At 49.9% G+C, this 57,671-nt stretch carries 44 protein-coding genes, 2 tRNA genes and 1 pseudogene; 28 read left to right on the top strand and 19 right to left on the bottom strand.

All coding sequences use genetic code 11. The features are described from left to right. Nucleotides 1–218 precede the first annotated feature (218 nt). Together AMF_RS05830 and AMF_RS05835 are read left to right on the top strand one after the other, a co-directional pair. Nucleotides 219–1,610, top strand: coding sequence for a sigma-54-dependent transcriptional regulator (locus AMF_RS05830; protein WP_010267136.1), 1,392 nt, complete (start codon nt 219–221; stop codon nt 1,608–1,610). A gap of 386 nt (nt 1,611–1,996) precedes the next feature. Next, complete coding sequence (locus AMF_RS05835; RefSeq protein ID WP_037350040.1) at nt 1,997–2,383, top strand: TrbC/VirB2 family protein; 387 nt, start codon at nt 1,997–1,999, stop codon at nt 2,381–2,383. 233 nt (nt 2,384–2,616) lie between these two features. On the opposite strand, the pseudogene AMF_RS05840 reads toward AMF_RS05835, so the two are convergent. Together AMF_RS05840 and lpdA are read right to left on the bottom strand one after the other, a co-directional pair. Continuing rightward, nucleotides 2,617–3,270, bottom strand: a pseudogene (locus tag AMF_RS05840) (P44/Msp2 family outer membrane protein); the annotation flags it as partial. A gap of 126 nt (nt 3,271–3,396) precedes the next feature. Next, on the bottom strand, nt 3,397–4,809 hold the full coding sequence (gene lpdA / locus AMF_RS05845; RefSeq protein ID WP_037349868.1) for a dihydrolipoyl dehydrogenase: 1,413 nt from the start codon (nt 4,807–4,809) through the stop codon (nt 3,397–3,399). 222 nt (nt 4,810–5,031) lie between these two features. Between lpdA and AMF_RS05850 the strand changes: the two genes are divergently transcribed. The 5 genes from AMF_RS05850 (at nt 5,032) to AMF_RS05870 (ending at nt 11,261) form a co-directional block, all read left to right on the top strand. Beyond that, nucleotides 5,032–7,536 (top strand): hypothetical protein, encoded by a 2,505-nt coding sequence (locus AMF_RS05850; protein WP_241759953.1) that lies wholly within the window; start codon nt 5,032–5,034, stop codon nt 7,534–7,536. An 86-nt stretch (nt 7,537–7,622) separates the two neighbouring features. Next, nucleotides 7,623–9,071: a hypothetical protein gene (locus AMF_RS05855; RefSeq protein WP_010267143.1), complete on the top strand. Its 1,449-nt coding sequence runs from the start codon at nt 7,623–7,625 to the stop codon at nt 9,069–9,071. Nucleotides 9,072–9,109: 38 nt separating this feature from the next. Next, a complete protein-coding gene (locus AMF_RS05860) occupies nt 9,110–9,694 on the top strand; it encodes a hypothetical protein (protein WP_227013327.1) in 585 nt (194 codons plus the stop codon). After that, a complete protein-coding gene (locus AMF_RS05865) occupies nt 9,691–10,227 on the top strand; it encodes a hypothetical protein (RefSeq protein WP_010262979.1) in 537 nt (178 codons plus the stop codon). Before AMF_RS05860 ends, AMF_RS05865 begins: the two co-directional genes overlap by 4 nt. Nucleotides 10,228–10,319: 92 nt before the next feature. Next, nucleotides 10,320–11,261 (top strand): MBL fold metallo-hydrolase, encoded by a 942-nt coding sequence (locus tag AMF_RS05870; protein WP_012658844.1) that lies wholly within the window; start codon nt 10,320–10,322, stop codon nt 11,259–11,261. On the opposite strand, the gene AMF_RS05875 is transcribed toward AMF_RS05870, so the two are convergent. Continuing rightward, nucleotides 11,256–12,083, bottom strand: coding sequence for a type I glutamate--ammonia ligase (locus tag AMF_RS05875; protein WP_010267148.1), 828 nt, complete (start codon nt 12,081–12,083; stop codon nt 11,256–11,258). The two genes, AMF_RS05870 and AMF_RS05875, sit on opposite strands and share 6 nt — an antisense overlap. Beyond that, nucleotides 12,061–13,188 carry a phosphate ABC transporter permease subunit PstC gene (gene pstC / locus AMF_RS05880; RefSeq protein ID WP_010263001.1) on the bottom strand — a complete coding sequence of 376 codons (1,128 nt, stop codon included), beginning with the start codon at nt 13,186–13,188 and terminating at the stop codon, nt 12,061–12,063. The genes AMF_RS05875 and pstC overlap by 23 nt, the downstream gene beginning before the upstream one ends. A gap of 84 nt (nt 13,189–13,272) precedes the next feature. On the opposite strand from pstC, the gene alaS reads away from it, so the two are divergent. Further along, nucleotides 13,273–15,921 carry an alanine--tRNA ligase gene (gene alaS / locus AMF_RS05885; RefSeq protein ID WP_010267149.1) on the top strand — a complete coding sequence of 883 codons (2,649 nt, stop codon included), beginning with the start codon at nt 13,273–13,275 and terminating at the stop codon, nt 15,919–15,921. A gap of 706 nt (nt 15,922–16,627) precedes the next feature. Here alaS and sucD read toward each other — a convergent pair. The 7 genes from sucD to AMF_RS05925 form a co-directional block, all read right to left on the bottom strand. Next, a complete protein-coding gene (gene sucD, locus AMF_RS05895) occupies nt 16,628–17,512 on the bottom strand; it encodes a succinate--CoA ligase subunit alpha (RefSeq protein WP_010267151.1) in 885 nt (294 codons plus the stop codon). Nucleotides 17,513–17,520: 8 nt separating this feature from the next. Then, complete coding sequence (gene sucC, locus AMF_RS05900; RefSeq protein WP_010267152.1) at nt 17,521–18,687, bottom strand: ADP-forming succinate--CoA ligase subunit beta; 1,167 nt, start codon at nt 18,685–18,687, stop codon at nt 17,521–17,523. 102 nt (nt 18,688–18,789) lie between these two features. Continuing rightward, the gene (gene rpsU / locus AMF_RS05905; RefSeq protein WP_010263017.1) at nt 18,790–19,053 is read right to left on the bottom strand and encodes a 30S ribosomal protein S21; all 264 of its coding nucleotides are present in this window, start codon (nt 19,051–19,053) and stop codon (nt 18,790–18,792) included. 107 nt (nt 19,054–19,160) lie between these two features. Continuing rightward, on the bottom strand, nt 19,161–20,177 hold the full coding sequence (locus AMF_RS05910; RefSeq protein ID WP_010267155.1) for a substrate-binding domain-containing protein: 1,017 nt from the start codon (nt 20,175–20,177) through the stop codon (nt 19,161–19,163). Nucleotides 20,178–20,236: 59 nt separating this feature from the next. After that, nucleotides 20,237–20,869 carry an SCO family protein gene (locus AMF_RS05915; protein WP_010263025.1) on the bottom strand — a complete coding sequence of 211 codons (633 nt, stop codon included), beginning with the start codon at nt 20,867–20,869 and terminating at the stop codon, nt 20,237–20,239. A gap of 182 nt (nt 20,870–21,051) precedes the next feature. Next, nucleotides 21,052–22,068, bottom strand: a complete 1,017-nt coding sequence (locus tag AMF_RS05920) for an NAD(P)H-dependent flavin oxidoreductase (protein ID WP_010263028.1) — start codon at nt 22,066–22,068, stop codon at nt 21,052–21,054. 2 nt (nt 22,069–22,070) lie between these two features. Beyond that, a complete protein-coding gene (locus AMF_RS05925) occupies nt 22,071–22,598 on the bottom strand; it encodes a cytochrome b (protein WP_010263030.1) in 528 nt (175 codons plus the stop codon). 327 nt (nt 22,599–22,925) lie between these two features. On the opposite strand from AMF_RS05925, the gene AMF_RS05930 reads away from it, so the two are divergent. Beyond that, nucleotides 22,926–24,554: an ABC transporter permease gene (locus AMF_RS05930; RefSeq protein ID WP_010267159.1), complete on the top strand. Its 1,629-nt coding sequence runs from the start codon at nt 22,926–22,928 to the stop codon at nt 24,552–24,554. A 194-nt stretch (nt 24,555–24,748) separates the two neighbouring features. On the opposite strand, the gene AMF_RS05935 is transcribed toward AMF_RS05930, so the two are convergent. Further along, on the bottom strand, nt 24,749–26,287 hold the full coding sequence (locus tag AMF_RS05935) for an HlyD family type I secretion periplasmic adaptor subunit (RefSeq protein ID WP_010263034.1): 1,539 nt from the start codon (nt 26,285–26,287) through the stop codon (nt 24,749–24,751). An 87-nt stretch (nt 26,288–26,374) separates the two neighbouring features. Further along, nucleotides 26,375–27,031, bottom strand: coding sequence for a COQ9 family protein (locus tag AMF_RS05940; RefSeq protein WP_010263037.1), 657 nt, complete (start codon nt 27,029–27,031; stop codon nt 26,375–26,377). Nucleotides 27,032–27,447: 416 nt separating this feature from the next. Here AMF_RS05940 and murD point away from each other — a divergent pair, with 416 nt between their 5' ends. Next, complete coding sequence (murD, locus tag AMF_RS05945; protein WP_010267161.1) at nt 27,448–28,812, top strand: UDP-N-acetylmuramoyl-L-alanine--D-glutamate ligase; 1,365 nt, start codon at nt 27,448–27,450, stop codon at nt 28,810–28,812. Nucleotides 28,813–28,836: 24 nt separating this feature from the next. Here the strand turns inward: murD and tolB are convergent, their stop codons facing one another. Both tolB and AMF_RS05955 read right to left on the bottom strand, forming a co-directional pair. Continuing rightward, on the bottom strand, nt 28,837–30,162 hold the full coding sequence (gene tolB, locus AMF_RS05950) for a Tol-Pal system beta propeller repeat protein TolB (RefSeq protein WP_010267163.1): 1,326 nt from the start codon (nt 30,160–30,162) through the stop codon (nt 28,837–28,839). A gap of 6 nt (nt 30,163–30,168) precedes the next feature. Continuing rightward, complete coding sequence (locus AMF_RS05955; RefSeq protein WP_010267164.1) at nt 30,169–31,797, bottom strand: ribonuclease J; 1,629 nt, start codon at nt 31,795–31,797, stop codon at nt 30,169–30,171. Nucleotides 31,798–32,044: 247 nt separating this feature from the next. Here AMF_RS05955 and AMF_RS05960 point away from each other — a divergent pair, with 247 nt between their 5' ends. The 15 genes from AMF_RS05960 to rpoC all read left to right on the top strand — a co-directional run bounded on the left by AMF_RS05960 (nt 32,045) and on the right by rpoC (nt 49,976). Beyond that, nucleotides 32,045–32,611: a hypothetical protein gene (locus AMF_RS05960; RefSeq protein WP_010267166.1), complete on the top strand. Its 567-nt coding sequence runs from the start codon at nt 32,045–32,047 to the stop codon at nt 32,609–32,611. Between the two features lie 71 nt (nt 32,612–32,682). After that, on the top strand, nt 32,683–34,137 hold the full coding sequence (locus tag AMF_RS05965) for a metallophosphoesterase (RefSeq protein ID WP_010267167.1): 1,455 nt from the start codon (nt 32,683–32,685) through the stop codon (nt 34,135–34,137). Nucleotides 34,138–34,321: 184 nt separating this feature from the next. Next, on the top strand, nt 34,322–34,696 hold the full coding sequence (gene rpsL / locus AMF_RS05970) for a 30S ribosomal protein S12 (protein WP_010263054.1): 375 nt from the start codon (nt 34,322–34,324) through the stop codon (nt 34,694–34,696). Between the two features lie 17 nt (nt 34,697–34,713). Then, nucleotides 34,714–35,196 carry a 30S ribosomal protein S7 gene (gene rpsG / locus AMF_RS05975; protein WP_010267168.1) on the top strand — a complete coding sequence of 161 codons (483 nt, stop codon included), beginning with the start codon at nt 34,714–34,716 and terminating at the stop codon, nt 35,194–35,196. A 33-nt stretch (nt 35,197–35,229) separates the two neighbouring features. Then, the gene (gene fusA, locus AMF_RS05980; protein ID WP_012658851.1) at nt 35,230–37,302 is read left to right on the top strand and encodes an elongation factor G; all 2,073 of its coding nucleotides are present in this window, start codon (nt 35,230–35,232) and stop codon (nt 37,300–37,302) included. Between the two features lie 11 nt (nt 37,303–37,313). After that, nucleotides 37,314–38,495, top strand: a complete 1,182-nt coding sequence (gene tuf / locus AMF_RS05985) for an elongation factor Tu (RefSeq protein ID WP_011114180.1) — start codon at nt 37,314–37,316, stop codon at nt 38,493–38,495. A 14-nt stretch (nt 38,496–38,509) separates the two neighbouring features. Next, nucleotides 38,510–38,583: transfer RNA gene (locus AMF_RS05990), tRNA-Trp, on the top strand. Between the two features lie 23 nt (nt 38,584–38,606). Beyond that, nucleotides 38,607–38,807 carry a preprotein translocase subunit SecE gene (secE, locus tag AMF_RS05995; RefSeq protein ID WP_010263087.1) on the top strand — a complete coding sequence of 67 codons (201 nt, stop codon included), beginning with the start codon at nt 38,607–38,609 and terminating at the stop codon, nt 38,805–38,807. Beyond that, complete coding sequence (nusG, locus tag AMF_RS06000) at nt 38,797–39,357, top strand: transcription termination/antitermination protein NusG (RefSeq protein ID WP_010263091.1); 561 nt, start codon at nt 38,797–38,799, stop codon at nt 39,355–39,357. The genes secE and nusG overlap by 11 nt, the downstream gene beginning before the upstream one ends. A 3-nt stretch (nt 39,358–39,360) precedes the next feature. After that, on the top strand, nt 39,361–39,804 hold the full coding sequence (rplK, locus tag AMF_RS06005) for a 50S ribosomal protein L11 (RefSeq protein WP_010263093.1): 444 nt from the start codon (nt 39,361–39,363) through the stop codon (nt 39,802–39,804). Between the two features lie 18 nt (nt 39,805–39,822). Then, a complete protein-coding gene (gene rplA / locus AMF_RS06010) occupies nt 39,823–40,476 on the top strand; it encodes a 50S ribosomal protein L1 (protein WP_010263096.1) in 654 nt (217 codons plus the stop codon). A gap of 35 nt (nt 40,477–40,511) precedes the next feature. Beyond that, on the top strand, nt 40,512–41,003 hold the full coding sequence (gene rplJ / locus AMF_RS06015; RefSeq protein WP_010263097.1) for a 50S ribosomal protein L10: 492 nt from the start codon (nt 40,512–40,514) through the stop codon (nt 41,001–41,003). A gap of 124 nt (nt 41,004–41,127) precedes the next feature. Beyond that, complete coding sequence (rplL, locus tag AMF_RS06020; protein WP_010263100.1) at nt 41,128–41,532, top strand: 50S ribosomal protein L7/L12; 405 nt, start codon at nt 41,128–41,130, stop codon at nt 41,530–41,532. Nucleotides 41,533–41,568: 36 nt separating this feature from the next. Then, complete coding sequence (gene rpoB, locus AMF_RS06025; RefSeq protein ID WP_010267184.1) at nt 41,569–45,717, top strand: DNA-directed RNA polymerase subunit beta; 4,149 nt, start codon at nt 41,569–41,571, stop codon at nt 45,715–45,717. An 11-nt stretch (nt 45,718–45,728) separates the two neighbouring features. Beyond that, on the top strand, nt 45,729–49,976 hold the full coding sequence (gene rpoC, locus AMF_RS06030) for a DNA-directed RNA polymerase subunit beta' (RefSeq protein WP_010263106.1): 4,248 nt from the start codon (nt 45,729–45,731) through the stop codon (nt 49,974–49,976). Here rpoC and AMF_RS06035 read toward each other — a convergent pair. Then, on the bottom strand, nt 49,973–50,692 hold the full coding sequence (locus AMF_RS06035; RefSeq protein WP_010269559.1) for a ribonuclease HII: 720 nt from the start codon (nt 50,690–50,692) through the stop codon (nt 49,973–49,975). The two genes, rpoC and AMF_RS06035, sit on opposite strands and share 4 nt — an antisense overlap. A gap of 516 nt (nt 50,693–51,208) precedes the next feature. On the opposite strand from AMF_RS06035, the gene AMF_RS06040 reads away from it, so the two are divergent. Next, on the top strand, nt 51,209–54,472 hold the full coding sequence (locus AMF_RS06040) for a hypothetical protein (protein ID WP_012658855.1): 3,264 nt from the start codon (nt 51,209–51,211) through the stop codon (nt 54,470–54,472). A gap of 34 nt (nt 54,473–54,506) precedes the next feature. Further along, nucleotides 54,507–54,629: a hypothetical protein gene (locus AMF_RS10630; protein WP_276324273.1), complete on the top strand. Its 123-nt coding sequence runs from the start codon at nt 54,507–54,509 to the stop codon at nt 54,627–54,629. Nucleotides 54,630–55,301: 672 nt separating this feature from the next. Here AMF_RS10630 and AMF_RS06050 read toward each other — a convergent pair. From AMF_RS06050 to AMF_RS10505, 3 genes are all read right to left on the bottom strand, one after another. Beyond that, nucleotides 55,302–55,375, bottom strand: a tRNA-Arg gene (locus tag AMF_RS06050). 197 nt (nt 55,376–55,572) lie between these two features. Continuing rightward, a complete protein-coding gene (locus tag AMF_RS06055) occupies nt 55,573–56,715 on the bottom strand; it encodes an aminotransferase class I/II-fold pyridoxal phosphate-dependent enzyme (RefSeq protein WP_010267193.1) in 1,143 nt (380 codons plus the stop codon). 140 nt (nt 56,716–56,855) lie between these two features. Next, nucleotides 56,856–57,014: a hypothetical protein gene (locus tag AMF_RS10505; protein ID WP_010263116.1), complete on the bottom strand. Its 159-nt coding sequence runs from the start codon at nt 57,012–57,014 to the stop codon at nt 56,856–56,858. A 161-nt stretch (nt 57,015–57,175) separates the two neighbouring features. On the opposite strand from AMF_RS10505, the gene AMF_RS06060 reads away from it, so the two are divergent. Beyond that, complete coding sequence (locus AMF_RS06060) at nt 57,176–57,649, top strand: Na+/H+ antiporter subunit E (protein ID WP_225349161.1); 474 nt, start codon at nt 57,176–57,178, stop codon at nt 57,647–57,649. The last annotated feature ends 22 nt before the right edge of the window (nt 57,650–57,671 follow it).

A 57,671-nucleotide genomic window follows, 5' to 3' on the forward strand; every position in this document is an offset into this window, starting at 1 on the left:
GCGCTATGTCCCCTTCAGGCGGGTATGTTACGTGCAGATGTTGTGGACGCTATGAATAAGTTACAGGCATCCTGCATTATTTGATTGAATATACGCATGTGTGGAAATATCTTAGGGTGTGACTGATAATATTTGCCTGGTAGTCAGCGTGTGTCCGGTTAAGCGTATTTTTACCGTACCAGGTAGAATGTTTGCTAATCTGAGAGAGTGTGGGGTTTATGTCTAGGGCTAAGAGGTTTTATACGCCGGAAGTACTGATTGTGGATGATGAAGCAGATCTTAGGGCTATGGTCCAGGATATTTTAAGTGACGATAATTACGTCACCAAAATATCACATGATGGACTAACAGCTATCAAGCTTGCTTATGAGCGGGAGCCGGATGTTGTGCTTCTGGACATATGGCTGAAAGGGTCTGACATTGACGGACTAAGTGTTTTGGAAAAGCTCAGATATAGATATCCCCACCTGCCCGTCATAGTGATTAGCGGCCACGGAAACATAGCCACTGCCGTGAAGTCTTTGCATATAGGTGCTTACGACTATATTGAAAAGCCTTTTACCGAGAGTAGGCTGAAATTGGTGGTGAAGCGTGCTGTTGAGTCTGGCAGATTGAAAAGAGAAAACTACGAACTCAGATCCCTTTTTGAGGACTATGAAATCGTGGGAAGTTCACCCCAGATCAAAAACCTCAGGAGCACGATCAGCAAAGCCGCATCTACTTGCAGTCGTATACTCATCACCGGCGCTCCTGGCACTGGAAAGGAAGTAGTCGCCAGGTTTGTGCACCGGAAGTTTAAGGGGTGCAATAGCTCATTCGTGCCCTTCTGTCCTTCCATCTTGCCCGAAAGTAGCTACCTAGAAAACATCTTCGGCAGCGAGAGCGGTAACGGGGCGTTGCCCAATGTTGTGCCCCACAGTGTCGGCATCATAGAGCAGGCGAACCACGGTACCTTGTTCATAGATGAGGTCACGGATTTGCGGTATGACGCCCAGATGCGGTTGATGCGACTGCTTCAGGAAGGCAGGATATACAGGGAGAATGGAAAAAACCCTGTTACCATAGACACGCGTGTTATTGCATCTTCCTCTCGCGTGATTGAGGAGGAGGTGAAGTTGGGAAGGTTTTGCGAGGACCTTTACTACAGGCTAGGAGTCTTTCCTATTAGGGTGCCATCTCTTTCCGAGTACTGTGTGGATATTCCTGAGGTGTGTGAATACATGATGCGCAGCATATGCAGGAAAATGGGGCTGTCACCCCGACCCATTAGTGAAGACGCCATAGTGGCCATGCAATCCTACAGTTGGCCAGGAAACCTGCGCCAGTTGCGCAATGTTCTGGAGTGGATTTTGATCATGCAATCTTCCAAGGACATAATCACTATAGACGATCTCCCCGCGGAAATTGTGAGCGGCTCGCCAATCAACAACGTGTTCACTCACATAGTTTCTGCACCTCTGAGAAAGGCTAGGGAAGAGTTTGAAAGGCATTACCTGAGGACTCAGCTGTCAAGATTCGGTGGCAGCGTGTCCAAAACTGCCGAATTTATTGGCATGGAAAGGTCTGCATTGCATAGGAAACTAAAAGCTTTAGGTTTATGTGGAAGTTAGGTAGCGGCCACCCGTTACGGGGGGTGGCAGTTCCGGCATTAACTTCCCCCGCGGTGTACCAGCTGGGGCCAGCAGGCTTGTCTCGGCCTTCAGGTATTTAAACTGCTCTTGCTACAGGGGCTGACCCTCAACCTCGTACTCAGCCTACTCAGGCTGACGATACAGCTACCAAGGTTATTTGTGACGTCATTGTCTTCGTGCAGAAGCTGGGATTACCCATCATGACAGGGGTGGTACTAGGTTCTGGCGTCATGGCTTGGCACACTTGCATGGCCTGCCATGGTAATGCTGGTTGTATGTACAGCCATAGGTAAGCTTATGGCCACTGTATTGAGGGTAATACCAGTTAGTGCAAGGGTGGACGTAGAGGTTTTGGGAGAGTGGTGATGTTGCTAAAACTTAGATTCTTACTAATTGCTGTAGTATTAGCATTGGGTATCTTACATGGTGTACCTGCAGGGGCTGCTGCAGGGGCTAGTAAGTCCAGCGAGGGTGCTCAGACTGCTGATGATACAGCGACTATTGTTATATGTAACGTTATACGGTTTGTGCAGAAGCTGGGACTACCCATCATGACTGGAGTGATACTAGGTTCTAGCATTATGGCTATCTTTGGTAAGCTTGCATGGCCTGCTATTGTGATGTTGGTTGTATTTACAGCTATATTCTTTGGTGCTGGTAAGCTTATGGCTAAGTTTGCTGCTGGGGTCAGTACTGAAGGGGCCAAGGATTTTGACTGTTCACAGCATACAGGTACCAGCCCAAAGGTGTAGGTGATGTGGGAGGAAAGAGCTTTGACTGTGCTGCTGGGTAGTGATGGTGCAGAGAGCTGTGGTGGTCGTGCCAAGTTGGGCTGAGTGCCAAGGGCAGGAGGTACGAGATGAGGCGCTAGAGGTCGGGAGATGCTGTGTGGTACCAAGTTAGACTGGGATGCCAGGAGTGTATAGATAGTGGCTTTGTTATGTCTGTGATACCAAGCACTTCAACTGTGTAGGTGGTAATGCCAGGCATTGAGCATTACAGAAGTAGACCCGATAGCTCTAACCTCAATAACCTCAGCACCTTCAACAGCTCTAGCAAAAGCCCCAGCAACTATGGCCTTCTCATCTTTTGTCAGGCTATTAATGTTGCCCGCCATCCCCTGCAAGCTGATGGTGTTACTAGTACCACTGGCAGTGGTGTCCATTGATGAGATTGCATCTGCGCCCTCAGTGAACACCGCACTAATCTTGGTGGTGGCAGTGCTATCGGTGGTACCACACTGGTTGGTGCTACCACTAGTGGTACCCTTGCCACACACCTTCTTACTCAGTTCATCACCACTAGTAGTGCCAGTAGCACTCTCTATGGCATTACCCCACTTCTTAGCTTCACCCTTAGTCATCTTACCTAAAGCAGTGGCAAGACGGTCTACCTGACCTCTTGCTGTATCATATGCTAACTCCTTTCCTAATAAGAATACTGAAGCTGTATCCTCATTAGACTTCTTACCTCCCTTAATGACAAACCTTTCATACCCTACTTCTACTTCAACCCTGGCTCCTCCAATACTATACCCAATGCTCCCCTCTAGGGCTGTGAGCATGCTATCCTTGAAGCTAATCTTGGGTTCCAGCATTATGGCTATCTTTGGAAAACTCGCATGGCCTGCTATTGTAATGTTGGTTGTATTACGGCTATATTCTTTGGTGCTGCTGATGCTTCTACAGGGCTGCTGGGAATACCCAGATTGGCAAAGATGCGATCACATTACTTGCTGGGAAGATGAAGCGTGTCTTGTGGGACACTAGCCATTTAGTGGCCGGCCAAGCGCGGCCAACACGGCCTCGTGCATCATCTCCGATAACGTAGGATGCGGGAATATTGTCGACAATAGGTCAAGGTCAGTGGCTTCTAGCTTTTTGCCTATCACATATCCGTTGATCATTTCAGTGACTTCTTCTCCCACCATGTGGGCACCAAGCAGCTCCCCCGATGTGGAGTCTATAATGACCTTCACAAAACCATCAACCGCTCCGGAGACTATAGCTTTTCCACTGCAATTTGCGTGTGAGACCCCCACCTTGATGTCAAGCCCCTGAGCCCTGGCCTGCTCTTCCGTGAGCCCAATACTGGCAACCTGCGGAATTGAATATATACAGCTGGGTATGTTATGTACCCCGAGTGGATGAGGCTTGTCTTTCAAAATGCCATCAGACGCGGCTATTCCCTCAACACACATGACCGCTTCATGGCTAGCCTTGTGCGCCAAACACGGAGGGCCAGCTACGTCACCTATGGCATACAAATTCGGCTCGGCCGTGCGACAACAATCGTCGGTCACGATAAATCCGCGCTCGTCCAGGGCTGCCTTGGTATTCTCCAAGCCTAACCCATGGGTGTTTGGGATAACGCCTATAGCCGCAATTGCCTTATCGCATTCTAAGGTGATAACCTTTTGTGTGCCAAGCTTGATCTGTGCCTGCATTGCTGGCCCTGCCTTCTTTAGCGAGGGTACAGACCCCCCAGTCAAAATTTCAATACCCTGCGCCTGCAAGACTTTCTGCATAAATTCTGATACGGCTTTATCCTCCAGGGGCAGGATTCGATCTTGCATTTCTACTACGGTAACTTTACTACCCATATGGCTGTAGAAACTTGCGAACTCGATTCCTATAGCCCCGCTGCCAATAATCAGTAGAGACTTTGGCAAAGCTTTGGGTAGCATTGCGTCTCTGGCTGTCCACAGCATTTTTTCGTCCAAGCCAGGCACCAGCCTAGCGCTGGCCCCTGTAGCCAGTATTATGTGCTTTGCCGCAAGAGTTAAAGGCTTGTCCTTCTGCTGAATTGCTACTTTGCCGCCGCCTAACACTTGGGCAAAACCCTGGTGCACCTTTACGCCGTGCTTTTTCATTAATCCAGCAACGCCGTGTCCGAGCCGGCTTACTGCCTCTCTGGAGCGGGCTACTACCTTAGCAATATTCACGCTAATGTTGCCGCTGACTTCCACGCCGAAACTGTCTGCCTTGCGCAACTTGCTGTATATCTCGGCAGATTTTAGTAGTGACTTAGTGGGAATGCACCCCCAGTTTAAGCACACCCCACCCAGGCTTTCTTCCTTCTCAACCACGGTGACTCTATAACCGAGTTGGGCGGCACGTATAGCAGCAATGTACCCGCCAGGGCCGCTGCCGACGACTATTAAGTCACAGCTTTCCATAAAAAATCTGCAAACACACATGAGATGGCGGAATGATATGCAAAACGACCGGTGCTAGCAACGGAATTTTATGTACGCACAAGGCGCGTTGCCCAGCAAATTAGGGCCATGGGTGGGGGTTGCCGTCAAAAGAGATTGATTTCTGATAGAAAAGTTAATATTTTAATGCTCTTGTTAAAATATTAAGGATTATTTAAGATGTGGAAACCGAAGTTGGATGGAATGGTTGCACCCCTCAGTAGAAATGGCAATGCAGTACACGAAACTGATGTTGTGAAGAGTGCGCCACGCCAGAAAGATACCAATGCGCCCACTGATGGCCAAGGTGATCAGAAGGAGGGCAATGAACGAAAGATAGACGCCGAGCGTAGAAAAAAGGCCCCTGCAAAATTACCAGAAGCGTGGCAAGCCGTTGGCAGCGATTTGCGTAGAGCCACCCATGAGCTGCAGCAGGATAGACAGCGGAACCTGGGCTTGCACGGCCATGTAGGGCGGCATAAGCCAGTAGTTTTGGAACGCGATATTAATGCCGAACACGTCCCAAGTGTAGACCACTTGCATTTTCTAGGTAGCAAAAATGTGCGCTTCTGGGGCAATGGCACCCGCGCTTTTGCTGCGTATTATGTAAAATCTGCCAGCGGAGGGTGCGATCTACACTTTAGAGTTCTCGCCAATGATGGCGTTGATACCATTAAAGTGAATGACCACCCCATCTCCTCGCAAGATTCCTCCAACTACCCGCCGACATTTGTGGCCTTTGATAAGGACGGGGCGCATAAGGTAGTGTTCGCGACACTTGAGCGCGGGGCTTCTAATGGGGGCGCAGCCGCATACGTTGGAGAAGTGGAAGTCAAGGTGTACTCAATCAGCGGTGCAGGCGCAGTGAGTATTGAGGAAGAGAAGAGCATAAAGCTTAACACCGACGGAAAGCGTGCTGGCTTATATTCCCAGCCTCTGAGCGTTGCGAGAGATGACAAAGGTGATATCGTTATTGTTAGTAGAGCAAAAGATAGACGGGCAAATCCCTCGGATCAAGCGTACGTCATGTGGAGACTTTCCGGCGAGGATTTTAGCCTGATTAGGCCTCGTAGTAGGACCAGTGCCTCCAGCAGACATCTGTTCAGCCGTGCTGGGGCTAATCCCACAGGTACACCTGAGCAACTTATTGTATGGGGCTCAAGAGCGAGTAAACTTGGCCTGACATACGTTGGTAGGTACATACACAGGGAAGGCCAGCGGTACACGATGTTGTACAAAGCGCATTATGCGGATATTCCCTACAGTTCAAGGAGTCAAACTGCTGAGTGCTCAACAGGTGCTCCCAGGTGTTACATAGGGGGGCAGACAGTTGCTCTGTCTGAGTCAGACGCGATCGGCCCCATCGACCACATAGAGTTGCAAGGCACACGTTACACCATATATGTGGACGGACAAGGAACACCGCAACAAAGCCTCAGTATTGCAGCATATGATGGAAAGACGCGTAAAGTTTTTCAGCGAGTGTTGAGCTTTGATGCACAGCCTACCTCAATGAATGTCAAGCTTTTGGAAGATGGTAGCGTGGGGATCACCGTTGTTGATGCATCTAGCGTGGTGCGCATGTGTGAGCTTCGCTTGGACAAGCTCATGCTCGGCAGGTGCGGATGCAGCGCATATGCAACTGCAGTAAATGCCGAGGATCTAGACATCCGTGAGTTTATCAATATTGCAAGCCAGGGGCTGCAGCTTGTGCCACGTATTAACGCGGTTAGCACTAGTACTAATGCAGTTTCAGTTGTTGTTGAGAACCATGGTGAGCATGAGGAGCTTTATTTAAATGTAACTGAATTTGCGTACCCAGTCAGATACTCGCAAGCATCGAGTCAGCAGCCAGAGGCAGCCACTTCAGGGGAGGTATATGAGCTCACCACCCATGCGGAGGACGCTTTAGGTACTACGCCTGGGGAGATTGCTGGATCCGGTGCGGGGTCGGCATCTACAGAGTTGGAATCTGCAAAGCATGACGGTGCTATCGTACAGCCGCAGCTCACCACCGAAGCGGAAAAGCACACCACACCGGGCTCTACGTCCCGCACACGCCAAACAGAATACCCCGCTGATAATACGCACACGACGTCCTCCAAGCCCACTAGCAGCGCTTGGCTCAGTTCGAGCACTAAATCAGCTGTGGTGACCCCCCACGTGGGTGGTGCGCATGGCGCCATGGCATATGTTCATAATGATGTGGGTTCGCGTACCCACCACAAACGCAACCATGGCTCATCATCAGCGATAAATTCTACTGAAGAAAATCGGGAAATCACTACTTTGAGGCAAAACCGTAGCCATGCCATAGTGGGCAACTTGTCTGCTAGTGGCGCTTCCCGGATCAACGCTTCTCGGGTCAACGCTTACCGTGGTGGTGACCATGTGCGGTTTGCTAGGTCTGCTGATAGCGGTGCGGTAGACACGGGCGCGAGTAATTCAACGAGTGATGCTGTCAAATGGGTAGCTACAGCCGGAGGCATCGCTTTGCTGGCGGCGCTAGTTGTTGTAGTTGCAGTATTTGTGGCAAGGTACAGAAGAGTGGTCAACTTTCGCAACAGGATTTATCGTCTGGATTGCGACGAAAGCCTGGACCTTTTTTATGAATCTGGGCCAAGATCCTCATATGTTGTTGAAGGGGCGTCGGAGCAGGTCTGCTTAACATCAGCAGAACGCAGTGGCACCCGTGCAAGTGCACTTTAGCCTACTTTAACGTTTTTTAGCCTACACTACCGGCCGGGCAGGTCTAATCTGCCGGCTGCTTAGAGTTTTTGTGTCCGGTTGGTAGGATGGGTTTTCTTGGATTGCGCCACGGAAGCAAGGTTGCCATTTTAATTGGAGACAACGGTGCGATTGTAGTACACACAGTTGACGGGGAGGTGCGCAGTAAACTCTTCGTCGAGAGCGTGGGAAGCAAGGAGTGGAGCGATGCAAAATTGTGCATTGTCTCCAACAAAAAATCTCAGATCTATTTTGTTCTAGACCATTCGAGCCAAACCTACACGAGGCACCCCATTCCAGCTACGAATGCATTTGTTGCCAGGTCTATTGCGAGGAAAAAATCCAGCAACATGGTTAGCCAAGACGGGTTTAGTGCAGCGTTTTTGAATTCTCACTCTCCCAACGAAGACGGTAGTTGGGAATACGTATTTGCTGAGAGCACCATACAAAATGAGCTGTGTAGCGGCCTGCTTGAACTCTCATCCGAACACGCCCCCGGCAGCCTTAGGGGGATCATGCTTCTATCAACAGAACTGGTAAATATCGCGAAGGAAGCGGTGGCAAAGGGGGGATTGCCTCAGAAGAAATGGATCGTGTTTCTTGTGTATACCAAAGCAGGGGATTTGCGCCAGGTTGTGCTCCGCAACGGAGAGCTGTTTTCATCCATTGCTGTAGAGGTCTCCAAAGACGAACGCGAGTTACCGGATGTACTGTCTGGGAAAGTGCACCAAGAAGTGCAAAATGCCCTGCAGAGCATTACCGCCGCCGGGGAGACCTATGACAGCTCCGATGTGGGCATGTGCTTAGTAGTCTCGGGTGGTGTGAAGTCTAGCCTACTTGCGCTCGATTTCAAGGGTATAGACGTTAGCATACTCACGCCCTACGAACTTGGTAAGTTGTTAGATATAAAAAACTGCGTAAGCGTGGGCAGCATATATTGTGATACTATTCTGCTTTATTTTACTATCCACAACCCAGCTGGGTGCAAGCTCAGGCTACATACGAAAGAGACGATTGCTTGCAATAGGGCACGTCTGCTGCAAAAAATCGGCATTATCCCCGCATGTGCGGCCATATTAGTGGTCACTACCCTCAACGTTCTGTGGTCCGCAGAGGTTGTAAGTTACGCAAAGAGGGAACCGGAACTTCGAGCGACCGTTGAATCCTTGACTGGGGAGTTGTTGAAGTTGCGTGGTGACAGGGAGTTTATAAAGGTGAATGAGATGTACGAGGCAGTGGATCTCTACCGCGCGCTATCCAGTGCCAGCCCTTGCCCTATCAGTAAAGCAATTGTGCCGATAAGTAAATTGGGTGAGCGCAACTTTGATATCACTAGCTTTTCATGGTCGGTCATGGAGGATTTTAAAGTTGTGGTCAAACTGGGTGTGGCGATCAAATCTGGAAAGAGCGAGGAAGTGGAACGTCAGCTTTCTAATGCGCTTTCTGACTGCAAAGTCAGGATGGTGCAAGTGCCCAACAGCGGGCAAGATTTTACAGTTTATTTGGAAAGAGCATAATGGGAAATCCTATGCTGCGTAGGTGCTGTATCTTGCAGGTGGTATTACTTACAATTTTGATTGTGTTGTGTGTTACTCTGGGGAATACATACAACAGCATGACAAAATACAGGGCAGCAGAGAGCACTCTCACGCGCAGTATTGCAAATATCAATGCTGAAATCCAAAATGTTCACGAACATGAGACTCAGCTGAACAACAGCTTTTCTGTCTGGCGGGAAATGTCAGACACGCATGTCTATTCAAGGGATGATGAACACACCAATGGTGGCCTGCAATCGATTATTAGGGGCCTGTGTAGAAAGCATAAGGTGATTATCAAAAACCTTACAATATCTAACCCTCGGGATATGAGCGATGACTACAAAAAACACTACACGAAGGTTGTTAGGCATGTGGTCCGCATGCAATTCGAGGCGTTGACTGACCGACATGCTGTTATGCTTGTACACGCAATAAAATACGATATCCCGGGTTTTATTGCTGTCAGATTGTTGGAGATGACTAAAGAGAAGGATATTACGCAGGAAGTTTTGGCGTCAAGCAACAGGAAAGTCATATTGCCGACAGTAAAAGGCGAAATTGTTCTCGACGTGTATGGCATATACGGTAAACACCTATGACTTGTACGACTAAGCGCATCTGGGGGCCAATATCCCTGCTTCTGGTTCTGTTCCTATGCACTCCTACTACCATGCTCGCAGAAGAGTGTGTGGGCTTGTTAAATGCCATGATGGGGTGTAACGCGTATAGGTGTGTTGCGCGGTTCCATGGTGGGTCTATAACCTACGAAGTGCTCGGGGTTAGTAACGGTAGCTGCAGGTATGCAGAAAGGGACAGTTCGGGGTTTACATTATGCCGAGTTTCCAAGGATAACTTTCCGGCGATATCTAACTATCTGGTGCAGCTTTTGACCAAGAGTAGCAACATGGACGTCCTGGCTGTTTCTCGTCTGAGAGCTGCAACGTGTGACTTCTACAGAACCAAAGGAAATAGCTTTGTAAAGAGGGGCAAGGAATTAAGTGATGCTGACGTCAAAGACATCGAACGCGCTATAGAACGCAAAATGCGCAAAGATGAGGTAGGAGAGATTCGCAGTATGTTTTTCACTGAGTCTGACCTAAGCAAATTGGATGCGCGCGAGTCTACTAAGTGACGTGGTGCTGATGGAGGGTGTCCCGAAGCGCAATGGCGTTAGATGTCTATTTATTCCTAGGCAGTGCCCCCACGGATTGGGTAACACTATAGGTGCCGCAGCAATCTGAGCCGAGGTTGAGGCGTTTGTTGCTTGCATTAGGGAAACGTGTGCCACGCGCACCTTTCTTGATGTCCGTTGCGCAGATGTACCATGCCTGCTACGCTGTAGGCGCTGATGTGGAGGGGTTTTTGCTAGATATGAAAGTTACTATTCTCGGGTGCGGGTATTCTATGGGCGTGCCAACTGTGGGGTGTGACTGCAGTGTCTGCAGTTCGGATTCTGCATTCAATAAAAGGACAAGGACCTCCGCATTGATTGAAAACGGCGATGTACGCATACTTGTAGATGCTTCGCCAGATTTGCGCGCTCAGGCCTTGCGTCATAAATTGCACGTTTTAGACTCTGTACTCTTTACACACTGCCATGCAGACCATTGCGCGGGTATTGCTGAACTTCAGGCTTTTAACGTGGGGGGAGGTGCCAACTGCATGCCGGTATATGCTGACTATGGCACGCTATCAATGTTGCTCGCCAGCAATGCGTACTTTTTCGTTCCAGGTAAGCCAGGCGCCCCTTGGAAGAAGTGCCACTATTTGGTTGCACACCCAGTCCGCTATCATACCGAGTTTTTTGTGGGCGGCTGTAAAATAGTCTCGTTTAAGCAAATACATGGTGAAGTCAATAGCAGCGGATTCCTATTTGACGATGATATTGCCTATTGTACCGATGTAAAATCCTTTCCGCAAAATTCGTGGGATCTGCTACACAATAGGCGACTGCTAATTCTAGGGTGTCTCAGGTATGAAGAGGTCGCGGCCCACGCACATGTGGACCTTTGCATAGAGTGGATAAAAGAGCTCAAACCTGACACTGCCGTGCTTACCCATATGAGCCACGATCTTGACTATCACCAACTGACGGATTACGTAAAAGAAAAGCTCCCGGGCGGGAACGTCCTTGTTGCCTATGATGGCCTGGAGCTCAATCTATAGGCCGCTGGTTTGGGAATGATACAACCTTGTGGCTTCTTGCAAGCTGTGCGGGAGTTTTTCCAGGTTGTACTGGGGGTCCGATGCGATGCCGAAAATCCTCTGTGGGGGCTCTATCTCGCCTTCAATGCCGTATATCAAGCCTGTCAGTATCGCATTTATAGCCGGTTCGTAGTCGCAGTCCGCACCTGATACTCTATGCTCTATTCGCGTGTTTTCGGGGGCTAAGGATGTGTCAGGTAGCCTGATTGCGGTGCTCCTATTGTTCCCGCCCCAACTAACCGTGGTCGGGGTGTTGTTGTCGGCATGGGTGTATCGCAAATAAGACTGATGATGTGGCGCAAAAAAGATCATATGCTGCCTCATGTGTGTACACAGTCCGCCTATGGAGTAAAGCAATGCATCACTCATTTTTGAATTGCGCTTGGAAAACAAATTATTGGAGTTCTGGTCTACCAGGTTGACATGCACATGAAATGCGCTGCCGGGCCTTTCAATGTATGGCTTTGCTGCAAAGTCTAAATTGCCGCCAAAAGATTCGGCAGTGCGCTGCAGGGTTTTTTTCACGGAAAACAAGTTAGCTAGCAGATCTTGAACGTCGGGACCATAGCTTGTTTGTAATTCATACTGGGACTCATGAGTTTCCTTGGCTATGCTCCAATTTAGTGGTCTAACATCTTCCGCAAATGCAGCAAAAAGTTCCTCAAGCGCCTTGTCTTCCACGCCTCTGACATAAAACTCTAGCTCAACTCCAATCAGCGGGTGCGCACCAAGTTTATTACGTAAGTGCGATAGTGTGCGATCAAGCGCTCTTGGAAGGTGCATCGGTCCTTCTGGTAATGTAGGCAGCTACGAGGTTGAGCGCCCAAGTTATGACGAATAACGTCAAGGCCAGAGCGTAAGCGGAAGATGTATGCACACTCTGGAAGTTCTGATCTCCAGTAAGTATTGTTGCAATCTGCACCGTAATCGTCGTCACAGAATGCAGGGGATTGAACGTGAAATTGGCAGTGACGCCCGCGGCCATTAATACAATCATGGTCTCACCAATCACTCTGGAAATTGCCAATATCACTGAGCTGCAAATATCGGGTAGGGCGTAAGGTATTACTATATTCCAAGTGGTCTCCGCTCGTGTTGCTCCCAGTGCCATGGAGCCGTATCTTAGTATTTTCGGGACTGATCTCAGAGCGTTTTCAGTGAGCAGGGTGACGAAAGGGAGAATCATTATGCCTATGGTCAGCCCGGCAGTAAGTGAATTTTCAGACTGCGCGTTGAAGCCACAAAACTCGGCAAAACTACGTATGTTCGGAGATAAAAACACTACTGCAAAATACCCATACACCACTGTTGGTATGCCACATAATACCTCCAGCAAAGTATTGAAAGTGCGGCGCACTCGCTTATCTGAATACTCACTCACGTAAATTGCAGATAACAGGCCCAGAGGGAGCGCCACTGTTATTGCCACTATGACTATCAGCAACGTACCGCTCAGCAGAGGGAGTATACCGAAAGAGCCTGCCGGCTTCCCGTTTATTACCTGTGAGTCCGGATTCCACGTGGTCCCGAGCAAAAAGTCTGCCAGTGGAACCTCCGCAAAGAATAGCTTAGACTTAAACGCTAGACATGCTGCTATGCAAATCACCGTGGCGAAGGAAAGAAAGGTGGATAAAAACATTGCGCACCGCAATATGGCAAACTTTTTATCCAGATACATCACTGCTGAGGAGGCTAGAAGCGCTATATAAAGCGCAACAGTCACCATTACTGCCTCCTGGCTTTGCGCGTACAACAAGCCGCCAGAGAGCAGCGCCAACACAGCGCCTACTGGAAGGAATGCGGCATACCCCCCCCTGAAAGAGAGCAACCTCCACAGGTAGTACCCAACAGGCACGACGGAGAGAAGCGCAACCAAACGTAGCGTCATTATGATGCTAATTCCTGTTAGTAAACTCGTGCCTAGTATGCTAATACTTATGTCCGGATTTGTACATCACTTTAAGCTTCGTGTATGAGTAGTGGCTCGCTAAGTAGTATTAGAAAAAAGTTTCTGGAATTTTTTGTCAAGAATGGACACAAGCTTTACGCATCTGCGCCGCTGGTCGCCACGGGTGATGCTTCACTGCTCTTTACCAGTGCCGGCATGGTACCATTCAAACAGGCGTTCACATCTGGTAGCAGTGTTGACGGGGCAAAAACTGCAGTTTCCAGCCAGAAGTGCTTGAGGGCTGGTGGTAAGCACAACGATCTTGAAAATGTCGGGTACACGAACCGGCATCACACGTTTTTTGAAATGTTGGGCAATTTTAGCTTTGGTGATTACTTCAAAGAACGCGCCATAGAGCTGGCATGGCGTTTTGTCACTGAGGAAATGTGCCTAAGTAAGGACAGACTGTGGATTACGGTATATAGCGAGGATCAAGAAGCGTTTGATATATGGAAAAAGATTACTGGGTTTCCAGATGATAGGATAATAAAAATCTCCACTAGTGATAACTTCTGGAGTATGGGTGATACCGGCCCTTGCGGGCCATGCTCTGAGATTTTCTACGATTATGGTGAACACGTACAAGGCGGCCCGCCCGGCTCTAAAGACGCCGATGGGCCCAGGTTTACCGAGGTATGGAATCTTGTGTTCATGCAGTTTTGCCGTGATGAACATGGTGAGCTGAACCCGTTACCTCACAAATGTATAGACACCGGCATGGGGCTTGAAAGGGCCGCAGCGGTAGTGCAGGGCGTTTGTGACAACTACGATACCGACCTGTTTAAGGCTGTTATTCGAAAATCGCAGGATGTTTTTGGTTCTCCGAATAACTCTATTGCACACAGAGTGATAGCTGACCACATAAGAGCCGCCGCATTTTTGATTTCTGAGGGGCTGTCACCAGGGAATGAGGGTAGAAATTATGTTTTGCGGCGCATAATAAGGAGGGCGGTAAGATACGCATATCAGCTAGACCCGAGCAATGTTGCCATACATGAAGTATTGCCTGTGCTTACCAAAGAGGGCAGTGCAGGGTATATGGGTGATGCGTATCCAGAGCTGGTTAGGTGTGAACAGTCAATAACGTCCACGCTGAGGTCTGAGGGGGAGGGCTTTGTGGATACCCTGCGCAGGGGTATGGCCCTACTAGAAAAAGAAATAGGTGGCCTACTGCCGGGTCAGGTGCTGCTTGGAGATGTTGCGTTCAAGCTGTATGACACGTTCGGGTTCCCTCTTGACATTACTCTAGACATTGCCAAAGAAAGAGGCCTGAAATTTGATCAGGAAGGCTTCGATAAAGGCATGGGAGAGCAGAAGGAAAGGTCTCGCAAGCACTGGGTGGGGTCTGGTGAAGATGCTTCTCATAGGTTGTGGGAAGAGTTGCAGGCGCAACACAAGAATACGCGCTTTGTGGGATACGATTGTTGCTCTACCAAAGCCTCTGTTTTATCCATAACGCGTGATGGAATGGCTGTGCAGTCAGTCAATTCCGGTGAGAGGGCGTGTTTATTGCTGGATGTGTCGCCGTTTTACGCTGAATCAGGAGGGCAAGAGGGCGACAAAGGCTCGATTACAGGCGTTTCTGGTGTTAACAACTCTGGTGGCGTAAATATTGCTGAGGTTACATACACGAGGAAGGCATCCAATTTGCACATTCATGAGTGTACGATTACCAGTGGAGTGTTTAATGTTGGTGACACAGTTGATGCAGCCATAGACGTAGATAGAAGAGAGCGTCTCAAGGCCAACCATTCGGCTACTCACATATTGCACAGTGTACTCAGGACGCATATAGACGGGAACATTCAGCAGAAGGGTTCGCTGGTTGCCGAGGACAAACTTAGGTTTGATTTTAACTACGCATCTGCGCTCACCAAAGAGCAGATTACGCTGATTGAAAGAGAAGTAAACCGCAGGATAATGTCCAATAAGCCGGTGCTTACCGATCACTGCAGTTTTGAGGCAGCGGTGCAGGGTGGAGCGATTGCGCTTTTTGGGGAAAAATATTCTGAGCACAGCGTGAGGGTGGTCAGCATGGGTGACTCTAAAGAGTTGTGCGGCGGGACCCATGTTAGATATACCGGTGACATAGGCGCCTTTAAAATAGTGTCGGAATCTGGCATTGCTTTGGGGGTTCGCAGGATTGAGGCAATCACTGGACAATCTGTGGTTGATGGCCTTAGGAAAGATGGAGATATATTGCTGCATATTTCAGAGCGTCTTGGGGTGCCTGTGGGCGAGGTCTCAGAGGGGCTGGAGCGGTTATTAAAAGAGAAGCTTGAACTCAAAAAAAAGCTAGTTTGCGCCTGGCACGAAATTATAAAAAGCTCTATCAGCCCGGTAAACTGTGGTGCTGGAGTTGTGCTGCACTGTGGCTATTTTCCTACGATTCCAGTAGACGCAATAATGGAATTCATGAAGAGTGCGAGGAAAGCCGAGCGTGGAATTTTTGCGATAGCTACAGCTGTGGACGGCAAGGCTGTCCTCATTATTGGAGTTGGTGACACTGCCAGCAAGGTGCTTGGCGCTTCAGAGCTGGTTAAAACCCTGGCGGATTTACAAGGTAAGGGTGGGGGGAACGCCGGTCTTGCTAGAGTTAGTCTAGAGGTTGGTAATGTGCAGGAGGCGTTGTCTACTATACTAAATAAGGTGACGGCGGCATTCCCGACCTGAAATCGCCACAACCTAAGCGACAAGCAACAACAAGTGATGCAGCATTCCTGTGCCCGGGGCTTCAAATCTGGCTTGGGTAACATTCCCTGTTACGGCATCACTGCCGATGATGGATGCGGAGGTAGAGCACCAAAACTCCCACAAAAGTTTGGGAACTACGTCGAACAGAACATAGATGAGGCACTAAATCCATCACAGCCTCTCAAGTATCTATAATTATAATTTATATCTAGAACCTCACAATATGTGCTGCGGCTGTAGCGGCGAGTGTTACGTATTGTTTTATATAGTAAATAGCATGGGGCAAGCCGTAGGGAGCTGCGCCCAGAATGAGCTCACTTTGCATATAGGCTACAGCGGCGAAGAGGTGTTGTTTGTCATACTAAGCGGGGTGATGGCAACACCCCCAAGCCGTTATAACCTCCAGAGTTTGCTGCGCTACATATAGCAACATCACAGTACGTATCGCAGCTTTTGCGGTAGCTAAGCATAGCACGTGATTGTTGCAGCAAATCAGCATTAGAGAGTTGTTCCCAGAACGAGCTCACTTTGCATACAGGCTACGGCGGCCGCAAGAGGTGTTGTTTGCCATACTAAGCGGGGTGATGGCTGTGCCCCAAGACGTCATAGCCCCAGAAGCGCGTTCACTATCACGTGCGGGCTCACTATTTTGGGAGCCACAGGGGTGGTGCCGCAGCTTTTACTGCTACGAGTTGCGCTTTCCCATAACATCCAGAACAGTTTTTCCTATTACTGCCGGGGTTTCTGCCACGGCGACTCCGGCGCGCTTCATGAACTCGATCTTGCCCTTGGCCGTGCCTGAACTTCCAGAGGATATGGCGCCGGCGTGCCCCATACGTTTGCCTGGAGGGGCGGTCTGTCCGGCAACAAAGCCTACCACGGGTTTTTTTGTGCCTGAGGATTGGAGAAACTCTACTGCTTCCTCTTCCTCAGAGCCTCCTATCTCGCCTATTATCACAATACCGTGGGTGTCTTCATCTTCCAAAAACAGCTGAACGCAATCTAGGAATGACATTCCATGAACTGGGTCCCCCCCAATCCCTATGCAAGTTGACTGGCCCAGCCCCACTGCTGTGGTCTGAGCCACTGCCTCGTAGGTTAGGGTTCCAGAACGGGAAACCACCCCTATGTTACCTTTTTTATGGATGTACCCCGGCATAATGCCTATCTTGCACTCTTCGGGTGTTATTATTCCGGGGCAGTTCGGGCCAATCATCCGACTCTTAGAGCCAGCAAGCGCCCTCTTTACCTGCACCATATCAAGAACGGGTATGCCCTCTGTAATGCAAACTATGAGTTCAATTTCGGCCTCTATAGCCTCGAATATCGCATCAGCGGCGTACGGAGCAGGGACGTATATCACACTTGCATTTGCCTGAGTCTCGACTTTTGCCTGCAGCACAGTGTCAAACACCGGTAGCCCAAGGTGTGTAGTACCACCCTTACCCGGGGTTACTCCGCCAACCACCTTAGTGCCGTAGGCAATCGCCTGCTCGGAGTGAAAAGTCCCGTTAGAGCCGGTAAAGCCTTGACATATAACCCTTGTGTTTTTGTCCACCAAAACAGACATGCGCGCCCCTACCTTCTCTCATTTACCATCTTAACAATAAAGCTGGCGGCCTCGTCCAAATCTGCTGCCGCGGTTATCCCGAGACCGGAATCATCCAGGAGTTTCCGCCCAATCTCAAAATTAGTGCCGGACAACCTGACCACGAGCGGTACGTCCACGCCAATCTCCTTGGTGGATTCTATTATACCCTTGGCTATTACGTCGCAACGCATAATTCCGCCGAATATGTTTACCAGTATGCCCTTCACACCGCTTTGTAGTATTATCTTGAAAGCCTCACGCACTGCTTCTTGGTTTGCACCTCCGCCCACGTCCAAAAAGTTTGCCGGCTCTCCACCGTAGTACTTTATTATGTCCATGGTCGCCATGGCGAGGCCCGCGCCGTTTACCATGCAGCCTATATTGCCGTCCATTTTTATGTAGCTCAGCCCGTGCTTCGCAGCTTCCAGCTCCTCAGCCGCGTACTCATCTGGGTCTTGCAGCTTTGCAATTTCCGGGTTGCGATACAACCCATTGTCGTCAAACGCAATCTTCGCGTCTAGCGCGAGAAACTCACCACTAGACGTCTCAGCCATAGGGTTGATTTCTACCTGGCTTGCGTCCGTCTCCACCAAAACTTTATAAATCTTGCGCGCCATAGACACGACACCAGAGACTTGCTTGGGGCCAAGGCCAAACCGGCGGCACAACTCCTGCCCGTGGAAGGAACGAAAACCATATAGGGGATCAACATGCACCACAGAGACCATATTGGGGCGCTCCTTTGCGACCGTTTCAATATCAACCCCGCCTTCACTGGAGAAGATAATACTGACCCTGCCAACGCTGCGATCTACAACCGCGCTTATGTAATACTCCTTGCCTATGTCAACCCCTTCTTCCAAGTAGACCTTGTTGACTTTCTGCCCCTCGGGAGAAGTTTGGTGTGTTATCAGAACGGAGTGCAGCATCTGCTTCACGAGCGACTTCACTTCGTCCTTGGTCTTTCCTATCTTAACGCCTCCGGCCTTACCCCTGCCTCCGGCGTGGATCTGAGCCTTCACCGCCACCAAGCCTGGAGCTAGATCTCCTAACAGGCGATCAACCTCCTCTACCGACTCAACCACGACACCCCGGGGCACGGTAACACCGAAGCTACTCAAAACACCCTTCGCCTGAAACTCATGAACGTTCACAACTACTGCTCCTGTAAAACACAAAGACCGCACACAAACGCGACAGCAGCAGCGGGCACATATGAACTACGCTGCCAACGCGGGAAACCCAGGATGCAAAAACTACCCATCATCGGAGATCAAAGGCCTGCGAATGTTGAAATGCCTAGCGCTTATTTGAAACCTCCCAAGCTTAGGCTCAGAAGATGCGCCGTGAAGCTTCTTCCGCCTTCGCTCGCAATCATCTCTTTTTCTAGCGCGCTTCTCAGAGGGCTTCTCATGGTGAGTTATCTTCATCTGCCGCGGCTTACCCTCCCTCTGAAGCTTCTTCTTTAGGGTGCGTATGCCCTGCTCTATATCTCCGTGATATACGACAACCTCAACCAAGCTAAAACCTCTCAAAGACTAAACGATACGGAGCCACATGATAACACAACAGCCCATATGGTCAAACTTTTTCTTACCTAGGGCATCACCACCAGACAGCAACAACATCACCCCGCCAGGAGCTCATTCACCCTCTGGCTTGTCTGCTCTAGTTGCTCCTTCTGCAGAGGTACGAAGCCCAGGTTTACCAGATATCCAGAGCTCCCAATCGATTCTGGGCGCATCACCTCCTTGACGAACTCCCTCAACCCAGGAGTGGTATCCAAATGCTCTTTCTTTACGTAGATGTAAATCGGCCTGGACAGCACGTACTTTCCGGAGGATATTGTGTCATAGCTGGGCGCAACGCCGGCAACCTTGTTTCCCTGTATTTCTCCCTGGTTCTTCACCAAGAAGCTGAAACTCAATATGCCAAAGGCGTTACTGTTTTTTGATATCTTGTGTATTACCACATTCTCACTGGTAGCAACTTCTATGTACTTTCCGTCATTTCTTATGCTGCTACAAACCCTTTTTCTCTCCTCCCAGTCTGGGTATGAGTCCACAAAGTTCTTAGCGCTCATGCACACTCCACTGATTGCAGTGTCGACGAGAATGTCATACGTGCCAGTATTTTTGTGGGGGCCGTAAATTTCAATTTCGTGTTCGGGCAAGCCAGGACGTACCTCCGACCACATGCTATGCTTGTTTAGGGGGACCTTGCCATACTCATCAGATAGGCTGTATTTGCTCAAGGCACCGAACAGGTCCACCAAAGAAAAATCAACTTCTTCCTTCTGTTTTGTGCTTGCCACGACTATGCCGTCGTAGCCCAGACCTATCTCGATCATGTCCTTCACGCCATTCATGCCGCAAAGTTCGACTTCTGCATCCTTGATGCGCCTAGAGGACATGGCTATGTCTGGTGTATCACTGCTGCTGCCAGCGCAAAACATGTTAAAGCCCATGCCACTTCCCACGGACTCTATGACGGGGGTTCTATAGGCGGAGAATCTACCAAACTCTTCGGCAACAGAAGAGATAAATGGGAACACGGTGGAAGAGCCAACCACCCTGATCTGGTCAGCCCCAGCTCCTAACGCAAGCGCGACAAACGCCACAAAGGAAAGCCCCCAAAGCCCCATACTTTCTACTGCCTCACAAGGACGACCGACACACGAAACTGTACCACTGCCATGCTTAACTAAGAATTAAGCATGTGACCGCTGACAAACTTAAACAGCTCCTCGCCTTGGCCCTCAGACGCGTTAAAATCTGGCGCAAAATGCCCGACATACCTGCCTTTCCCATTGATGAGGTACATGAACGTTGAGTGGTCGATATCACCATCACTTGGCTTCTTGTCGCCCACATACACCTTGTAGTTTTCAACCACGCTCTTTATGTCTGCTTCTTCGCCTGTGAGCATCTGAATTCTCGCATCAAAAGACTTGTGGTACTCTTTAAGCTTGGCTACGGTGTCATTTTTCGGATCAACAGTTATGAACACAACTTGCAACTTATCGGCATGGTCGCCTAGTTTACTTAGGAGCTGAGAAGCCATGCCTAACTCGGTAGGGCACGTGTACTTACAGGCTGAGAAGCCGAATATTACCAACATGTGCTTGCCGCCAAAATCGCCGCTACTGACGGTGACCCCCTCGTGATTAACCAAATTGTTGAAAGACGCGGAGGCTATGCCCTCACTTACAACTTCGGAAGTGGTAAACCTCTCGCCGATTTTGCTGAAAATGCCTTTCTTGTTCACATAGGAGTACCCCAGGAACACGGCAGCAACGAACAGCAGAAGGTTAGACACAATCTTGAAAATTCTCATCTATCACACCCCAACGAACACTCAAAAATGCGCCACATTGCCGGACGGCAAAACGAGCAGGCGCGATCGTAGCACCTATGCCCAGGTTGGTCAAGCGCCAGGCGCAACTGAGTATACAAAACACAAGGCAACCTCTATCAGTAACCCGAAAAAAGCGTGTAGCCACACAACACGCAGTGAGGCTAACGGTCGGAAGGCGCCAAACAACTTTCAGCTTCCTTGACCAGGTCTTCCATAATGTGCTTTACGCTTTTTATGCCTGTAACGAAGCCAACGCTCTGCCCGGCCATCAAAGAGCCATCATGCACATCACCTTCAATAACGGCCCTCCTCAACGACCCGGCCCAAAATCTCTCAATCTTGCGCTGTCCTTCTTCTTTCGAGATTTCCCCGCGGTTATATAGTGATATAACTTCGCGCTGCAATTCGAGAAAGCGTGTACTCGCTTCGTTTGCTATGGCTCTTACTGGTACTACGGGGAAGTCTTTGCTAAGCTGTACAGACGGCACCGCGTCTCTGGAAGAGGATTTTATGAACACCTCTTTAAACTTGGGATGTGCCTTAGATTCGTGCGAACACACAAACAAAGTCCCTATCTGGCAACCACTTGCTCCCATGTTCAGGTAGCTGCTTATCATGTCTCCCGTGCCTATGCCTCCGGCTATGAAAATCGGGAAGTCACTCAATTGTTCACTCTTCCGGAAAAATGGTAAGATTTCCTGAGCTAGTACCGAAGTGCTCACCGGGCCGATATGGCCGCCCGCCTCCATGCCTTCTATCACTAACCCATCCGCGCCCATTCTGACCAACCTCCTCGCGACGGCAAGTGAAGGTGCAAAGCACATGCTTTTCACTCCGGACTGTTTGATCAAGGCTAGGGTTTTGCTGGTTGGGATTCCGCCTGCCAATACTATGTGAGAAACCTTTGCACGCACGCAGACCTCAATCTGGTTGTCCAGATCTGGGTGTATGACAATTAGATTGACTCCAAAATTTTTGTCAGTTAGCTGCTGGGTTTCCTCTATTGCGGCTTGTAGCTCCTGAGCATACATTGCGCCACAGGCCAACACTCCGAAGCCGCCCGCATTTGATATCGCGGACACGAGATTGGGCTCCGACACCCAACTCATTGCTCCCCCCATGATGGCAAACTCGCTACCTAAGAAGTCCGCCCCCTTCCTCCACAAACGTGAAAGCACTTTCAGATGATCCTCTTAAAAACGTCTTCTTTATCAAATATTATGTGCTTTATTGCCCCGAGAACGTGCAATATGACAACAAAAATTAGCGTGAAAACCGCAACCTCATGCACACTGGCAAAAAACGCCGAGACCGACTCATCCTTCGGCACTATGGCCGGTATTGAGAAGTACACCATGTATACCGGACGCCCAGCCGCTGACGACATAACATATCCTGAGACGGGTATGCACAGCATGAGCAAATATAACACGAAATGAGTTGCCTTTGCCAGGACAATGGAGGTTTTTGATATCCCTTCTGGATAAGGCGGAGTGGTGCAAAGAAGACGAAACACAACCCTCACTCCCAGCAAGGCCAGAGCCACCATCCCGCATGCCTTATGCACCATGTACATCAGCTTTTTGGTTGACTCCTCAGCGGGGGGAGCGTACACCATGAGAAACCCCAAGGTCAAGATTCCTATGATTCCCAAAGCCATAACCCAGTGAAGAACCCTGACCGGCAAAGAAAACCTATCGCCCGCCATAGACAACCCCTGCACTCGACTAAAGACAGCGCGTGTGTACCACGAGATTGCACGCGCGGCAACAAAAATCTGTGCGATGGTTTGTGCCATATCCAGGATAGTGCGAGCATAATATCACCCAGCAGTCTGTGCATCTGGTAGCATTGCGCATGGTGCAGCACAATCCCGTCACGAGCGCTGCTTATATTTCGGACTGATGGCGCAGGCACGTTGTGGTGGATTTTTGGCTGTGCCCTCCAGCGAATTTTTGCCAAAATTTTTCAGTGGTGCCAGTAAAAATATAAACTATAATCCACGACAGTTGGTTGAGGGAGTGTCAGTGCCGTAGTGTTATTGGGGTTTTCTAGGCATCTCTTTTTTGTGGTACTGGCGCTAGTTTTTGCTTCGCCCGTCTTCTCCCTGGTGGTCGTATTTTTTGCGGAAAGCGGAAAGGGTTTCGGTCTGCTTGCCACTCTACTGCCCGAGTACGTTTTTAACACTGGGGCACTCATGGTAGGCGTCGGAGCCGTGGTGGCGCTCATAGGAGTTATGAGCGCTTGGTTCATAACTTACTACTCGTTTCCCGGGCGCAGGATATTTGAGGTGGCGCTATTTTTACCGCTCTCAATACCTGGGTATATAGTCGCCTATGTATACGTGAACATGTTCGGGTTCGCCGGCCCGGTACAAAGCACGCTGAGGGAGTTTTTTAACTGGGAGAAGGGTGACTATTACTTTCCCGATGTAAAATCGTTGGCCTTTTGCACCCTAATTATAGGGTTTAACCTGTATCCATACGTATATATGCTCGCCAGAACGGCATTTATTGCGATCAGGAACAGCGTAGCCGTTGCTACTACACTATGCTGCTCTAGGTACAAAATTTTGACATCCGTCGTGATTCCTGCCGTTTGGCCGTCTATGGTTGCGGGCGTGTCGCTGGTACTGATGGAAGTGATAGCAGACTTTGGCACCCCGCAGTTTTTGACCATAAACACGCTTACCACGGGAATATACAGACATTGGTTTCTTTTGCACGATAAATACTCTGCGTGCATACTGGCACTTTTGGCGCTTTTTTTCGTATTTTTGCTCATGGTAGCAGAAAAGTTTTTGCGTCGCGATGAAGACTCCTATTCCGCCATCAAGATGAACACTAACTACTGCTACAGATGGCACTTCAACAGCAAGTTGGTTATAGCCTTCATATACTTCGTGTGCCTGCTTGCAGTGTTTTTGGGGTTCGTACTGCCGGTAGCGCCGCTAATATACTGGACGCTGGAAAGGCTGCCCACTATAAACTACGCTGAGTTCTTTCCCGTAGTGCTCAATAGTGTGGGAATCGCGCTTATCACCGCCACAATAGTGGTTACAATCGCCATAGTTATGCTCTGCCTCACCCGGGGTAGGCAGGGGTTGTCTTACGTGGTGAGGTTCGTCTCCATGGGATACGCGATTCCCAGCACCATAACCGCGGTTGGGATTGTGATTTTGCTAGGGAAGCTGTCTCAGCTTATCAGCGAGAAGTTTCTCAATGTTGCGCTTATTGGCACTATAGTCGGCTTGCTATACTCCTACACGTTCAGGTTCCTTGCCCTGTCTGTAGGCCCGATCGAGTCCGGACTGAATAAGATTCCCAGAGAGGTAGACTGGTCTTCGATGTTGATGGGGCACGGTGCCGCCTCAACCTGCGTTAGGGTACACATCCCCATGATCAAAAAAAGCGTGATGGTGGGCTTTTTGCTGGCATTTGTCGATACCATCAAGGAATTATCTGCAACCTTAATAATAAGGCCGTTCAATTTTGAAACTATGGCCACACGCATCTATGAATTGGTTGCGGATGAAAGGCCTATGGACGCCGCACCGTATGCGCTGGCAATCGTGCTTATGGGGCTCTTGTCGGTGATTGTGCTTTGCCAAGTATTTCAAAACGACAAGGTACGCGAGAACAGGATAAATGAGTACGTGTCTTGAGCGGGTGCAGGGCGTTGCTATGCTGCAAAATGCGGCTCCGGCGTACTGAAACGACATGGTAGTGTGCCATGATTACGTGTGGCTTAAACACCGAAAGTTCTAGCCTCGATTGGAAGTGCGTAGTACCTATTGCTATATCATATAAACCCAACAGGCCTGTGACTGCTGTTTTGGATTTAGGTCGGCCTTTGCTGCTATCTCTCCTTGAATGCCTTTTCAAAGGTGCTAGTTATGGGCGTCAGCAGGTAATTCAACAGAGTACGGGAACGCGTCACCACAAACACTTCTGCAGGCATTCCATGATACAGCTTGAGATTTTTGAATTTTCCTGAATGCGCTGACTTAGGAATCACCACCCTAAGTGAGTAATACTTTACACCGCTCGAGTCAGTTAACGCGTCTGCCGAGACCTGAGTCACTATACCATCAATTAGCCCAAACTTGCGGATGTTATAGGCACTAAGCCTAACCTTAGCTCGCAATCCGCTGTGCTCACCGCTGGTGACCAAGTTCTCTTCAACGGCACGTGCCGACAGAACTTCCTCTATATTCCTGGTGGGTATTTTGGCGTCTATTATGAGATCATCATCCGCCGGGACCACCTCAAGTATTGCACCCCCGGGGGGTATTACTCCCCCCTCCGTATGGTACCTCAACCCGGTTACGATACCATTTTGCGGAGATCTGATCACCGTACGCTTCAGCACGTCCTCGGCGGCCATTAACCTCTCCCTTAAGTCAGTCACCGAAGCGTTGGTTTCCTTAAGCTCGGAGTTTGTTCTGTCTAATAAGGTGTTCGTAATGTGGATCATCTCCAACTGATTTTCCCCGATTTTCTGTTCTGCGCTTGCGATTTTAGCCCGGATGTGGCCAAGCTTCCCTTCCGCGTCGGCCTGTGTACGTTCGAGGTTTAGTATATAGGGCTTGCTTATGTACCCCTCCTCGAGCAAACTCTTTTTTGCCTCAAGTTCCTCGCTGATCAGTTTATACTGCTTTTCTTCTGATTCAAGCTGAGCGGCCAGCCCCGACAGCTCCTGGTGTAACTGCTTTATGCGTTGCTCCAGTATACTCAGCTGACCGGATACACTTTTCCTCTGGGAGTAAAACAGCTCCCTCTGGTTTCCCAGCACCTTATCTACCACATCCGCGCTCGACAAATCGTGGATTCCTGCAGGGAAGTCAATACTTCCGGAGCGGTTTTTGATTGCCAGCAGCCGCGCCTCTGTCGCGAGTAAGACCAGCATTTTTTCTTTGATTATCCCCAGGTTAGCTTTCGCTGCTGTGTCGTTAAGAAGCACAAGAGGCTGGCCCTTGCTGACTGCGTCTCCATCCTGCACTAGTATCTGGTGAATTATACCCCCCTCAAGATGTTGTACTACCTGCCTGTTTAGAGACGAGACTACCTCTCCCGGTGCTATGACGGCGCCGTCTAGTGGAGCAGTTGCCGCCCATATGCCGAAGAAGCCGAAGAACGCTATCACAACGACTAATCCCACAAGCAGTGGACCCCATGAGGCCTTGAGAGCCTCATTTTCACCCTGTTTTTCGATTCTAAATACAAAACTTATAACCCTGTCTACTATGGAGAGCGACTTTTCCACAAACTTGGACCCCTCGGTGCCACTCTCCCTTTCTTTGTGCAGGGAGTTGTGTCCTAGCAGTCTGGGCAGGGAGAAGTCCAACTTCGCCATGGACATCGCCTTAGCAATTTTACCGTACATAATTCCGGGCATGGAAAGAACAGAGCAGACTTAATACCACGAAAAGGCCACCGCAGAAATTTATTTTTGTATTTACCGCAAATGCCAAACACGCTTTAACTAATCGAAGCGTGCATCAAAAACCTTCAACACTCTCGGCAGCATGTTTCTGGCGGAGTTTTTTAACTTCTGCAGTGCAATCACCGACTCGATGCGTCGGTGCATAAAGGACAGGGTTTCCGAGGCATCTTCAGAGGAATCTCGCACCAAATATACAAGTGACGAAATGTAAACAGAGCCAGCAGTCCACCTTTTTGTGTAGTAGCTGAAATTAGTTGCGGAATCCCCGGCCAAATGCCAAACCGTATCCATAACTTTGAAGACAAGAGAAGCGAAAAAACAGGTATTATGAGGCAGCAAAGCGAAGCGAAGCACGGACTTCACAAGCTGTCTGGAATTTGGCAGGGAAGCGTTATATAGTATACACAACTCAAGCAGGTAGCCGACTTTATCACGCACCCTCGGCAACTCATCCGGGCTTTTGCTCTGAAAAGAGCGGGTAATTGAGTCTATCAGCTCTTCATGGAAATATTCCAACACGTCATATATACCCCTGTGGAACTTGCAAAAGCTGTTCTCCAAACCCAGCCTCTTGCAAGCCTCACGCAGAGTTTCGTCACTCACCCCCATGTGTGGTATGAGCGATATAGCCTCGTCACTTATCCTGCGCACCTCGTGGCTTTCAAAGCTGTGCGATGCGTCTGTAGTATGCTCCATAGCCAGGCAAGATTAGCAACCGCAGGATTGTACCACGTATGTGCACGAAATACATGCAATTAGTTTTACTCTACGCTGCGACCAACAATTGCAGGGTATAATGCCCTACTAACGGGGTTATGGTCTGGCCACCTGAGGGCTGTTTGCCATGAGTGTGCTGCATAACACAGCCTGCAGGTGTGTGGGTCGGCATCAGACATCTGTGAAGCTCACGAACGCGCATTGCGTCGACGAGGCAGGCTAAATCTCGGCGCCAGGAAGACTCGCCCGCTAATTTCAGACTGTTTGTGCCATTTATGTGACTTCCCTTAAATACTTGCTCGATGCAGCGGTTCCGCGTATTGACAGCCGCAGTACTTACCTGTACCATGCCGCCCCGTAGTTGCGGGTGTTATTGGGGTAGGTAGGTTCAAGATATGGCTTTGCTGCCCCACTATCGCGGGAGAAAAGTTGCTGTTTTTGGTTTGGGGGAAACGGGCATCTCTACCGTATGTTCCCTGGTTCAAAGCGGTGCGCGCGTTCTAGCTTGGGATGACGATAAGTGTGTCTTGCGTAAGAATAGGGAACTTTGCGCTGGGTGCGAGTTTGTGCACCCTTATGAGTACCGATGGGATGAAATTTCCGAGCTAGTTCTAAGCCCAGGTGTTCCACACTCTCGCTGCAACGAGAGCTGGGTTGTTAAGCTGGCTAAACGTGCGGGTTGCCACATAACCTCCGATGTTGAAATATTCTGCCGTTCTCGGCCAGCGCGTCTAATCGGTGTGACTGGTACCAACGGAAAATCCACCACTGTAGAGCTGATTGGGTGGATCCTGAACCGCGCGGGGATTGACTCAGAAACGGGGGGAAACATAGGGAAGGGAGTTCTCTCACTTCCTCAGGGAAAGGCTGCGTACATTCTGGAGCTTTCTTCTTACCAGCTTGAGCTTATGCGCGGGGTAAATTTGGATGTTGGGGTAATACTCAACATAACACCGAATCACTTGGACGTTTATTCAAATATGGCTGACTATATCGCCGCGAAGGGGAGAATACTGGAATTTAGTAACCTTTTAGTGGCCAACTGTGGGGACAGTAACACTGCGCATCTGTGTGAGAATGTAGGGAATATGGTGGAGTTTTCCTGCGGGAAAAAACTTGCTAGAGGCGTATCGGTGCTGGATGGCCGCATATACTTTCAGGGCAGAGTTGCAGAAATTGGCGGCCTGAAAATTGACAGTGCGAGTAATGCTGAAAATATTGCCGCATCTTATGCTGTGGCGAAGAGCTTAGGAGTGTCTGACGAAGTGATTATGGCCTCTATCAGGGAGTTTCCTGGATTGCGGCATCGTAACCAAGTTGTTGCAGAAGTTGCTAACGTTACCTTCGTCAATGATAGTAAAGCGACAACTGCTGCTTCAGTTGCGAAGGCTCTGGTGAGCAGGGAAAATGTGTACTGGATTGCTGGGGGGAAGAGCAAGGATGGCGGAATAGAGCCTATTCTCAGCTTATACGCAAACCGCATACGCAAGGCTTTCTTGGTGGGAGAAGCGGCAGATATGTTTGCTGTGAGCCTGCAAAGAGCTCGAGTTGAGCATGTCATGTGTTATGATGTTTATAATGCCGTGCAAATTGCGTTTGCCGAGGCGATTGCAAGTGGGACTAAGGCCACTGTCCTGCTGTCTCCGGCCTGCAGTTCGTTAGATCAATGGAAAAATTTTGAGGAGAGGGGGGATGCATTTTGTGCGGCTGTGGCCGAGCTTGCAGCACCCCACAAGTTGTGCAGTACTACCACCCAATAAAGACCCAGTGTTTTCCCTCCCACACTACTCGCGTAGTACAGGCGACCAATGGGCGTTGGAAGCATTGGTCGGGACATCCAAAATCTGTGTGTTGGTGCCAGTTATATCGACAGTTACGAGCCTAGACCTGAACGGATGGGTTGCAGATGGAGGATCCTGCTGCGTGAAAAGAATCACCCGGCCATTTGGGGACCAAGAGGGGCTGTCAACCATGTACCCCTTAGCCAAAAGCCTCTCCCCACTTCCGTCAGGCTTCATAACCCCCACGTGGAAGCTCTTTCCCTCAGTTTTGGTAAAGGCTATCCAGTCCCCCCTGGGTGACCACGCCGGGGCAGAATATCCACCCTTGCCAGAACTAATTCTGCGCTGGTTGGTGCCATCCGCATTCATAACGTAAAGCTGCGGCCTCCCACTTCTATCTGAGTTGAACACTATGGACTTTTTGTCCGGCGAATAAGAAGCCGAGGTATTTATGGATCTGTCATTAGTGAGCCGAGTAGACTTCCCACTTTTCAGGTCTATCGAGTATATGTTTGTGGAGCCCTGCGCAGACTCTGACAGCAAAACGTGCCTGCCATCTGGGGAAAACCTTGGCGAGGAATTCACTCCTCTAACCCCCCCGAGCGCAGTCGAGTAGCCAGTTTCTAGGTCATGCAGAACTACACTGCCGCCGGATTTTGCATACGACATATACACCAGGTTCCGCGCGTCAGGAGAAAATCTGGGAGTGGAGACGAACTCCCCCCTGCCGGTGATGTATATGTTATTGGCGCCGTCCTGGTCCATTATTGCGATTCTCCTGGACCCAGGTAGCCCAGTTTCTGCCACGTACGCTATGCGGGTGTTGAAATACCCGCCCTCCCCAGTAATTCTGCTGTATATGCTATCAGACATAGAGTGTGCGGCACGCCGCCAATTTCCCGTAGCGAAGTTGAAAGATTTGCCGGACAGCTGCCTACCTGAGGCCACGTCCCATATGAACAGCTTTACCTTCACTCTGCCTTGAGCGAACTCCTTAATGCTTCCAGTTACTAGGACGTCTTTCGCTACAGACGTCCAAGCGTTGGAATCAGGCATCCCCTCCGATGTGGTACCAAAACCCCCTGCGGGTAGCTTCCAGCTCGCATCGAATATCCCAGTGCTGTTTAAATCACGTAGCATCACTCTGATGCAACTCTTTCCTATTTCCTTCTCAAGGTTCGTGGAAGAATGCATCGGCGCTACTGAGATCTTAACCTTTTCGGTATTGCCCTTTGTGATGTCAACGCCAAGCGCGGCTACAGCTCCCTGACAACCCAACAGAAGCGAAATGACGGTGGGAAGTACGTAAGCAAAGAAGAAAATCCGCACCTCAACCTACCACACGTACTCCATCTGCACTTCAACCAGGGGTCTGTCCTTTAAAATACCCTTTAGGGACCCGAATACTACGTCTTTGACATAATTTTTCACGTTCCTCGGCCTTGAGTTAGAAAGCCCAGAACCGATTTTCCTTGCCATTTCGCTCAGCAGCACTCTGTCTTCGGAGCTGTCTAATGCCCCCGGGGCAATGACCATCGGCTCCTTGACCAGCTCATGCTCTCTATTCATGAGTAGGGTGACAACTACCATTCCGGCATTCCTCATTTTCCTACGTGCAGACATCACGCTGCCCTCAGGGTGGCGCAGAAAATTGCCGTCAATCCCAAAAACTCCACAACCTACAGAGCCTACCTTTTTCCCCTCAACCAGGTCAATGACGTCTCCCGGAGCCGAAACCACACAACCCTTTATGCCGCACTCCTTGGCTAGCTTAACGTGCTCATACATGTGCATGTATTCCCCGTGTACGGGGACGCACAACTTCGGCCTCGTGAGGGAATACAGAGTGCGAACTTCCTCCCGGGACGGGTGCCCGGATACGTGCACGCCCTCGGTGAACTCTGTCACCACCTCAACGCCCATCCTCACAAGCTTGTTAAAAACCCCGAATATGCGCCTCTCGTTGCCAGGAATTATCTTTGAAGAGAAAACTACAGTGTCCCCCTCACCAAGCTCGGCTAAGGGGTGAGACTTACTAGCAAGCCTAGCAGTTGCGGCGAGCGGTTCGCCCTGACAACCGGTGCAGAGGTACAGCACGTTTTTGGCTGGTATACTCCCAGCCTGTTTTGCATCGAGAAACTCTGTGCTATCGTCAATATACCCGCAATCTCTTGCGGCCTGTATCGCCCTTGCTAGCGACCTACCCAGGACAACAACCTCCCGGTTAGATGCCTTGGCAATTTTGCTAAGTGTGCAGATCCTGGCGATATTCGAGGCAAAAAGCGCAACGGCCACCCTGCGCTTGCTCGCTTTCACTATGCTTAGAATGTTCTCATACAAACTCCCTTCGGAGCCCGACCTGCCCTCGGTAAATATGTTGGTTGAGTCAGAAATTACAGCCAACAGCCCGTCGTCTCCAAGCCGCTTGAGCTTGTCTGTATCAGACATAGGACCCACAACAGGGTCAGTATCTAGCTTCCAATCTCCAGTGTGGAGCACGCTTCCAAAATCTGTATGGACGGCCACCGCATGCATCTCGGGGGTGGAGTGCGTCATATGAACGAACTCAAGCACAAAAGGCCCCAGCTCCAACTTAGATGCTGGATCCACCTCTTCAATTGGGACGTTCATCGAAAACTGAGCCAACTTTGCTCTGAGCAAAGTTGCAGTGAACTTTGTGGTGTACACAGGACATCTGAGATCCGCCCACAGGTAGGGTATGGCCCCTATGTGATCTTCATGCGCGTGGGTCAAAACTATCCCAAGCAGATCCTTGCGTTTCTTCTTTATGAAGCTGACATCGGCGACAACCATATCCACCCCAGGCATTGTATCGCCGTCAGCAAACCCGGAGCCCAAATCAACAATTATCCATTTTCCGTGAGCATGATACAGCGTGACGTTCATACCTATCTTGCCTACGCCACCCAAAGGTAGAAAAAAAAACCCGCTACCAAAATCCATTACTAAAGTTACAAAACAATACAACCCAAATACCGGCCATAGATAGCACACATGTGCGCGTGTTTAAAGAAAAACATTTGCTTATGAATTTTGGAGGAGGTACAAAGGACCCGACCAAGCCGTCTCACATTTGCTATCGCAGAGATCATTTGGGTTTTGATTGTTTGCCTGCGGATACCGCTCGGGTTGTGGCGCGTATTTCCGCACAGATGTGTATATGGCCGTCCTCGGTTTTTGATGGTTGCTTATGGGGCATGGTTTTACAGCTTATGGGATGGTGCAGATGGGGGCGCTCCTCCACCTTTTGCAGGCCACTGCGGCTTTGTCACTGCTTATGAGCAACTACTGGTTGTTGGGTGCTGAGTGCGCGAAGGTTGCCATAATTGCGTTATCTGGGCTCGCCGTGGCGATGGCGCTGCTGTTTGTTACCCGGTATAGCTGCTTGGAGCAATGTGTTGGTGGCGGAAAGCGACGACCGGTGTGTTTGGTGCAGTGCGCTCCCATGTTGTATGGCTTGACTAATGTCGTCCTTTCAGCGATGCTCTTGTGTTCTGTGCAATTTTCGGGTGTGGACTTCACTGGTGAGCTTACACCCGGATGGATGCCAACCCTGTGTGTAGCTCTTTGCTTCACACTTCTATCACTTTGGTGTGCACGCGTCGTCTTCAGAACTTTGCTAGCGCTTTCGGGGTTATGCAAAGGCTGCCTGCCTGTTCTTAACAATGGGTCTAACGATCTTGTAGGTGATGTGACGTTGTGGGTAGATGAGTATGCGAGCTCCAGGGTTAGTGCGCCTGGCGTGAAGTTGGCATAGTTTTGTAGTGTTTGTAATGAGATAATCGCCATATGTCGATAGCTCCTCGTACCCGACTTTCGGGAATTTGCATGTTGCTGCTTGCCCTGTGCGTTTTGCCTACGTGGTCGGCTGCAGAGGTGTTATTTTCCTGGTCCCAGATTGCAGTAGGCAGCAAGCTGAGCGTTAGGGCGGTTGTACCTTCGGGTGAGAGCTGCCCAGACTTACATGTTGGCTCTCACGTTGTGAAGATGGACACAAGGGCGCATCCTGAGCCCGGGGTGTTCGAAGATCAGGTGTGTGAGAGCTTGCTTTCCCCATCCTCCACTCCCAGGGTGATAAAAATTGGCGACAGAAGCCTGCCAGACATCGGCATGCGCACTAACCACGGCCGGCATGGGCTTGCCAGAATCATTTTTGTTGGGGACACTGGATGCAGAGTATCAAGGTTGCTGGAGCAAGACTGCAAATCACCCAGCAAGTGGCCACTGAGGGATGTACTAGGCGGGATTGCAAACCAAAATCCTGACCTGGTCGTGCACGTTGGAGACTATCTATATAGGGAGGCAGAGTGCACTGATGAATCAAAGTGCGACAAACACATTTATGGAGATAGATATTCAACCTGGGTAGAAGACTGGTTGTCTCCACTGCAATCGGTATCGGACAAGCTAGTTTTCCTGTTTGTTCGTGGAAATCACGAAAATTGCAACCGGGCGTACAAAGGCTGGTTTCGATATCTGGATGCGTATCCGCTTTCGGAGCAGCGCTACAAGAACTGCGAGAAAATCACCGATCCATGGGTTTTTCACCTGAAACATTGGGATATGGGTGATGTGGGGTTCTATATATATGACTCTTCCTCAAGTGATGAGATTTTTTATCGCGGTAGCGATGTTCAAAATATGCGGCAGAAATTCCTTGAGGGTATAAACTCCTCAGCCCGAAGCTCGCAAATGTGGCTACTAACACATCGGCCCCTATGGGCTTATTTGCGACGTGGGATGGAGTATTACGGCAATGTTCCGCAGACCAGAGCCGTTGCGGAAGTTATGCCTGAAGAATTTGTTGCTGTAGTTTCTGGCCACGTGCATTTCGCGCAGATTCTATCAGTGCGCAGGGACGAACGTCGTGGCAAGGGAGGAGGGGCAGGCCTTCAGCCCGGGTCCGGACGTGTAGGCATTAGATCAATAACGCAGATAATCTCCGGTAACGGGGGTGCACACCTCTACGCACCCAAGAGCGTAAAACTCAGGGAAGAAGCCCTATCTTCGCCTATCTGGGGAGGCAGCGTGGGCGTCAACCTAAACAAGATGGTAAAGTCCGCGTACAGAAATCTGGCTCTTGCAGGCTTTGTTATTGATGACGTGAGCACGCTAGGTGGGTTCGGGTTTTGCAGTGTTGATATTCCCATTGACGGCCGAGATCACTCCGTCACGCGTGGTGGGGAGCCTGCGGTCACGTTCCACGGTGTCGGTGGCGAGAAGTCCAAAAAATTTTTAGTTGCTATTCCTACGCCTACCAACGAACCACCATACAGCAAGTAGGTGAAGCAACTATGCCCAGACGGCATAACACGCGGTGTTGCGCGCTTATCTTGGATGTAAAGAACAGGTGAAAAAAAATCAGAATTGTATTGACTGGGGTTTACGATTCCCTTATAAGTGGAGCTGCTCTTGCTATCCCCGGGGACGTGGGTAGCGCTTTTCAAGTGGTTTTAGGTTCTTTTGCATGCCCACTATTAATCAGCTGGTGCGTCGCCCTAGGAGGCCTCGTGAGTCGGCGAACAAAGCTCCTGCGCTCCAACACAATCCCCAGAAAAGGGCTGTGTGCGTCAAGGTTTACACTACCACTCCTAAAAAGCCCAACTCCGCCCTTCGTAAGGTTGCCAGGGTGCGGATTGCCGGGTACGGTAGTGAAGTTATAGCGTACATACCTGGTGAGGGGCATAACCTTCAGGAGCACTCGGTTGTTCTCATCAGAGGTGGGCGTGTTAAAGATCTGCCGGGTGTGCGTTACCACATAGTACGTGGTGCCCTTGATGCTAAGGGTGTGCAGGGGAGGAAGAAGGCTCGCTCCAAGTATGGGGTGAAGCGCGGTGTCTAGTTTTTGTTTGGTGGTTTATGTCTCGTCGTCGAAGAGTTTCTAGGAGGCCGGTAGTCTCTGATGGGGGTCCGGGCGGTGTCCTGCTTGCGCGCTTTATAAATGTTGTGATGAGCAGAGGAAAAAAAGCGCTGGCTGAGAGGATAGTATCTGGGGCCCTGAAGATGGCTGAATCTAAATCGACCGGTGAGACTGGGGTGTCGATATTCAACACCGCTGTCTCCAACGTCATGCCCCGAATGGAAGTTCGCTCTAGAAGAGTTGGTGGTGTTACTTATCAAATCCCTGTAGAAGTTAGGGAAGATAGGTCAACTTCGCTCGCTCTCAGGTGGATAGTGAAGGCTGCGCGTACAAACAGGAAGCGTACAAACAAGACTTACATGAGTTGTTTGTGTAATGAGCTTCTTGAGGCCTACAACAAGCGTGGTAGTGCGTGCAAGATGAAAGAAGAGAAATTCAGAATGGCGGAAGCCAACAAGGCATTTTCTCATTTCAGGTTTTAGTGAATTTTGTGTTTTTAGAAAGGGGCATGGAGGGTGAGTAGTAAGGGCGATCTGTCTCGGTGTAGAAATATAGGGATAATGGCGCACATAGACGCCGGAAAAACTACCACCACGGAGCGTATACTTTTCTATACTGGAAAGCAGAACAGAATAGGTGAGGTGCACGAGGGCGCTGCATCTATGGACTGGATGGAGCAGGAGCGGGAGCGGGGTATCACCATAACCTCTGCTGCTACCACCTGCTTTTGGAATGATTGCAGGATTAACATTATCGACACTCCTGGCCACGTGGATTTTACTATCGAGGTGGAAAGATCCCTCCGGGTTCTTGACGGGGCCGTGGCCGTTTTTGACGGTGTTGCTGGGGTTGAGCCGCAGTCGGAGACTGTGTGGCGTCAGGCTGATAAGTACGACGTTCCCAGGATATGCTTTGTGAACAAGATGGACAGGATTGGGGCCGACTTTTATGCCTGTGTTGACATGATCAAGGACAGGCTCGGGGCCGTGCCGCTCGTGCTTCAGCTGCCTATTGGTGTGGATAAAAGTTTCGTAGGGGTGGTGGACCTGGTTGAGATGAGGTCCATAACATGGGAGGAAGACTCATTAGGTGCCAAGTTCAACTACGGGGAGATTCCCAGTGACTTAATGGAGAAGGCGCAGGATTATAGGGCGAGACTAATTGAGTCAGCAGTTGAGATGAACGACGAAGCCATGAATCTATATCTCGACGGTGGCGAGATTTCTGTTCCGTTGTTGAAGAGTTGCATAAGAAGCGGCGTGATCGGCGCAAAGTTTGTTCCCGTGTTGTGCGGTTCTGCGTTCAAGAATAAGGGTGTTCAGCCGCTGCTGGACGCTGTGGTTGATTTTTTACCATCTCCCAGCGACGTTCCCACCATAGAGGGTGCGAGTGCTAGCGATCCGCAAAAGGCGGTCACCATAAAATCTTCTGTGGATGACAAGTTTGTTGCGCTCGCCTTCAAGGTAATGGTGGATAGATTTGTTGGTAGTTTGACGTTCATTCGTGTGTACTCCGGTAAGCTCACTGGTAAGTCTGTGGTGCTGAATTCCGCCAAGGGGGCCACGGAGTCTGTAGGTAGGATTCTGCGCATGCACGCGAACAACAGGGAAGACATTTCTGAGATTCAGGCCGGGGACATAGCAGCTTTGGCGGGGTTGAAAAAGACCACTACCGGTGACACCCTGTGTGATCAGAATTTTCCTGTAGTGCTCGAAAAAATGGACTTTCCCGAGTCCGTTATGGAAATTGCCGTAGAGCCGGTATCGACTGCAGACCAGGAGAAGATGGGTACAGCGCTTAGCAGACTTGTTGCTGAGGATCCGTCATTGAAGGTTTGTGTCAATTCTGAGAGCGGGCAGACCATACTTAAAGGTATGGGTGAGCTCCACTTGGAAATCATAGTAGATAGGATGAAGAGGGAGTTTGGCGTTGAGGCGTCGGTAGGTGCTCCCCAGGTAGCGTATCGCGAGACAATAACCAAGTCTGCCGAAATTGAATATGTGCATAAGAAGCAGACAGGCGGCGCCGGCCAGTTTGCCAAAGTGAACATATTGTTTGAGCCGCTGCCGCCTGGTTCTGGGTTCGAGTTTGAAAATAAAATTACGTGTGGGGCTATTCCCAAGGAGTACATACCCGGGGTCCAAAGCGGTTTGGAGCTTGTAAAAGAGACGGGTATGATAGCAGGCTTTCCCGTGATTGATTTCAAGGCTACCCTGTTTGATGGAGCGTTCCACGAGGTTGACTCGAGCCCGCTGGCCTTTGAATTAGCCGCGAAGGGTGCGTTCAGGGAAATGGCTAACAAGGCGGGTCCGGTTCTGCTGGAGCCCATAATGCGTGTGGAAATCATCACTCCTGATGAGTACATGGGGGATGTCATAGGTGATGTTAATAGTAGGCGCGGTAGGGTTGCAGAGATGCAAGATCGTCACAACGCCAAGCTTATTACAGCCTTCATCCCGCTTGGCAAGATGTTCGGGTATGTGAAGGATTTGCGCTCTATGTCTCAAGGTAGGGCTCAGTACAGTATGTACTTTGCTCGCTATGAGAGGGTGCCGGAAAATGCTGTAGATAATGTAATGAAGAAGTAGGTGGTAATTTTATGACAGAAGGGAGAAAGCCGCACATAAACGTAGGTACGATAGGGCATGTTGACCACGGGAAGACCACGTTAACGGCTGCACTTACTACGGTATTGACAAGAAGGCTTAGCGGAGCGAACAAGGTAGTAAAGTACGATGAGATAGACAAAGCGCCTGAGGAAAGGGCACGTGGTATCACCATTTCCACAGCGCACGTAGAGTATGAGACAGAAGGCAGGCACTATGCGCACGTAGACTGTCCGGGGCACGCGGATTACATAAAGAACATGATAACCGGTGCCGCGCAGATGGATGTGGCGATACTGGTAGTCTCTGCAACTGATGGAGCAATGCCACAAACTCGTGAGCACATACTACTAGCCAAGCAGGTAGGCGTGAAAGACATAGTCACATGGATAAACAAATGTGACGTGGTAGAAGATGAGGAGATGTTGTCGATAGTTGAGATGGAAGTTAGGGAGCTTCTGAGCAACTATGGGTATGACGGTGATGGGGTTGACGTAGTGAGAGGATCTGCGGTCAAGGCGTTGGAGGAAAGCTCTGACGGTCCGTGGAGTGAGAAGATTATGGAGCTGGTGGGGGCGCTAGAGAAGATAGAGCTTCCGGTTAGAGAGAAAGACAAGCCATTTTTGATGTCGGTTGAAGATGTATTCTCGATTCCTGGTCGTGGCACAGTGGTTACGGGTAGGATTGAGAGAGGAGTGATAAAGGTAGGGGACAAGGTAGATATTGTAGGTCTTAGGGACTTACAGAGCACAGTGTGCACTGGAGTTGAGATGTTCCACAAGGCCCTTGAGACAGGTGAAGCTGGGGACAACGCCGGCATACTACTTAGGGGTATCAAGAAGGAAGATGTGGAGCGTGGCCAAGTGTTGAGTGCACCGGGTCAGATACGTTCATACAAGGCGTTCAAGGCAGAGGTATATATCTTGAAGAAGGAGGAAGGTGGAAGGCACACTCCGTTCTTCTCGAACTACCAGCCTCAGTTCTATGTCCGTACCACAGATGTTACTGGAAGCATAAAGCTGCCTAGTGGAGTTGAGATGGTTATGCCTGGTGATAACCTCAGTATCGAAGTTGCTCTTGATAAACCAGTTGCTCTTGATAAGGGGTTGAGGTTTGCGGTGAGAGAGGGTGGCAGAACCGTAGGCTCCGGTATCATAACTGAGATTTTGGAGTAGTGCGATGTATAGCTGGGAGCGTAGCTCAACGGTAGAGCATCAGTCTCCAAAACTGAGGATATGGGTTCGATTCCTGTCGCTCCTGCCATAGATTGATGAGTGTTTTTGGCCATGATAGGAAGCTTTGCTAGGTTTTTGTGTGATGTAAAGCAGGAAGCGCTGCAGGTCTCCTGGGCTTCCAGAAAGGAGGTGTCTGTGTTCCTGCTCATAGTTTTGCTGACTGTGGTTGTTTCGTCCATTCTGTTTAGTTGCGTGGATTTTGTATTCTTGAGGCTTGTTAAAATAGCGCTAGGGGTTGTTTATGCAGCATGATGATAGTGGGCACGAGTGGTACATAGTTCAGGTATCTTCTGGTAGCGAGGAGAAGGTTGCCCAGATGATTCTTGAGCGGTCTCAACAGCTGGGTATGTCTGGCGTTTTTAGCGAGGTTTTTATCCCGTATGAGGAAGTTACCAAGGTCAAGTACAACAAAAAGGTTGCGATGCGCAGGAAGCTGTCCCCAGGGTACGTGTTTTTGTACATGAGGCTTAGCGATGATGCCATAAATTTTGTGCGCAGGGTTCCCAAGGTGTCTAATTTTCTCCTAGATGATGCCGGGCTGCCCAAGGTTATACCGGCATCCGAGATGGAGACAATGCGCAGCAGCATGTGTAGGGCTGTTTCCAGCGAAGCCGCTTCTGAGGTCTGCAGTTTTGAAGTGGGTGATGAGGTGGTAATAAATGATGGGCTGTTCCAGGACTTCAACGGCAGAGTGGAGTACGTCAATGAGGACAAAAAGGTTGCAGGGGTAAGCGTGATGATATTTGGTAGGCTCACCAAGATTGAGTTCAAATTGAGCAGCATACAAAAGGTGGAGGGGTAGTTTATGAGTAGCGCTGCGTTGCTTTCACGGATAAATTTAGTAATTGAGGCAGGGAAGGCCATGCCAGGCCCCAAGGTCGCTTCTGTGCTTGGTCCGCGCGGTATTCCTATGCCAAAGTTTTGCAAGGAGTTTAATGATGCCACGAGTGCGCAGGGCGTCCCTTACGAGACGGGGGACCTAGTTACTGCCAGGATAAGCGTCTATGCCGATAATAGCTACAGTTTTTCTGTGAGCGATTCACCCGTGTCATTTTTGTTGAAGAAGGCTGCTGGGGTTACCAAGGGGTCCTCCAGCCCCGGCAAGGAAAGTTGTACGAGCATAAAGATGTCTGAGGTTGTTAAAATCGCTGAGCGGAAGATGGCTGATATGAACGCGGATAGCGTGGAATGTGCCGTTAAGATGGTGGTTGGAACCGCGAAGTCTATGGGCATGACTGTTGAGGAATGATTTTGGAGGGTTTTATCTATGTCTGGTGATGGTAGTTGTTCCTACAGTGCCGAGGAGGGGATTCGCGAGCTTTTGCAATCAGCTAAAGCAAAGTTTCGGGAGTCTGTCGATGTTGCCATCAAGTTGAGTGTTGCTGATTCTAAATCTGGTGAGTCAATCCGCGGAGCGGTGGTTCTGCCGAAGGGCCTGGGTCGAGAAGTTCGAGTAGCGGTTTTTGCTAAGGGTGAGCATGCCAAACAAGCCTCAAGTGCAGGAGCAGATGTTGTGGGGGATGAAGAGCTTATTGAAGAGATAAAGAAAGGGCGCCGGTTGGATGTTGATTGGTGTATTGCCACCCCCGATTTCATGCCGCAGATTTCTGCAATTGCGAAGATTCTTGGTCCGAGGGGCTTGATGCCTAATCCCAAGTTTGGTACTGTAACACTTGAACTCGCGAAGATGGTTGGCATCATAAAATCTGGTCAGGTGAAGTTCAAGTCTGATCGGTACGGCATTGTTCACGTGAAGATTGGGGATATAGGCTTTACTCCTGAGGATTTGCTTGAAAACTTTAATGCCGTGGTTGCTGCTGTGCAGGGTTTGAGGCCGACCACGATTAAGGGGTCTTACGTTAGGGGTGTGTTTGTGAATTCCACTATGGGCAGATCTTTCAGAATAGCTGGTATCGGGTAGGCCGGTTTCGTATGTGAGTTAGGTTGAGGTTTAGGGTGAAGCGCGTCAATAAGGAAAAGCATCTGGGTAAAATAGAGGGTGTATTTACGCAGTTTGGGAGCCTTGTGCTCGCAAATTTCCGCTCCATGACTGCTGGAGATTTTGCCACTCTTAGGAAGGAGCTTAAGGCCGGGGGATGCGGGATTACTGTTGTGAAGAATAGTATCGCCCGGATCGCATTGACGCGGGTTGGAAGAGCAGATGGGTTAGAGGACAAATTTCGTGAGGCCGTGTTTATAGCCTACTCCGAGGACATAGTGGCTTTGTCTAAAATTGTGAACAAGTTTGTCAAGGCAGCAGCCGGCAAGGTCACTTTCGTGTGCGCATATGATGGCGGACAGGTGCTGCCTGCCGATAGGGTGGTGTTTTTTGCTAGCCTACCATCATTACAGGAGTTGCAGGCGAGGATAATGGGTCTTATAGGCTACGGGGTTCCCGTCAGGTTGGCTAATTGCCTCAGAGCCGTTGGTGGGGGCATGGCGTCATGAGGGTTATGTCGTGGTACTTGGCTTTGTCACGTCGTTAGGTGCGTGTCATACCAGCTCCGTTGGGTGGGGAGAACGCTTCCCCTTCTATAGGCTGTTTGGGGTGTAGTTTTGTAGGGGTTTTGTTATGAGTAATGTTGATTTAGATTCCTTGGCCGAGCAGATTTGCGGTCTTGACTTGTGTAGCGCTGCTGCTTTGGTGGAGAAGCTAGAAGACAAGCTTGGGTTTCCCAAGGGCGGGTTGCTTACTGCCATGCCTGCTGCTGGTAGTGCAGCTCAAGGTGCAGAAGATTCCGGTGGGGCTGAGCAGACAGAGTTCGTCGTGATGTTTGACGGGTATGCGCCGGATAAGAAAATTTCTGTTATAAAAGCTGTGAGAGAGTGCACCACTTTGGGCCTGAAGGAAGCTAAGGACTTTGTCGAACAAGAAGGTTCAAGAGAGCTGGTTGAGGGCAAGAAGTACAAGAAAGCCGAAGCTGAAGAGGTAAAGAAGAAGCTTGAAGATGCTGGAGCGACAGTAAGCATAAAGTAGTCTTGGGTTTTTGTTGGTGGTTTTTTGAGGGAATTAATGTCTTCTGCGGGTGGTTCTTCTGGTCCCGGGTATGTGCTGAATGATTTCGACGCTGTTCCTAGGCTCTCTTACGCGAAATCCATAGACATTCGCGATTCTTTGACGGATCTCATAAGGATACAAAGGGATTCTTATGACGCGTTTATAGGTATAGATAGGGATGGGAGCAGCGGCATACAGAGCATTTTCGAGGCCATGTTTCCCATACGCGATCTTCTGGGTAGAGCAGTGCTCGAGTTTGTGGGCTACAACATAGGCGAGCCGCAGTATGATGAATACGAGTGCATTAAGCGCGGAATTACTTTTTCCGTTCCCATACGAATTACCCTGCGCTTTGTTGTATGGAAAGTGCAGGAGGTGTCCTTCAAGGAAGTCAAGTACGTGGTTGATGAGGATACCTCAGAACGTAGCGTGAAATATATGAAAGAGCAGGAAGTTTCCATTGGTGATTTGCCGATGATGACTTCATATGGAACTTTCATAATCAACGGAATAGAGCGGGTAATAGTTTCCCAGATGCACCGTTCTCCCGGGGTCTTTTTCGACAGCGATAAGGGTAAGACTTATAGCTCGGGTAAGCTCATTTACTCCGCGCGCGTTATACCATACAGGGGCTCCTGGCTCGATTTTGAATTTGACATCAAAGACATAATTTATTTCCGCATAGACAAGAAGAGAAAGCTCCCCGTATCTTACTTGCTAAAAGCCTTGGGGATGTCAAATAACGACATCCTTGACGCGTTTTACGACAAGGTGATTTACACGAGGTGCGACAAGGGGTGGAGGGTGCCCTTCATTGTTGACCGATTCAAAGGTGTGCGCCTTTCCTATGATCTCATGGATGTCGACGGCAGCGTGCTTGTGAAGGCCAATACCAGAATTACCTTGAGAATTGCAAAAAAGCTGTACGCTGATGGGCTTAGGGAATACATGGTGCCGTTCTCTGGCATTACCGGGATGTTCGTTGCAGCCGATCTTGTAGATCCGAGTAGTGGTGCGGTCATCGTGTCTGCGGGTGAGACCATAACGTCTGAGCATATAGTGAAGCTAGAGCTGTTTGATATCAGCGAGATTGCGTTTTTGAATATCGACTTCCTCACAGTTGGTCCGTACGTGTTGAACACACTGTTCCTGGACAAGAATATGACGCAGGAAGATGCGCTGTTCGAGATTTACAGAGTGCTTCGTTCTGGTGAGTCCCCTAACCTTGATGCAGTGAAGTCCTTTTTCAAGGGGCTGTTCTTCGAGTCAGAAAGGTACGATCTGTCAGTTGTTGGTAGAATAAAGCTGAACAGCCATCTAGGCCTGGATGTTGACGAGAACACGACTGTGCTCACCAAAGAGGACATAGTGCAAGTAGTGAAAAAGCTGGTCTTGCTGCGTGACGGCGAGGGTGTTGTTGATGACATAGACCACCTTGGAAACAGAAGGGTCAGGTCTGTTGGGGAATTCATTGAGAATCAATTCAGGATAGGGATTTTGCGGTTGGAGCGCATGATTATGGACTATATGTCCTCGGTGAACTTTGACAATGCGATGCCCTGTGATTTCGTCAATCCTAAGGTGCTGGCTACAGTACTTAAGGACTTTTTCAGCTCATCGCAGCTGTCTCAATTTATGGATCAGACGAATCCCCTGTCCGAAGTTACGCATAAACGCAGGCTGTCTGCTCTAGGGCCGGGTGGCTTAACCAGAGAAAGGGCGGGATTTGAGGTTCGTGACGTGCATCCCACGCACTACGGGAGGATATGTCCGATAGAAACTCCTGAAGGTCAGAATATTGGCCTTATAAGCAGCCTTGCCATATATGCCAAGATTAACAAGTACGGGTTTATCGAGAGCCCGTACCGCAAGGTTGAAAATAGGGTGGTGACGGATAAAGTAGAGTACCTGTTGGCGATGCAGGAGGGCGACTATTACATCGCTGATGCCGGGGCAGCCATAGATGAGAACAATCGTTTTGTGGATGATATGCTCTACTGTAGGCACGGTGGCAACTTTGTGATGGTGAAAAGCGAAGATGTTGACTACGTCGACGTTTCCCCAAAGCAGATAGTGTCTGTAGCGGCCTCTCTCATACCGTTTTTGGAGAACAATGACGCAAACCGTGCCCTGATGGGCTCCAACATGCAGCGCCAGGCCGTACCCTTATTGAAGTCAGAGGCCCCACTGGTTGGAACCGGGATGGAATTTGTAGTCGCTGCCGGGTCCGGTGCGGTGGTGTTGGCGAAGCGTGACGGCATCGTTCACCGCGTTGATGGGTCCTACATAGTAATCCGCGCTTTTGATGCCAACAAGGATGAGTGTTTGGGTGTTGATATTTATAGACTCAGGAAGTTTCAGCGCTCTAATCACAATACATGCATTAACCAACGACCCGTGGTTAAACTTGGAGATTATGTGAAGGCCAATGACGTGATCGCGGATGGTTCGGCGATTGACAGGGGAGAGTTGGCGCTTGGGAAGAATGTACTTGTGGCCTTTATGTCTTGGCAAGGTTACAACTTTGAAGATTCCATAGTAATTTCGAGCGACGTAGTTAAACGGGATGTGTTTACCTCCATACACATAGAGGAGTTCGAGTGCGTTGTAAGGGATACCCCCTTAGGTCCCGAGAAGATAATGCGGTCTGTGCCTGATGTAAATGAGGAAAGTCTGAGTCACTTAGACGATGTTGGAATCGTGAACATAGGTGCCGAGGTATCTGCAAGTAGTATCCTGGTGGGCAAGGTTACGCCTAGGCCCCCGGTGTCTCTTCCTCCTGAGACTAAGCTGCTTGTCACCATATTTGGTGAAAAGGTCTTCGACTGTGTTGACTCTTCGCTCTATCTGCCGCCGGACGTTGAGGGAACTGTCATAGACGTTCATGTGTTTGTAAGGCGGGGGGTAGAGGAGAACGATAGGTCGCTGCTAATCAAGCAGAGCGAAATAAGTAGCTTTGTGAAGGAGCGGGACTATGAGATCGACGTCGTGAGCGAATACTTCCATGACGAACTCAGGAAACTGCTCCGCAATGCGGGGGTGAAAGTCAAGGGGTACAGCGACCTCGATAGTTTTTTTGCTGAGGCGTCTGACGATACACTCTGGAGTACTGGGCTTGCTGATGCAAAAGTGGCTGCTAAAGTCAAAGATATGAGGGAGAGGTTTGACTCCATCGTTGGCGAGGCACATCGCAAATTTGAGCAGAAAGTAGATAAGCTGAACTACGGCTACGATCTGCCTCAGGGCGTGTTGACAATAGTCAAGGTTTTTGTGGCGGTTAAGCACAATTTACAGCCTGGGGATAAGATGGCCGGTAGGCACGGGAATAAGGGGGTGATATCAAGAATCGTTCCCGCGGAAGATATGCCTCACTTGGAAGACGGAACCCCAGTGGATATCATACTCAACTCTCTAGGTGTGCCCTCCCGTATGAATATCGGACAAATTCTGGAAACCCATCTGGGTTGGGCCGCTGTGAATCTGGGCAAGAAGATAGGCAGGATACTCGATAAGGGCGGGCCGTCTATGATCGCTGACCTTAGAGATTTTCTAGATAAGATCTACGATGGGCAGAAGCTCAAGAGCGACATAGCGTCTATGTCATCTGAGGCGTTGCTAGTGTTTGCCAATAGGCTGCGGAAGGGTGTGCCTATGGCTGCCCCAGTGTTCGAGGGCCCGAAGGACGCGCAAATTTCCAAGTTGTTGGAACTAGCTGAGGTTGATCCGTCTGGGCAGGTATATCTTTACGACGGGCGCTTGGGTAAGAAATTTGATCGGAAAATAACCGTGGGGTACATATATATGTTGAAGTTGCACCACCTGGTTGATGACAAAATACATGCTAGATCTGTGGGCCCATACGGTTTGGTGACCCAGCAACCTCTGGGTGGTAAATCCCATTTTGGAGGGCAGAGGTTTGGTGAGATGGAATGCTGGGCGCTGCAGGCTTATGGTGCAGCGTATACCTTGCAGGAGATGCTTACGGTGAAATCCGATGATATTGTAGGTCGGGTCAAGATTTATGAGTCCATAATAAAGGGTGATAGCAACTTTGAGTGTGGTATTCCGGAATCATTCAACGTTATGGTCAAGGAGCTGCGCTCCCTGTGTCTCAATGTTGTACTGAAGCAGGACAAGGAGTTTACTAGTGGCGAAGTGGAGTAGGGATTGATATTATGAAGATGTTGGATTTGTACGGCTATACCAGCATAGCGCAGTCGTTTGATAAGATTTGCATATCCATTGCTAGCCCCGAGAGCATTAGGGCGATGTCCTACGGTGAGATCAAGGATATCTCTACCACTAACTATCGCACATTCAAGGTTGAAAAAGGCGGCCTTTTTTGCCCGAAAATCTTTGGTCCCGTAAATGACGATGAATGTCTATGTGGAAAGTATAGGAAGAAGCGGTATAGGGGCATAGTATGCGAGAAGTGTGGGGTTGAGGTCACTTCTTCCAAGGTGAGACGGGAGAGGATGGGGCACATAGAGCTGGTTTCCCCTGTGGCACACGTGTGGTTTTTGAAATCCTTGCCTTCACGTATCGGGGCATTGCTTGATATGCCCATGAAGTCCATTGAAAGCATCCTCTACAGTGGGGACTTCGTGGTTATCGATCCTATGACCACTCCATTCTCCAAGGGGGAGGTTATAAGTGAAAGCGTATACAACCAAGCCCGCGACGCCTACGGAGATGAAGGTTTTATCGCCTTAACCGGGGCTGAGGCCATACGGGAGTTATTGGTAAGGCTGGATCTTGGGGCCATCAGAGCTGGGCTTAGGAGCGAGCTGGAGTCTACCTCATCTGAAATGAAAAGAAAAAAGGTGGTCAAAAGATTGCGGATCATCGAAAACTTCATCGCTTCCGGCAATAGACCAGAGTGGATGATACTAACTGTAATCCCTGTGCTGCCACCGGACCTGAGGCCTTTGGTGTCTTTGGAAAATGGTAGGCCTGCAGTTTCCGATCTGAACCACCACTATAGGACGATTATAAACCGTAATAACAGGCTGGAGAAGCTGCTCAAGCTCAACCCGCCCGCGATTATGATCCGCAATGAGAAGAGGATGCTGCAAGAGGCCGTGGATGGGCTTTTTGATAGCAGTAGGCGCAGCTACGTTTCAAGCAGGGCTGGTAGCATGGGCTACAAAAAGTCTCTTAGTGACATGCTTAAGGGAAAGCAGGGGCGGTTTAGGCAGAATTTGCTGGGTAAAAGGGTAGACTATTCGGGTAGGTCTGTAATCGTCGTTGGGCCTGGGTTGAAGTTGCACCAGTGTGGCCTGCCCAAGAAGATGGCCCTGGAGCTCTTCAAGCCGTTTATTTGTTCCAAGCTTAAGATGTACGGAGTGGCGCCGACGGTGAAGCTTGCAAACAAGATGATCCAGAGCGAAAAGCCCGAGGTTTGGGATGTTTTGGACGAAGTAATAAGGGAGCATCCCATATTGCTAAACAGGGCTCCTACCCTGCACAGGCTTGGTCTCCAGGCGTTTGACCCCGTACTTATAGAAGGTAAGGCCATACAGCTGCATCCGCTCGTGTGTAGTGCATTTAATGCGGACTTCGATGGGGACCAAATGGCGGTACACGTCCCTCTGTCACTTGAAGCACAGCTTGAAGCCAGGGTGTTGATGATGTCCACAAACAACATTCTTAGCCCTTCAAATGGTAGGCCGATAATCGTCCCGTCCAAGGATATTGTCCTGGGAATATATTACCTCACGCTGCAAAGAGCACAAGCGCCCGACCAGGAGGTTATGTCTTTTGGGGAATTGAGCCATGTGGAGTACGCCCTGCATGAGGGGATAGTACACACGTCTTCCAAGATAAAATACAGGATGCAGCGCTGCAATAGCGACGGCACAATAGTGAGCGAGGTTGTTGAGACGACCCCGGGCAGGCTGATTCTCTGGCAAATTTTTCCCCAGCACAAGGATCTCACGTTCGATCTCGTGAACCAGGTGCTTACTGTGAAGGAGATTACATCTATAGTTGACTTGGTGTATAGGAGTTGCGGGCAAAGGGAGACGGTGGAGTTTTCCGACAAGCTCATGTGTCTGGGTTTTCAATATGCGTCACAGTCTGGTATCTCTTTTGGCTGTAAAGACATGATAATTCCAGACACCAAGGCGGCGCATGTGGAAAATGCGAGTGAGAAAATTAAGGAGTTTTCTATCCAATACCAAGACGGGTTGATTACAAGGAGTGAGCGCTACAACAAGGTAGTGGATGAGTGGTCTAAGTGCACAGACTTGATTGCCCGGGACATGATGAAAGCAATCTCTTTGTCCGATGAGGAAGGGAAGCTGAATTCCATTTATATGATGGCGAATTCCGGTGCCAGGGGTTCCGCATCTCAGATGAAGCAGCTGGCCGGCATGCGTGGGCTTATGGCCAAGCCCTCGGGCGAAATTATCGAAACCCCTATCATCTCGAACTTCCGTGAGGGGTTGAGCGTGTTTGAGTATTTTAATTCTACACACGGGGCGCGCAAGGGGCTGGCTGACACCGCATTGAAAACCGCAAACTCCGGATACCTGACCCGTAGGCTTGTGGACGTGGCGCAAGACTGTACAGTTGTTGAGTATGACTGTAAAACCAAGGATGGCGTTGTCGCTAGGGCGGTGATTGAGGGTGGTGCCGTCGTGGCGACGCTTGACAGTGTAGTGCTAGGTAGGGTTGCTGCAGTCGACACTTACAACCCTGTGACTGAGGAATTGCTATTAAGTGCTGGTGAGCTGATAGACGAAGGGAAGGTCGAGAAAATAAGAGTTGCTGGGTTAGATGCGGTGAGAGTGCGGTCCCCGCTGACATGTGAATCCAAGAAAGGGATTTGCTCGTTGTGCTATGGTAGAGACCTTGCTGTTGGGGATTTGGTATCGATAGGTGAGGCTGTTGGTGTAATAGCTGCGCAGTCTGTGGGTGAGCCTGGTACACAGCTGACCATGCGTACGTTCCACGTTGGTGGTACCGCAATGCGCGGGGTGGAGGTATCTAACCTTATAGCTGTGCTGGATGCCGAGGTGAAATTGGTGAACAGCAACGTGGTGACCGACAAGTACGGCAATCAGATAGTGATGAGTCGGTCATGTGAGGTAGTGCTTCTCGACAGCGTTGGTAATGAAAAGATGCGGCACAGCGTACCATACGGTGCGAAGCTCTATGTTTCAGATGGGCAGCCGGTCAAAATGATGGACAAAATGGCCGAGTGGGACCCATACACTATACCCATTATTACCGAGAAGACGGGAACCATAAAGTATGTTGACCTCATCTACGGTGTGTCCATCAACGAAGTTTTGGATGAGTCTACAGGTATATCAAACAGGGTTGTTATAGACTGGAAGTTGCATCTCCAGGGGGCGAACTTGAGGCCGAGGTTGGTGCTGTTGGATGAAGATGGCAACATTGCTACCTTATACAATGATCTGGAGGCGAGTTACTTCGTGCCTATAGGCGCGGTGCTGAACGTCCAAGATGGGCAGAAAGTGCACGCGGGGGACGTCATAACTAGGATTCCTAGAGAATCCATCAAGACCAGAGACATTACCGGGGGGCTGCCCAGAGTTATTGAGCTGTTTGAGGCGCGCCGTCCCAAGGAACACGCTATTGTAAGCGACGTTGACGGCTACGTTGAGTTTGGCAAGGATTACTATCGCTCCAAGCGCCGGATATTCATACGGCCTGTAGACAAAAGCCTTCCTGCGGTAGAATATTTGGTGCCCAAGGGTAAGCACACCATAGTGAACGAGGGTGACTTTGTGCACAAGGGTGATCTGCTCATGGATGGGGATCCGGACCAGCATGACATACTCAGAGTTTTGGGGGCGGAGGCTCTGGCCAGCTACATGATTTCTGAAATACAACAGGTATACAGGCTGCAAGGTGTTAGGATAGACAACAAGCACATCGAGGTTATCCTCAGGCAGATGCTGCAAAAGGTGGAAATCACTGATCCGGGTGACACAATGTACCTGGTGGGTGAGCATGCTGGGCGCGAGGAGGTTATGCGGCTCAACCGCAAACTGGAAGAGGCTGGGAAGAAGCCTGTTGCATATGTGCCGATTCTCCAGGGTATTACTAAAGCGAGTCTTGATACCAACTCCTTCATTTCTGCGGCGTCGTTCCAGGAAACCACCAAGGTCCTGACCGAAGCCGCCTTTTCAGGTAAGGAAGATCCTCTGTACGGATTGAAGGAGAATGTAATCGTTGGTAGGCTAATACCTGCGGGTACAGGGTTCATTATGAACAAAGTGAAAAAGCTGGCAATGCTCGATCAAAGCGACTATGCAACTTACTATAATAGCGAATTGCGAGAGATCATGGGTGACCTGGGTGACGAATTAATTGCGGAAGGTGAGGCAGCCTCCCCGGGCCGCAGCGGTGATGGCTATCTGGGGAATGGCGGGGGAGTTGTAGATTACTAGTCGCGTGTAGCTACGGCATCTCCTCGGCCGTCCACCGGCGTCTTGATGCCGGTTGAGGAGAGTAATTCTAACTGCTCTGGTGGCGCCCCTTCGCATTCAGAAGATAGTTGCTTCACCGGCGCAAACGTGCTTCTATGCTGGGCAGTTTTGCCATACAGCTTTAGCGATTGCATATGCGCTTTTGTGCCGTACCCGCAGTTTTGATTCCAGGCGTATTCCGGATACTGCTCATGCAGCCTTCTCATGAATCTGTCTCGCGTTACCTTTGCGATTATTGAGGCTGCGGCTATTGAGGTGCTTATGCTGTCACCCTTAACGATGGTCTTGACTGCCCAGGGCAGGCCCGCTGGAGCCCTGCTACCGTCGACCAACACGAGGTCTGCTTTTACGCCCAAGTTTTGTAAAGCCCTTTTCATGGATATGTGCGACGCCACCAGTATGTTGTGTTGCTCTATTTCACGGACGCGCGCGAACCCCACGCCGTACCTTGCATGCGCTGTGATCTTGCAAAATAACTCTTCTCGCTTCTTGGAAGACAGCGCTTTTGAATCTTTAATGTCTTTTATGTAGTCGCATTCCCGCTCTGGCAAGTACACCGCTGCCGCGACCACTGGGCCCGCTATCGCCCCATACCCAACCTCATCCACTCCTACGATGACTGAGATTGTGCCAGACCTTAATTGGTCTTCAATCAAAAAGCTGGGCATGCGATTCATAAAACCCGCCATGCGGTGAGTATAGTAAACTGGCGTAGGACCCGCCGTACTGACTGCAATCTTCACGACAAAGGCGCTCCCAATATAACACAACTGGGATGTAATACAATATGCCATGGGTCTGCAAAGGATAAATCCGAATATTATATATAAAGTATCCGGGAGGTGAATATGTGCACCAAGAGTGGTAGCAACGCGATAGAGAAAGCCATTTGGTGTTAAATGCAGATATGCATATTGTACGCTGCGGTAGGGCAATGAATACTTGTGGGAGGATGAATGTTTTTCTTGATCTCCCATGCAAATATTGCTACGCTCCGGGCTTATTATGTTAAATTAGGTATATTATGCATGCACATTGATTGACGGCATGCATATTGTGATGCGCGACAGATGGAGCTTTGTATACCAAATGCGCTGTTGCGGAGAAGCCTTCCCTTAAATGAGAGTTTTTATGGTATTCTGGAATATATACTGATATAACATAAATATTCGTCCTATATACCGGGACAGGTTGTGCCAGGTATTGTGAAAACTTTAGAGGTAAATATGGGTGTCACGGAAACTAAGGGGTTGAGTGCAATAGAGCTGGCCATACGCGATTTGAGAGCAATGTGTGAAGACGGGAGCACTGAGGAGATCTGCTTCAGGGCAGTTGTAAAACACCTGACTGAAGATGAAAATTTCAGTAGCAGTGTTACCAAGATTGATAGGGCGTTGAAAGATTATAAAAAATGCCATGGCGTGATTAGTGCGAAAATAAATGAGGCGATAAACGCCAGGTTGGATGTATCAGAAAATATTGCCCGTGTTCCTGATCAGATAAATTTGTTTCTGGCGAGCAAGCGCGAAGTACGTGGGGTATTGAAGTTTTTTCACGAGGCATATCACATAAAGTGTGCAGGCGGTAACACGCGTGAGGAAGCAGTTTCTGCGCTTATGGAGTCTTGCACGAAACTGCGTTACGACGGGTTGCGCTCGGCACACTCGGGTGACGAAACCAATTCTGGGAAAAGCATCACCGAAATCTTAAAAAGATTTTCTGGCGGGAGACACGAAGATGCGAACCAGCTGTGTAAGGAAGTGCTCATATGCTTTTCCACCAGGAGGCTTGTCATTGCCGGGGGCAACAGCCAAGAACAGGTAGCCGGTTTTGACAAGGTGTGCGTTTGTTATAATGTCCCCCAAGGTACGGAGCTTTCCATTTTGGGCAAGGAATTGTTAGTTCTAGGCGATATTTCCGGCACCGTCACCGCTGAAAGTCACAGTTTACTGCCGAACCTACCGCGCCTTTTTGTGCGTAGTATTTCTCGTGGAGGAAAAGCAGCGGGCTTTGGCAACGTGATTGTCACGGGTGATAATAGAGGTTGCATTCGGGTACGTGGGCAGGCAGGCGGGAGTGACGCCACGCTTGGGGGAAGCAACTTGGGGAAAATCTATATGGTGCCGCAGGAAGACGTCGTTGAGCCAAGCAGCGCTGCGTCTAGTGGTGAAGCGTCGGCCGAAACAGCACGATCGGAGACCGCTAACCGTACACGGGCGTATGGGAAGTTTTCTCTGAACGTCATGGGGAGCAATGCTGGCATCATACGCATAGCGGGAAATTCCGCGCACAAATCTGACGCCCTCATTCAGGGCATAAATGTAGGGAAGATATTTTGCGACGATACCAATCTGAAAGTGCGTGGATACTCGGCTATGTGGTTCAAGGGGCAGGGGCCCAGAGCCAAGACCAGTGCGGCAAGGTCACGTGGGATATTTGGCAACCTTTCTTCTTGGATTGCCGGGCTTTTCAGGCGGTCTTCTGCCAATACTGTGCAGAAACGCCGCGCCAGTAGCGGTTTGTCAGGTGCACATCCTTACGTTCATGCGGTACGTTGCAGTATCGAAATTGCAGTGAATCAACTGTCTGGCTTACTGATGTGTGGAGAGGAAAATACCATCGAGCTGACGGGTACTGGAGTGCCCGGCACTGCCTACGACGTGAGAAATTGCAAAATGTTTCTACGTGGCAGCAAAATATGCCAAAATGCGAGCGCAGAGATCGGGCGCATGCGCGAAAGTAGCATAAAGCTTGAAGGGGGAGAAATATCCCTACCCAACTCAGAAATAGCGCTCAGTACTATAGATCTTAGAGGGGCGTCAAGCCTTACGACGCACAAAATGAGCTCCTGTAATGCGGTGCTTGATGACTGTAGCAACATTCGTGTCGATGGTGAAGTGCACCTGTGCAGAGTCCTCATGCTAAAAGACCGGAACACACGCGATGCTGGACGTGCGCGTAGAGCACCAGGTGCACACGGGCTTGATACACCCGTGATAAGGCGAGGAATGGTCTACGTAGAGCAAGGCGATGTATCTGTGCACTGCATGCATGATGTTAATTTGGTGATAGGGGAATACGGCAACGTCAACGCCTCGTATTTCAAGAAGGGTAGCGTCCATATGGGGGAGCGTTTCCGTCTGCAACATGACAAAGGGTCTCCAAACAAGCAGGTTAGGTTTGCGGAGACAGTCAGTTGCATACAGGAAATACCGGTTGCTGGAGGCGCTCGCAAGTTTGTATACAACACTCCACTGAGGCGAGACAAAAGCGTTGAAGTTGACATGTGTATCGCGCGCTTTGGATGTGTGGAGGATGCGGAGGTTTTTGCCGGATATGTTCCGCATCGCGACGTATTTTTGCTCACAAAAGAGATGAAGAGATGTGTTTTGCACGTCAGGCAAAAAGGGAGAATAAGTTCTGGTACTCTTGAAGAGTGCAGCGGTGAAATCATAGGTGAAGGGGTGGAGCTGGAAGCCGGTACGGTACTCAATAGCACGATAAAACTGACCGGAAATTCCAGACTCGTGGTACCAGAAAGTATCAAGGGTAGCCTAGTTGGAGTTGGTATGGCATCTGCGGTGCTCTGGCTGTGCGACGGGAATGTCACGCATGGCCCGGTGATGGGCTCTACCGGGAGCGGGCTCGTGTTAGGGGAATTCGCATCTCGCTGCACATCCAGCAAATGGGTGCCAAAAAGCAGCAGAGGCCTGGTAATTGGAAAGGATACTGTGCTCACTGCTGAGGGAAAAAGTTTCGCTGGCAAATCAGATGTGGTACGCTTTTATAGTGCGCAACAGAAGCTCACGAGCTGCGGGTCTGCGCCGTCGGATTTTCTCAAGGAAAATGCGTGCATAGAGTCCAAGCGAACTGATCTTAAAGATAGTGCTGCTAACGCGATGGATATAGTGCAATGCGCGCAGGATGATATGCTATGTGCCGCGAGCAAGCATTGTTGTGAATTGTCGGTATCTGACCTTGGTATACTACGTGCACCGTTAAATAATGGGGGTAGATTTTCAGATGTGGCGAGAGTTGCAGCACGCGATGAAGCGCAGAAAACCGCTGCGCCTGGCACTCCGCAGAAAGAAGCAAGCGCTGGTTTAGCTATTGAGAGTGAGGCAGGTCCTTACGGAGTTACTGCGGGACAGCACGGTGAGCGCACGGGCCGTGCAACAGACGCCGATAAGGTTACTGAGTATCGCAAGAAATGTTATGAGACTAAGCCGGCACAAAAGCAGCCCAATGTGGCAAGCACTTCTGATGCCAACACTCCTTGCCGAAGTTTGGGTTGTGCGGAGTCTGATGAACGAGTAAAGGCGTCCAGGGCGCACCTTACGCTACCGATAGGTGACAGGGCAAATACTGCCGCGAGTATTGGTATGGACATTAGCCGTAGAAGGAGATTACCAGCACAGTGCACTGTGGATGCGGACAAAGTAGCCATATTCGGGTAGAAGCGCGGTCTTACCCATTGTTGGTACTGACTCCATGGGTGATATAAAGGAAGTTGGGAGTGTGGAGATACACCGTGATGCAGGCGAAGATAGTAATACGGGCGTGTTGGATGCCATAAGCGTGTCTGAGGTAGATGGGAGCAAGCTCATCGCGTAAAACGGGCTTTTTTGTTGGTATGTGGGGCTAAACTGATTCTATACGGCCCCGCACTGCCTTGGGATAAGAGGAACGCCGAAGTGTGCACCACTGACTGGCGACTGCCTGCTGCTAGCTACTGAAGTAAGTGACCGAGCAGACTGGCTTGTTGTGGAGAAAAGGGCGAACATGAGCTAAGTGCACGGCCAGCTCCCTACCAGAGGTTCAGAAACTTGGTGATTATTGCGTGGTATGTAGAGTATGCGAAGTGGGACACGAACACGGCAAGGCATGTGTAACCGAGATTTACCCGCAGATATCCGCAGGATACGTTGATGAGGGAGCCCACGATGTGTGTCCAAGATAATAATGCCAGGGGCGCCAAGCACGCCAACTGTAAATAGCCGCCAGGTTGGGTATATTCTGACTTGTGATACCTCATCCGTGCGAACATTACCAGCCTGCCCAGGCACCAGTTTACGATGCCCCCCAGCAGCGCTCCCAGAGTTGCAACCAATATTGATGTTAGCGGATTGTAGCCCCCAAAACAGCATATGATGTCAAACACCGTTGCCCTATTTACTGGAAGGACCACGGATCCAACCACGCTGTCCGTAAACAACAAGAGATATGCCTCTAACGTATGAGAGAGACCCATAGCCACCTTACAGCACGCACCACGGATACAGAAAGTGGGACCGGTGCGATTCGAACGCACGACCCTCAGATTAGGAATCTAATGCTCTATCCTACTGAGCTACGGCCCCAAAACGCAACCCCACCACAACACTGACACTCTACACAATCTTCCGCTCCAGGACAACTAACATTTTCTATGGTACATCTGCGAAATTGTGATGCCGTGGTATGCAAGGGGCAGGCAAGGGCGGATTGTACGCTAATTAATTATTAAAGCAATTACAATGTATAACGAATTTACAACGGCCGTACAAGCGGGACCCAACTACGGTGAGGTAAGAGGAGCAGCAAAGGTGGCGAGGATGCGCTCTTGCCTTAATGTCTCACACAGCCTGTGTATGTCTTGTAGCGTGTGTGCTGCGGTGAATGCGAATCTGAGTCTGGGAGTGGGCACAGTGGGTGGGCGTATAGCCGCCACCAAAAATCCCCTTTTCGCCAAAATTTGTGCCGCGTGCACCGCACTGTGCGGGTCTCGCATTATAATAGGCACGATATGGCTTTTGGGCTCTGGTAGTTCCATGGCTTCACAAAACTTTTTTGCGAGCGTAATTGGGATTTCGCAACTCTCACGGGCTATGTCTATAGCAGCGCTTGCCGCCGCGACTATTGCTGGGGGGAGGGCAGTTGTATATACGAAACTTCTTGCGGCGTTTTGAAGGTAGTCTATCACCACCCGCGAGGAGCAGACGTATCCTCCCAGTGCTCCCGTAGCTTTGGACAAAGTGCCTATGTAAATGTCAGGCTGCAGTGTGCTTGTCATACCAAAGCTGTGTGCCACGTCTACTGCAAGCCATGCACCGTGCTCCCTGGCTACTTTTGCCAGTTCATCTACTGGTGCCAGGTCCCCATCCATGCCGTATACCCCCTCAACCAGCACAAGGCAATGTCTGTGCATTTTACGATATTTTTTCAGCAGCTCTTCACAATGAGCCAAGTCATTGTGCATGAATCTATAAATCTTGGCCCCAGATAACTTTGCCCCATCGACTGCAGAGGCATGTATTAATCTATCAGCAAGTATCATATCGTGCCGACCAACGATTGTGGATATGCTCCCCACATTTGCTAGGTACCCACTACTAAATACTAAAGCGGCTTCTGTGCGGTAGATCGCAGCGATTTTTTCTTCTATCTCCTTGTACAACGGGTGATTGCCCGTAACCAATCTCGATGCCTGCGCCCCTACTCCATAAAGCTCTATGGCCTTGATAGCGGCTCTTTTTACCACACTGTGGTTGGCCAGGGACATGTAATCGTTGCAGGAAAAAGAAATGAGCTGCATTCCATCTGCGGTTATTACCTGCCTACTGGTGGCTTTCCTGGTGATGGTGGCCACTTTCCTGAGTAGGCCCTTGGATGCGATAGACTCACACCTTGCCTTTAGTACGCTCTCCAGTGTTGCATGCACCTTGTAACCCAGAATGTTTTCCTGGCTATTTTACGCCATAGGGAGAGTTGACGCAGCGATTATCACTACACGTACCAAACCCACCCATGCACCGCAATGCGCGGTGCTTATGCTACCAGTACAGGACCTGTCTGCAGTCTCTAATGTTCTTCCATACCCATATTAATGTCTCGACTTGCATCTTCGACCCGGGAATCACTTTTTTGTATATCAACCAACGCGATCTTGCCGCGGGAACCGAAGTTAGCTAGATTTTTCATGAAAGCAGCACACGAAAACGCGGCGGCACTTGCCACCATTACGAACCAAATGTGTCTACGCATATACTCTATCAGTAACCCGATTCAACACAATAGCTCATTACGTCATAAATGCTAGGATTATTAAAATTTAATGTTAGTATTTTACGGCCGTGGTATTTCTGGTTTGTACGAGCATGCTTGGGTTGTTACTGATTCAAATGGTGCTTTGGGTGGTGTTTTCCGGATATTTTGACGCGTTTTTCCTGTCCGCTGGTGCGGTAAGCTCGCTGCTGTCGGTTGCCGTGTGCTACGTGATAGGTGCCAAGGAAGAATCTGGTTCCAGATATGAACCGCCTCGTGGGAGCGCGGCAAGGTTTTGCAGGATTATTTTTCTATATTTGCCGTGGATATTCGGCCAGGCAGTGCTGTCTGCGTGGTTTGTGACCAAGAGGGTGTTCGCGCCGAACGTACGCGACATGAGCGCGCCCGTAATGGCACTTGTGGAGACCGGGCAAAGTGGTGAGCTGGGCGCGTTTATATTGGCAAATTCAATCACTCTGACTCCGGGCACGGTAGGCATGAACGTAACACGGGATTATAAGGTTGAGGTTTTGGCTCTGGACAAGAGCCTGATTCCTGGAGTTGCCGAGATAGACAACCGCGTTAGTGCCATACTAGGAGAGCATGCATAATTGGGGAATGGCGGCCACGTGG

The organism is Anaplasma marginale str. Florida, from assembly GCF_000020305.1.
Classification (GTDB): Bacteria; Pseudomonadota; Alphaproteobacteria; order Rickettsiales; family Anaplasmataceae; genus Anaplasma; species Anaplasma marginale.

Coding starts and splice junctions, on each gene's coding strand:
- AMF_RS05830 (WP_010267136.1), top strand. CDS start 219: ATGTCTAGGGCTAAGAGGTTTTATACGCCGGAAGTACTGATTGTGGAT.
- AMF_RS05835 (WP_037350040.1), top strand. CDS start 1,997: ATGTTGCTAAAACTTAGATTCTTACTAATTGCTGTAGTATTAGCATTG.
- lpdA (WP_037349868.1), bottom strand. CDS start 4,809: ATGGAAAGCTGTGACTTAATAGTCGTCGGCAGCGGCCCTGGCGGGTAC.
- AMF_RS05850 (WP_241759953.1), top strand. CDS start 5,032: ATGGTTGCACCCCTCAGTAGAAATGGCAATGCAGTACACGAAACTGAT.
- AMF_RS05855 (WP_010267143.1), top strand. CDS start 7,623: ATGGGTTTTCTTGGATTGCGCCACGGAAGCAAGGTTGCCATTTTAATT.
- AMF_RS05865 (WP_010262979.1), top strand. CDS start 9,691: ATGACTTGTACGACTAAGCGCATCTGGGGGCCAATATCCCTGCTTCTG.
- AMF_RS05875 (WP_010267148.1), bottom strand. CDS start 12,083: ATGCACCTTCCAAGAGCGCTTGATCGCACACTATCGCACTTACGTAAT.
- pstC (WP_010263001.1), bottom strand. CDS start 13,188: ATGACGCTACGTTTGGTTGCGCTTCTCTCCGTCGTGCCTGTTGGGTAC.
- alaS (WP_010267149.1), top strand. CDS start 13,273: ATGAGTAGTGGCTCGCTAAGTAGTATTAGAAAAAAGTTTCTGGAATTT.
- sucD (WP_010267151.1), bottom strand. CDS start 17,512: ATGTCTGTTTTGGTGGACAAAAACACAAGGGTTATATGTCAAGGCTTT.
- AMF_RS05910 (WP_010267155.1), bottom strand. CDS start 20,177: ATGGGGCTTTGGGGGCTTTCCTTTGTGGCGTTTGTCGCGCTTGCGTTA.
- AMF_RS05915 (WP_010263025.1), bottom strand. CDS start 20,869: ATGAGAATTTTCAAGATTGTGTCTAACCTTCTGCTGTTCGTTGCTGCC.
- AMF_RS05925 (WP_010263030.1), bottom strand. CDS start 22,598: ATGGCGGGCGATAGGTTTTCTTTGCCGGTCAGGGTTCTTCACTGGGTT.
- AMF_RS05935 (WP_010263034.1), bottom strand. CDS start 26,287: ATGCCCGGAATTATGTACGGTAAAATTGCTAAGGCGATGTCCATGGCG.
- AMF_RS05940 (WP_010263037.1), bottom strand. CDS start 27,031: ATGGAGCATACTACAGACGCATCGCACAGCTTTGAAAGCCACGAGGTG.
- murD (WP_010267161.1), top strand. CDS start 27,448: ATGGCTTTGCTGCCCCACTATCGCGGGAGAAAAGTTGCTGTTTTTGGT.
- AMF_RS05955 (WP_010267164.1), bottom strand. CDS start 31,797: ATGGATTTTGGTAGCGGGTTTTTTTTTCTACCTTTGGGTGGCGTAGGC.
- AMF_RS05960 (WP_010267166.1), top strand. CDS start 32,045: ATGGGGCATGGTTTTACAGCTTATGGGATGGTGCAGATGGGGGCGCTC.
- AMF_RS05965 (WP_010267167.1), top strand. CDS start 32,683: ATGTTGCTGCTTGCCCTGTGCGTTTTGCCTACGTGGTCGGCTGCAGAG.
- rpsL (WP_010263054.1), top strand. CDS start 34,322: ATGCCCACTATTAATCAGCTGGTGCGTCGCCCTAGGAGGCCTCGTGAG.
- rpsG (WP_010267168.1), top strand. CDS start 34,714: ATGTCTCGTCGTCGAAGAGTTTCTAGGAGGCCGGTAGTCTCTGATGGG.
- tuf (WP_011114180.1), top strand. CDS start 37,314: ATGACAGAAGGGAGAAAGCCGCACATAAACGTAGGTACGATAGGGCAT.
- secE (WP_010263087.1), top strand. CDS start 38,607: ATGATAGGAAGCTTTGCTAGGTTTTTGTGTGATGTAAAGCAGGAAGCG.
- nusG (WP_010263091.1), top strand. CDS start 38,797: ATGCAGCATGATGATAGTGGGCACGAGTGGTACATAGTTCAGGTATCT.
- rplK (WP_010263093.1), top strand. CDS start 39,361: ATGAGTAGCGCTGCGTTGCTTTCACGGATAAATTTAGTAATTGAGGCA.
- rplA (WP_010263096.1), top strand. CDS start 39,823: ATGTCTGGTGATGGTAGTTGTTCCTACAGTGCCGAGGAGGGGATTCGC.
- rplL (WP_010263100.1), top strand. CDS start 41,128: ATGAGTAATGTTGATTTAGATTCCTTGGCCGAGCAGATTTGCGGTCTT.
- rpoB (WP_010267184.1), top strand. CDS start 41,569: ATGTCTTCTGCGGGTGGTTCTTCTGGTCCCGGGTATGTGCTGAATGAT.
- rpoC (WP_010263106.1), top strand. CDS start 45,729: ATGAAGATGTTGGATTTGTACGGCTATACCAGCATAGCGCAGTCGTTT.
- AMF_RS06035 (WP_010269559.1), bottom strand. CDS start 50,692: ATGAATCGCATGCCCAGCTTTTTGATTGAAGACCAATTAAGGTCTGGC.
- AMF_RS10630 (WP_276324273.1), top strand. CDS start 54,507: ATGGGTGATATAAAGGAAGTTGGGAGTGTGGAGATACACCGTGATGCA.
- AMF_RS10505 (WP_010263116.1), bottom strand. CDS start 57,014: ATGGTGGCAAGTGCCGCCGCGTTTTCGTGTGCTGCTTTCATGAAAAAT.
- AMF_RS06060 (WP_225349161.1), top strand. CDS start 57,176: ATGGTGCTTTGGGTGGTGTTTTCCGGATATTTTGACGCGTTTTTCCTG.